The 56170-nt window shown below is 73.3% G+C and carries 56 protein-coding genes (2 of these 56 running past the window's edge); 17 read left to right on the top strand and 39 right to left on the bottom strand.

Features of this window, described 5'->3' with window-relative positions; translation table 11 throughout:
• The 9 genes from AC3EVP_RS27780 to AC3EVP_RS27740 all read right to left on the bottom strand — a co-directional run.
• Positions 1-143 carry the start of a GntR family transcriptional regulator gene (locus AC3EVP_RS27780; RefSeq protein WP_335980275.1) on the bottom strand. Its footprint begins 595 nt before the window's first position, so 143 of the gene's 738 nt are visible here — the first part of the coding sequence; it begins with the start codon at positions 141-143; its stop codon lies beyond the left edge, outside the window.
• Between the two features lie 16 nt (positions 144-159).
• Positions 160-1338 (bottom strand): ABC transporter substrate-binding protein, encoded by a 1179-nt coding sequence (locus AC3EVP_RS27775; protein WP_335980277.1) that lies wholly within the window; start codon positions 1336-1338, stop codon positions 160-162.
• A 202-nt stretch (positions 1339-1540) separates the two neighbouring features.
• Positions 1541-2455, bottom strand: a complete 915-nt coding sequence (locus tag AC3EVP_RS27770; protein WP_435134419.1) for a substrate-binding domain-containing protein — start codon at positions 2453-2455, stop codon at positions 1541-1543.
• On the bottom strand, positions 2452-3339 hold the full coding sequence (locus AC3EVP_RS27765) for a fumarylacetoacetate hydrolase family protein (protein WP_335980281.1): 888 nt from the start codon (positions 3337-3339) through the stop codon (positions 2452-2454). Before AC3EVP_RS27765 ends, AC3EVP_RS27770 begins: the two co-directional genes overlap by 4 nt.
• A 21-nt stretch (positions 3340-3360) precedes the next feature.
• A complete protein-coding gene (locus AC3EVP_RS27760; RefSeq protein ID WP_435134416.1) occupies positions 3361-4383 on the bottom strand; it encodes an NAD(P)-dependent oxidoreductase in 1023 nt (340 codons plus the stop codon).
• On the bottom strand, positions 4380-5462 hold the full coding sequence (locus tag AC3EVP_RS27755) for a Gfo/Idh/MocA family protein (RefSeq protein ID WP_435134413.1): 1083 nt from the start codon (positions 5460-5462) through the stop codon (positions 4380-4382). Before AC3EVP_RS27755 ends, AC3EVP_RS27760 begins: the two co-directional genes overlap by 4 nt.
• A 2-nt stretch (positions 5463-5464) precedes the next feature.
• On the bottom strand, positions 5465-6640 hold the full coding sequence (locus AC3EVP_RS27750; RefSeq protein WP_435134411.1) for a M24 family metallopeptidase: 1176 nt from the start codon (positions 6638-6640) through the stop codon (positions 5465-5467).
• 17 nt (positions 6641-6657) lie between these two features.
• Complete coding sequence (locus AC3EVP_RS27745) at positions 6658-7845, bottom strand: ABC transporter ATP-binding protein (protein ID WP_435134408.1); 1188 nt, start codon at positions 7843-7845, stop codon at positions 6658-6660.
• A gap of 14 nt (positions 7846-7859) precedes the next feature.
• Positions 7860-9551, bottom strand: coding sequence for an ABC transporter permease (locus AC3EVP_RS27740; protein ID WP_435134405.1), 1692 nt, complete (start codon positions 9549-9551; stop codon positions 7860-7862).
• A 301-nt stretch (positions 9552-9852) separates the two neighbouring features.
• Here AC3EVP_RS27740 and AC3EVP_RS27735 point away from each other — a divergent pair, with 301 nt between their 5' ends.
• Together AC3EVP_RS27735 and AC3EVP_RS27730 are read left to right on the top strand one after the other, a co-directional pair.
• A complete protein-coding gene (locus AC3EVP_RS27735) occupies positions 9853-10830 on the top strand; it encodes a substrate-binding domain-containing protein (protein WP_435134402.1) in 978 nt (325 codons plus the stop codon).
• 104 nt (positions 10831-10934) lie between these two features.
• Entirely contained in the window at positions 10935-11789 is an 855-nt protein-coding gene (locus AC3EVP_RS27730; RefSeq protein ID WP_435134399.1) for an amidohydrolase family protein, read from the top strand.
• On the opposite strand, the gene AC3EVP_RS27725 is transcribed toward AC3EVP_RS27730, so the two are convergent.
• On the bottom strand, positions 11771-12178 hold the full coding sequence (locus tag AC3EVP_RS27725; RefSeq protein WP_435134396.1) for a winged helix-turn-helix transcriptional regulator: 408 nt from the start codon (positions 12176-12178) through the stop codon (positions 11771-11773). The genes AC3EVP_RS27730 and AC3EVP_RS27725 overlap by 19 nt on opposite strands.
• Before the next feature lie 122 nt (positions 12179-12300).
• Here AC3EVP_RS27725 and AC3EVP_RS27720 point away from each other — a divergent pair, with 122 nt between their 5' ends.
• A complete protein-coding gene (locus AC3EVP_RS27720; protein WP_435134393.1) occupies positions 12301-13284 on the top strand; it encodes a zinc-dependent alcohol dehydrogenase family protein in 984 nt (327 codons plus the stop codon).
• A gap of 64 nt (positions 13285-13348) precedes the next feature.
• Entirely contained in the window at positions 13349-14179 is an 831-nt protein-coding gene (locus tag AC3EVP_RS27715) for a YwqG family protein (RefSeq protein WP_435134391.1), read from the top strand.
• Positions 14180-14278: 99 nt separating this feature from the next.
• Here AC3EVP_RS27715 and AC3EVP_RS27710 read toward each other — a convergent pair whose 3' ends face one another.
• Positions 14279-15172 carry a LysR family transcriptional regulator gene (locus AC3EVP_RS27710; protein WP_435134389.1) on the bottom strand — a complete coding sequence of 298 codons (894 nt, stop codon included), beginning with the start codon at positions 15170-15172 and terminating at the stop codon, positions 14279-14281.
• Positions 15173-15274: 102 nt separating this feature from the next.
• On the opposite strand from AC3EVP_RS27710, the gene AC3EVP_RS27705 reads away from it, so the two are divergent.
• Entirely contained in the window at positions 15275-16363 is a 1089-nt protein-coding gene (locus tag AC3EVP_RS27705) for an alcohol dehydrogenase catalytic domain-containing protein (protein ID WP_335980309.1), read from the top strand.
• A 38-nt stretch (positions 16364-16401) separates the two neighbouring features.
• Here AC3EVP_RS27705 and AC3EVP_RS27700 read toward each other — a convergent pair whose 3' ends face one another.
• From AC3EVP_RS27700 to AC3EVP_RS27655, 10 genes are all read right to left on the bottom strand, one after another.
• Entirely contained in the window at positions 16402-16686 is a 285-nt protein-coding gene (locus AC3EVP_RS27700; protein ID WP_335980310.1) for a gas vesicle protein K, read from the bottom strand.
• Positions 16683-16913, bottom strand: coding sequence for a gas vesicle protein (locus AC3EVP_RS27695; protein ID WP_335980312.1), 231 nt, complete (start codon positions 16911-16913; stop codon positions 16683-16685). Before AC3EVP_RS27695 ends, AC3EVP_RS27700 begins: the two co-directional genes overlap by 4 nt.
• Positions 16910-17776 carry a GvpL/GvpF family gas vesicle protein gene (locus AC3EVP_RS27690; protein ID WP_435134384.1) on the bottom strand — a complete coding sequence of 289 codons (867 nt, stop codon included), beginning with the start codon at positions 17774-17776 and terminating at the stop codon, positions 16910-16912. Before AC3EVP_RS27690 ends, AC3EVP_RS27695 begins: the two co-directional genes overlap by 4 nt.
• Complete coding sequence (locus tag AC3EVP_RS27685; protein WP_435134382.1) at positions 17773-18132, bottom strand: gas vesicle protein; 360 nt, start codon at positions 18130-18132, stop codon at positions 17773-17775. Before AC3EVP_RS27685 ends, AC3EVP_RS27690 begins: the two co-directional genes overlap by 4 nt.
• Positions 18129-19106 carry an SRPBCC family protein gene (locus AC3EVP_RS27680; RefSeq protein WP_435134379.1) on the bottom strand — a complete coding sequence of 326 codons (978 nt, stop codon included), beginning with the start codon at positions 19104-19106 and terminating at the stop codon, positions 18129-18131. The genes AC3EVP_RS27685 and AC3EVP_RS27680 overlap by 4 nt, the downstream gene beginning before the upstream one ends.
• A gap of 6 nt (positions 19107-19112) precedes the next feature.
• Positions 19113-19730 (bottom strand): hypothetical protein, encoded by a 618-nt coding sequence (locus AC3EVP_RS27675; RefSeq protein WP_435134377.1) that lies wholly within the window; start codon positions 19728-19730, stop codon positions 19113-19115.
• Entirely contained in the window at positions 19727-19996 is a 270-nt protein-coding gene (locus AC3EVP_RS27670) for a gas vesicle protein GvpG (RefSeq protein WP_435134374.1), read from the bottom strand. The genes AC3EVP_RS27675 and AC3EVP_RS27670 overlap by 4 nt, the downstream gene beginning before the upstream one ends.
• A gap of 1 nt (position 19997) precedes the next feature.
• Entirely contained in the window at positions 19998-20729 is a 732-nt protein-coding gene (locus AC3EVP_RS27665) for a GvpL/GvpF family gas vesicle protein (RefSeq protein WP_435134372.1), read from the bottom strand.
• Between the two features lie 2 nt (positions 20730-20731).
• Positions 20732-21223, bottom strand: a complete 492-nt coding sequence (gene gvpJ, locus AC3EVP_RS27660; RefSeq protein WP_435134369.1) for a gas vesicle protein GvpJ — start codon at positions 21221-21223, stop codon at positions 20732-20734.
• Positions 21224-21296: 73 nt separating this feature from the next.
• The gene (locus tag AC3EVP_RS27655; RefSeq protein WP_335980329.1) at positions 21297-21620 is read right to left on the bottom strand and encodes a gas vesicle protein GvpO; all 324 of its coding nucleotides are present in this window, start codon (positions 21618-21620) and stop codon (positions 21297-21299) included.
• A gap of 287 nt (positions 21621-21907) precedes the next feature.
• On the opposite strand from AC3EVP_RS27655, the gene AC3EVP_RS27650 reads away from it, so the two are divergent.
• From AC3EVP_RS27650 to AC3EVP_RS27640, 3 genes are all read left to right on the top strand, one after another.
• On the top strand, positions 21908-22828 hold the full coding sequence (locus AC3EVP_RS27650) for a LysR family transcriptional regulator (protein ID WP_435134366.1): 921 nt from the start codon (positions 21908-21910) through the stop codon (positions 22826-22828).
• A gap of 199 nt (positions 22829-23027) precedes the next feature.
• Positions 23028-23861 (top strand): inositol monophosphatase family protein, encoded by an 834-nt coding sequence (locus AC3EVP_RS27645; RefSeq protein ID WP_435134364.1) that lies wholly within the window; start codon positions 23028-23030, stop codon positions 23859-23861.
• A 41-nt stretch (positions 23862-23902) separates the two neighbouring features.
• Complete coding sequence (locus AC3EVP_RS27640; RefSeq protein ID WP_435134361.1) at positions 23903-24499, top strand: NADPH-dependent F420 reductase; 597 nt, start codon at positions 23903-23905, stop codon at positions 24497-24499.
• Between the two features lie 34 nt (positions 24500-24533).
• On the opposite strand, the gene AC3EVP_RS27635 is transcribed toward AC3EVP_RS27640, so the two are convergent.
• The 15 genes from AC3EVP_RS27635 to AC3EVP_RS27565 form a co-directional block, all read right to left on the bottom strand.
• Entirely contained in the window at positions 24534-25691 is a 1158-nt protein-coding gene (locus AC3EVP_RS27635) for a permease (RefSeq protein WP_435134359.1), read from the bottom strand.
• A gap of 142 nt (positions 25692-25833) precedes the next feature.
• Positions 25834-26793, bottom strand: coding sequence for a hypothetical protein (locus tag AC3EVP_RS27630; protein ID WP_435134356.1), 960 nt, complete (start codon positions 26791-26793; stop codon positions 25834-25836).
• A gap of 103 nt (positions 26794-26896) precedes the next feature.
• The gene (locus AC3EVP_RS27625; RefSeq protein ID WP_435134354.1) at positions 26897-27343 is read right to left on the bottom strand and encodes a hypothetical protein; all 447 of its coding nucleotides are present in this window, start codon (positions 27341-27343) and stop codon (positions 26897-26899) included.
• Between the two features lie 163 nt (positions 27344-27506).
• Positions 27507-27725 (bottom strand): DUF1918 domain-containing protein, encoded by a 219-nt coding sequence (locus tag AC3EVP_RS27620; protein WP_335980342.1) that lies wholly within the window; start codon positions 27723-27725, stop codon positions 27507-27509.
• A 121-nt stretch (positions 27726-27846) separates the two neighbouring features.
• The gene (locus AC3EVP_RS27615) at positions 27847-28575 is read right to left on the bottom strand and encodes a phosphotransferase family protein (protein WP_435134351.1); all 729 of its coding nucleotides are present in this window, start codon (positions 28573-28575) and stop codon (positions 27847-27849) included.
• Positions 28576-28607: 32 nt separating this feature from the next.
• Complete coding sequence (locus AC3EVP_RS27610) at positions 28608-29900, bottom strand: UDP-glucose dehydrogenase family protein (protein ID WP_435134348.1); 1293 nt, start codon at positions 29898-29900, stop codon at positions 28608-28610.
• A 14-nt stretch (positions 29901-29914) separates the two neighbouring features.
• Positions 29915-31729 carry an ABC transporter ATP-binding protein gene (locus AC3EVP_RS27605; protein WP_435134345.1) on the bottom strand — a complete coding sequence of 605 codons (1815 nt, stop codon included), beginning with the start codon at positions 31727-31729 and terminating at the stop codon, positions 29915-29917.
• Complete coding sequence (locus tag AC3EVP_RS27600; protein WP_435134342.1) at positions 31726-33420, bottom strand: ABC transporter transmembrane domain-containing protein; 1695 nt, start codon at positions 33418-33420, stop codon at positions 31726-31728. The genes AC3EVP_RS27605 and AC3EVP_RS27600 overlap by 4 nt, the downstream gene beginning before the upstream one ends.
• 44 nt (positions 33421-33464) lie before the next feature.
• On the bottom strand, positions 33465-34727 hold the full coding sequence (locus AC3EVP_RS27595; protein WP_435134339.1) for a radical SAM protein: 1263 nt from the start codon (positions 34725-34727) through the stop codon (positions 33465-33467).
• A gap of 3 nt (positions 34728-34730) precedes the next feature.
• Positions 34731-35810, bottom strand: coding sequence for a Gfo/Idh/MocA family protein (locus tag AC3EVP_RS27590; protein ID WP_488179829.1), 1080 nt, complete (start codon positions 35808-35810; stop codon positions 34731-34733).
• Complete coding sequence (locus tag AC3EVP_RS27585) at positions 35807-36898, bottom strand: glycosyltransferase (RefSeq protein WP_435134333.1); 1092 nt, start codon at positions 36896-36898, stop codon at positions 35807-35809. The genes AC3EVP_RS27590 and AC3EVP_RS27585 overlap by 4 nt, the downstream gene beginning before the upstream one ends.
• Before the next feature lie 15 nt (positions 36899-36913).
• Positions 36914-37987: a Gfo/Idh/MocA family protein gene (locus AC3EVP_RS27580; RefSeq protein ID WP_435134330.1), complete on the bottom strand. Its 1074-nt coding sequence runs from the start codon at positions 37985-37987 to the stop codon at positions 36914-36916.
• Positions 37984-38763, bottom strand: a complete 780-nt coding sequence (locus tag AC3EVP_RS27575) for a sugar phosphate isomerase/epimerase family protein (RefSeq protein ID WP_435134327.1) — start codon at positions 38761-38763, stop codon at positions 37984-37986. Before AC3EVP_RS27575 ends, AC3EVP_RS27580 begins: the two co-directional genes overlap by 4 nt.
• A complete protein-coding gene (locus AC3EVP_RS27570; RefSeq protein WP_435134324.1) occupies positions 38760-39959 on the bottom strand; it encodes a glycosyltransferase family 2 protein in 1200 nt (399 codons plus the stop codon). The genes AC3EVP_RS27575 and AC3EVP_RS27570 overlap by 4 nt, the downstream gene beginning before the upstream one ends.
• Entirely contained in the window at positions 39959-40906 is a 948-nt protein-coding gene (locus AC3EVP_RS27565; RefSeq protein WP_335980429.1) for an NAD-dependent epimerase/dehydratase family protein, read from the bottom strand. The genes AC3EVP_RS27570 and AC3EVP_RS27565 overlap by 1 nt, the downstream gene beginning before the upstream one ends.
• 729 nt (positions 40907-41635) lie before the next feature.
• Here AC3EVP_RS27565 and AC3EVP_RS27560 point away from each other — a divergent pair.
• The 3 genes from AC3EVP_RS27560 (at position 41636) to AC3EVP_RS27550 (ending at position 46301) form a co-directional block, all read left to right on the top strand.
• Entirely contained in the window at positions 41636-41941 is a 306-nt protein-coding gene (locus AC3EVP_RS27560; protein WP_335980369.1) for a dsRBD fold-containing protein, read from the top strand.
• 144 nt (positions 41942-42085) lie between these two features.
• Positions 42086-42607, top strand: coding sequence for a DUF2231 domain-containing protein (locus AC3EVP_RS27555; protein ID WP_435134322.1), 522 nt, complete (start codon positions 42086-42088; stop codon positions 42605-42607).
• 88 nt (positions 42608-42695) lie between these two features.
• Entirely contained in the window at positions 42696-46301 is a 3606-nt protein-coding gene (locus AC3EVP_RS27550) for a hydantoinase B/oxoprolinase family protein (protein WP_435134319.1), read from the top strand.
• Between the two features lie 16 nt (positions 46302-46317).
• Here the strand turns inward: AC3EVP_RS27550 and AC3EVP_RS27545 are convergent, their stop codons facing one another.
• Positions 46318-47166 (bottom strand): helix-turn-helix domain-containing protein, encoded by an 849-nt coding sequence (locus AC3EVP_RS27545; RefSeq protein WP_435134316.1) that lies wholly within the window; start codon positions 47164-47166, stop codon positions 46318-46320.
• A 95-nt stretch (positions 47167-47261) separates the two neighbouring features.
• On the opposite strand from AC3EVP_RS27545, the gene AC3EVP_RS27540 reads away from it, so the two are divergent.
• Entirely contained in the window at positions 47262-48038 is a 777-nt protein-coding gene (locus AC3EVP_RS27540; RefSeq protein ID WP_435134313.1) for an alpha/beta fold hydrolase, read from the top strand.
• A gap of 127 nt (positions 48039-48165) precedes the next feature.
• Here AC3EVP_RS27540 and AC3EVP_RS27535 read toward each other — a convergent pair whose 3' ends face one another.
• Positions 48166-49419, bottom strand: coding sequence for a Gfo/Idh/MocA family protein (locus AC3EVP_RS27535; RefSeq protein WP_435134310.1), 1254 nt, complete (start codon positions 49417-49419; stop codon positions 48166-48168).
• Positions 49420-49491: 72 nt separating this feature from the next.
• On the opposite strand from AC3EVP_RS27535, the gene AC3EVP_RS27530 reads away from it, so the two are divergent.
• The 5 genes from AC3EVP_RS27530 to AC3EVP_RS27510 all read left to right on the top strand — a co-directional run bounded on the left by AC3EVP_RS27530 (position 49492) and on the right by AC3EVP_RS27510 (position 55078).
• On the top strand, positions 49492-50784 hold the full coding sequence (locus AC3EVP_RS27530; RefSeq protein ID WP_435134307.1) for an ROK family transcriptional regulator: 1293 nt from the start codon (positions 49492-49494) through the stop codon (positions 50782-50784).
• A 219-nt stretch (positions 50785-51003) separates the two neighbouring features.
• Positions 51004-52266 carry an ABC transporter substrate-binding protein gene (locus AC3EVP_RS27525; protein WP_435134304.1) on the top strand — a complete coding sequence of 421 codons (1263 nt, stop codon included), beginning with the start codon at positions 51004-51006 and terminating at the stop codon, positions 52264-52266.
• Between the two features lies 1 nt (position 52267).
• A complete protein-coding gene (locus AC3EVP_RS27520) occupies positions 52268-53251 on the top strand; it encodes a carbohydrate ABC transporter permease (protein ID WP_435134302.1) in 984 nt (327 codons plus the stop codon).
• Entirely contained in the window at positions 53244-54077 is an 834-nt protein-coding gene (locus AC3EVP_RS27515; protein WP_335980387.1) for a carbohydrate ABC transporter permease, read from the top strand. Before AC3EVP_RS27520 ends, AC3EVP_RS27515 begins: the two co-directional genes overlap by 8 nt.
• A gap of 44 nt (positions 54078-54121) precedes the next feature.
• Entirely contained in the window at positions 54122-55078 is a 957-nt protein-coding gene (locus AC3EVP_RS27510; protein WP_435134299.1) for a spherulation-specific family 4 protein, read from the top strand.
• Between the two features lie 114 nt (positions 55079-55192).
• Here AC3EVP_RS27510 and melA read toward each other — a convergent pair whose 3' ends face one another.
• A protein-coding gene (melA, locus tag AC3EVP_RS27505) for an alpha-glucosidase/alpha-galactosidase (protein WP_435134296.1) crosses the window boundary here: on the bottom strand, positions 55193-56170 show its 3' portion. Its footprint extends 339 nt past the window's final position; only the last 978 of its 1317 coding nucleotides appear in the window; the start codon falls outside the window, past its right edge — the gene reads right to left on this strand; its stop codon occupies positions 55193-55195.

Genomic DNA, 56170 nt, shown 5'->3' with positions numbered 1-56170 from the left:
TGGTACTCGCCCCGGCGGATCGCCAGGGCGAGTTCCCGGCGTGCCCGCAGCAGCCTCCCGGACTCCGAGCGGTCCTCTCCGGCTTCCGAGGTCAACGTGAACCCCTCCTCAATCAGGTCGTCGTACCGGCGTGCGGTAGTCATGGAATCAGGCGGCCCGCTACCGGGAGAAGATGCTCTTCCAGCTGTTCCTGGCGTCGTCCAGCTGGCTCGTGCTGATCTTGTCCGTGTTGACCGGAAGGATCTTCATCGACGCGATGGACGGCTGGTACTGCAGGTCGGCCGCCGGGGCGGTCACCCCCTGGTAGAAGGAGGCTATCCCCTCCTTGTCGACGTAGATCTGCTCGCCCGCCCTGCTCAGCAGGAAGTCGTCGAAGAGCTTCGCGATGGCCTGGTCGGGCGCGCCCGAAGGGATCGCGTAGCTCTGCCCGTTCAGGACCGTGCCTTCGCTCGGGTAGTAGACCTTGAGCGGGACCTTCGTCTGGGCCGCGATCTGCGAGGCCCGGAAACCGCTGGTGACGGTCGCGTCGACCTGCTTCTCGGCGACCTTCTGCGCCTCCTGCGCGGAGCTGCCCGAGGAGGTGGTGGGGCTGTTGGCCGCCCAACTGGCGAACGTGGACTGCGGCAGCACCTGCTTCAGGCCGTAGTACCAGTACAACGACCCTTCGTTCGCACTGACGTTGGCGACGTCCCACTTGCCCTTGAGGGCGGGGTCGGACAGCTGCTTCCAGCTCGTGATCGGGGTCTTGTAGAGCGCCGGGTTCACGATCACGCCGAAGGAGTAGGCCACCGGCGCGATCCAGTACCCGGGTTGCTGGCTGACGTACTTCGACGCGTACGTGTAGTGCGACGACTCCGGCGACCGGTACTCCAGCAGCGCTCCGGCCTGCTTCAGGGTGGAGAACAGCCGGGGCGAGGCGACACCGAAGAAGTCGGTCTTGAAGTTCTGGGCGGTGACCTCCTGCTGGATGCGGGTCGACAGGTCGCCCGAGGTCAGCCGCTCGAACGTCGGCTTGAAGGTGAGGCCGTACTGCTTCTGGAACTCGCTGATCATCGCGGACGCGGTGGCCGGGGCGACCACCGAGTCGACCCAGGTGAACGACTTCTCGCTCCTGGCCTGGGCGATCAGGGTGGCCACCCGGGTCCGCTCGGCCCCGCTGAGGCCGGTGAGGATCGGGGCCTTGACGGTGGAGATGTCCACCGAGGCGCCGCCACCCCCCGCGCCGCCGCTGCTGTTGGAACTGCACGCCGCCAGTGCGGCCAGCGCTGTGGCGCAACCTGCCGCGACCAGGGCGCGGACACGGAAGCGACGTCTGGGTGCTACCACTGTTGCGTTCATACCAAGGGCTCCTTCGGCCATGTCATGACGTGGCGGGCGACTGTCGTGTGGGGGGTTCGCAGGTCCACCCGGGTTCCGGCGCCTTGCAGCAGGACGCCGATGTCCTTGCCGGTCCCGGGCACGTACCTCGGTCCGGGTGCTTCTCCTCGTGGTGCTCGGGGGTGAACCGGCCGCGGGCGGCGGCCGGTTCACCACGCGGTGCTCAGCCGGCGCGGCGGGCGGGGGCGGCGAGCCGGCCGAAGTCGACGCCGGTCAGTTCCTCGGTCCTGGCCCGCACTTCGGCGGCGCTGATCGGCCGGGAGATGATGCCCTGCTCGTAGGCGTAGCGGCCGGCCAGGTCCAGCGACGGCTGGAGCGCGTCGAACCCGTGCGGATGGAAGTCCGGCGAGGAGCTGACCGCCGGTGGGTGCGGCACGCTCGCGGCGAGCACCTGGCACATCTCGGTGAGCAACCCGGCGCCTGTCCGAGCGAAGTCGTCACTCGCCACGACCACGTGGTTGACCGGGATCGCGCCGGACCTGCCGTACCACGCGGCGGCGGCGCGGGCCGGGTCGGGCAGCAGCGTCCTGGCCCGCGGGTCGTCGGGCAGTTCGTTGCCGAGGATCGCCGCGTCCACCGCGCCGGCGAGAAAGTCGACCGGCAGGGTGTTGCCGCTGGTGGAGCGGGTGGCGTAGGGCGGGTCGGCGAACCCGTCCACGTGCCCGCCCTCGTAGACGACCCACTCGACGTCGCCGACGTCCACGCCGTGGTCGTCGCGCAGGAAGCCGCGCACCCACACCCCGGTGGTCTGGGTCCAGGCCCGCACGCCGATCCGTTTGCCGGCCAGCGAGTCGACCGCGATGTTGCCGGGTTCCCGGGCGGTGACCAGGCAGTGGTGCTGGAAGCGCCCGAGCAGGGTGACCGGCAGCAGCGTCACCGGCCGGCCGTTGTCCAGTGCCTGCAGGAAGGTGACCAGGGCGAGTTCGGCCACGTCGTACGCCCCCTGGACCACGCCGGGGAACGCACGGTGCACCGGCGCGATGTCGGCGAACTCGAAGGTGTCGGTGGTCGACGCCCACCGGTGCGCCCGCAGGGCGGCGAGCGCGGACTTCGAGCCGAAGACGGCAGAGACGGTCACTTCGCCGCCCCGGCCGGCGCGGAGTCGGTGACGACCTTGAGCCCGCTGACGTCCCACTCGCGCCCGCTCGGGTCGACGACGTCGACGGTCAGCTCACCGATGCCCTGGATCGTCATGCTGACGTGGTCGCCGTCCTGGATCGGGCCCATGCCGATGTGGTACGTCCCGGTGGCGATCACGTCGCCGGGCACCAGTCCGCTGACGGACGAGGCCACCTCGATCAGCCGGTCGATCCGGTTGGCCATCTGGCCGGTGGAGTAGCGCTGCCGCAACTTGCCGTTGACCGACAGCTCGACGGTGAGGTCGTGCGGGTCGGCGAACTCGTCGGCGGTCACCAGCACCGGGCCCATCGGGCCGAAGCCGCGCGGCGACTTCTTCATGTAGTAGGTGGTGCCGAGGTCGCGCGCGGACAGGTCGAGGAAGCCGGTGTAGCCGAAGACGTGCGGCATGGCGTCGGCTGCCGGGATGTCGGTGCCGCCCACGCCGATGACGGCGGCGAGCTCGGGCTCGTGGTGGAAGACGCGCGCCGTGGCCGGCGGCAGGCTGACGGTGCTGCCGGTCGGCACGATCGACAGCACCGACTTCAGGAAGAAGTCGGCCTCGACGGCCTGCCGGTCGTCGGTGTAGTTCTTCACCGCGCACAGCAGCTGCGTGGGTGCGGGCACCGGCGCCTCCAGAGCGACCTGCGGCAGCGGCGTGCCGTGGGAGGCGGCGTGCGCGGCGGCCGTCTCCAGCCCGGGCTTGGCCGCCTCGTAGCCCTCGATGAGGGCCACGAGGCGCTGCTGCGGGGTGGCCGCGGCCGGCACCACGTCGGTGGGGACCGGGGCCACCCGGCCGTCGCGCACCACGCCGAGGGTGCCCTTGTCGTAGAAGCAGAAGATCATGAGTAGTTCGTTCCTTCCGGGTCAGTCAGTGGTGACGGCGAGCCGGGTGTCCCAGACCTCGGGGTTCACCAGGCCCACCGGGGCCGTGCCGGCGACGCAGGCCAGGACGCGTTCGGCGATCTCCCGGGCCCGGGTCTCGTCCGACTGGGCCGTGACACCGCCGATGTGCGGGGTGAGCACGACGTTGTCCAGCTCGCGCAGCGGCGAGTCCGCGGGCAGCGGCTCCTGCGCGAACACGTCGAGTGCGGCGCCCCGCAGGCGGCCCTCGCGCAGCGCGGCGACCAGCGCGGGCTCGTCGACCACCTCACCGCGCGAGGGGTTGACCAGCAGGGCGGACGGCCTCAGCTTCGCCAGGAAGGCGGCGTCCACCAGCCCGGTGGTCTGCGGCGTCAGCGGTACGTGCAGCAGCACGATGTCGGCCCGCGCGGCCAGTTCGTCCAGGTCGCCGACCACCTCGACACCGGCCTGGCGGGCCCGCTCGGCCGAGACGAACGGGTCGTACCCGATGACGGACTGCGGACGCAGCACGGCCAGCTTCTCGGCGGTCTTGAGCCCGATGTGGCCCAGGCCGACGATCGCCACCGTGCTGCTGGTCAGGTCGGAGCCGATCTGCTGGTCGGCCCGGGAGTAGCGGTCGCGCACCAGGCCCCAGTCGGTGCCGCCGTGCAGGTCGCGGTCAGCCGCCACGATCCGGCGGGTCAGCGCCAGGACGGCGCCGAGCGCGAACTCGGCGACCGCGTCGGCCGCGGCGCCGGTGTTGGCGACGACCGGGATTCCGCGGCGGGTCGCCGCCTCGACGTCGATCCAGTCGAAGCCCGCGGTGGGCGCGGCGATCAGCCGCACGTGCGGTGCTCCGTCCAGGACGGAGTCGTCGATCGTGACGCCCTTGGTGGCCACGACGATTCGCGCGTCGGCGAGGTGCCGGCGCACCGTCTCCGGCTGCTGGTCCGGGCAGTAGACGACGGGACCGAGCCCGGCGAGCATCCGCTCGGTGGTGGCGAGGTAGCCCAGTTTCTTGGTGATGACGGTGTTCACAACGGTCACGACGTTCCTCGTGTCAGGCGGGCCGGCGGATCGACGGCCTGCGGATCGACGGCCTGCGGAGCTGATGGTTCGGATAGGGCCCGGTCGACGGTCTCGGCGACGCGCAGCGCCGACAGGCCGTCGTCGCCGGACGCGCCGAACGGACCCGCGTCGGCGGCGCCGGCCGTGGCGGCGGTGAACGCCTCGAACTGGGCCGCGTAGACGTCGTGCGGGGGGAAGACGGTGTCCGAGCTGCCCCGCGCCGACCGGAGCGACAGGGTGCCGCCGCCGGTGTTCCCGATCGAGTCCGACACCGTCAGCCGCCCGGCCTCGCCGACCACGGTCAGCCCGTTGGCCGGGTGGGTGGCGCGTCCCGCGGCGAAGGTGACCAGCACCCCGCCGCGGGTGGTCGCGCTGACCTGGACCACCCGCTGGGGTCCGGCCGGTGTCGGGTCGAGTTCGGCGATCGTTGCCGACAGCCGGACGATACGGTCGCCGGCCAGCCACTGGGCGAGGTCGACGGCGTGTGCCCCCGTCCCCGCCATCGCCCCCTTGCTGGCGGTGGTGACCTGGCGTGAACCGGCCAGCCGCACCGGGGAGTCGCCGTGCCCGAGCTGGTGGAGGTAGGTGACGTCCACCCACAGCGGCCGGCCGATCGCGCCCTCGGCCAGCAGCCGCCGCGCCTCGCGGTGGGCGGCGTTGTGCCGCAGATGGAACCCGGTGCCGAGGACGACGCCGTACCCGGCGCAGGCCGCGATCGCGCGGTGGGCGGCGGCCGGGTCCTGCGCGAGCGGCTTCTCGCACAGGACGTGCTTGCCGGCCGCGGCCGCCAGCGTGACGTGCCGCTCGTGCTGCTCGTTGCGCGAGCAGACGTACACGTGGGTGACACCGGGGTCCCCGAGCAGGTCCTCGACCGCCGAGCCCCGCCGGCCGACCCCGTACCGCTCCGCCAGGTCGGCGGTGCGGACAGGGTCGGTGCCGCACAGGGCGACCGCCGCGGACCCCCGGGCGCGGGCGAGCGCCGGCAGACCGAAGCGGTCCACATGGCGGCCCACGCCCACGACGAGCCAGCCGGCGGCCGGCGTACGGTTGCCGGACAAGGTCAGCCCAGCGTGTACGGGTAGGTCGAGTACAGGTCGATGCCGGTCTCGGTGATGACGATCTCGTCCTCCAGGTGGACGCCGCCGACACCCTCCTCGCCGATGGGCGGGCTGGTGACGGAGAAGGTCATGCCGGGCTTGAGCTCGTAGTCGTCCTGGGCGCGCAGGTGGGGGCCCTCGAAGGCGGAGATGCCGATCCCGTGGCCGAGGGTCCTGCGGCCGAGCTTGGCGCAGATGTCGGCCGGGCTGACGCCGGGGCCGAGCGCGTTGAGCTGCTCGTACTGCAACTCGTGGGCCCGCTTGAGCAGGTCCACCTGTGCCGGGGTGGGCCGGTCGCCGCAGACGAACGCGCGGCAGAAGTCGCCGAAGTAACCGGAGAAGCAGCCGCCGAAGTCCATGTTGACCAGATCGCCGTGCTGCACGATCCGGTCGCTGTGGAAACGGCGGTAGGGGTGCGCGCCCGGGCCGGAGTTGACGACCTCCGAGCACTGCGTGGTCTCGGTGCCCAGGTCCCACATGGCGCGGAAGCACTCGCCGACCAGTTCGCACTCGCGCACGCCCGGCTTGAGGATGTCGACCGCGGCCTGCATGCCGGCCTCGGAGATGGCGTAGGCGATCTTCAGGGCCTTGATCTCGTCCGCGGTCTTGATCTGGCGGGCGCCGATCATCAGCTCCTGCCCGTTGACGAAGGTGGCGTTGGGCAGCCGCTTGGTGAGCACGTCGAACATCGACGGGGACCAGATGTCCACCGCGATGCGGGCCTTCTCGATCTTCGAGCCGAAGTAGTGGTACAGGTCGTCGACGAAGGAGTTGACGTCCTGCGTCAGGTCCATCTGGTACGGCGTGTGGAACCGGTCGTCCGGCACCCAGGGGATGTTCTTGGCGGCGTAGTCCGGGTCGATGATCCAGATCGCCGAGTCGCCCTCGGCGGCCAGGACGGCCAGCGGCCCGCCGCCCAGCTGGATGGTCGGCCAGTACAGCCGCTTGATGCCGGTGCTGTACCGGGCGTTCTCGGCGCGCAGTTCGATCAGGAAGTCGACGTCGGCGGCCGCCATGGCCGCGCGGGTCCTGGCCAGCCGCTCGGTGCGCAGCCGCTCCATGTCGATGCGGGTCTCCCAGTCGGTCTGCATGGGGCCGAAGGTGCTCGCGGATCGCACGATCGTGCTGTCGAGGGTCATGAAGGGGTCTCCAGACTTCAGTGGTTGAGGGATATGGACCTGTCCACCGGACAGGACACGCGGACACGGGAGCCGAGGGACGCGGCAGCGCGTCCCAGGCCGATGGCCCGCAAGGTCGTGATCCCGGTGTCGATGTCGTACTCGGTGACCGAGCTGCCGACGCGGACCGCGGTGACGGTGCCGGGCAGCGCGTTCTCCCGGCCCGGGTCCGACGGGTCGTCCGCGCGCTCGATCGCGATGTCGCCGGGGCGCCACACGATCGAGACCTTCGTGCCGACCTCGGCCTCGCCGACGATGCGGGCGGTCAGCCGGGTCGTGCCGTCGGGCAGGGCGATGTCCACCCCGCCGACGCGTTCGGTGCCGTTCGGGCCGGTTCGGGTGTGCTCGGCGGCCAGGACACCCTCGAGGATGTTGATCTGGCCGAGCAGACCGGCGACGAACAGGGACTGGGGCGCGGCGAGCAGTTCGGCCGGCGTCCCGTTCTGGACGATCCTGCCGTCGCGCATCACCACGATGCGGTCGGAAAGGGTCATCGCCTCGTCCTGGTCGTGGGTGACGTAGACGGCGGTGATGGACAGTTCCCGCTGCAGGCGGCCGATGTCGCGGCGGACCGCGTCCCGGCGCGCCGCGTCGAGGTTGCTGAGCGGTTCGTCCAGCAGCAGCAGGCCGGGCCGGTAGACCAGGGAGCGGGCCAGGGCCACACGCTGCTGCTGGCCGCCGCTGAGCTGGCTGGGCCGGCGCCCGCCCATGCCCTCGAGGCCGACCAGGTCGAGCATCTCCTCGACCCGGGGGCGGATGGCGGTGGTGCGCTCGCCGCGGGTGCGCAACGGGAAGGCGACGTTCTCGAAGACGGTCATGTGCGGCCACAGCGCGTAGGACTGGAAGACCATGCCGATGTCGCGCTTGGCCGGCCGCAGGTGTATCCGCTCGGCCGTCGAGGTCATCGTCGTGTCGCCGAGCCTGACCCGGCCGGCGTCGGGGACCTCGATGCCGGCCAGGCAGCGCAGCGTGGTCGTCTTGCCGCAGCCCGACGGCCCGAGCAGGGTGATCAGCTGCCCGCGCTCGACGGAGAACGAGGCGTCGCGCACCCCGCCGGAGCCGAAGTCCCGGGTGAGCCCGGTGACCTCCAGGTGTCCGGTGCGCTCCGGCAGCGGGGCCGTGCGGGCCGGCATGGGCGCGGTCCGCCCGTCGGTGGTTGTCTTCATGGTCTTCCTACCCATCAGAGTCCGGCCGCCATGTCGGAGGAGGCGCCGTCGCGGCGCGTGGTGATCGTCCAGAAGACCGCCGCGGCCACCAGCAGGACGGCCGCCTGCAGCAGGGTGAACGCGGCCGTCACGCCGGGGGAGTCGAACGACCGGCTGTTGAGCAGGGCCACCGAGAGCGTCTGGGTCCCGGTCGTCTGGAGCAGCGCCGACATCGGCAGCTCCCGCATGAAGGTGAGGAACACCAGCAGCCACCCGGCCACCAGTCCGGGGCGGACCAGGGGCAGCAGTACGCGGAAGACGTAGCGGGTCAGGGACGCCCCGCTGGTGCGGGCGGCCTCCTCCAGTTCGGTGTGCACCGACAGGAACGCCGCGGACACCGAGCGCTGGGCGAACGGCAGGAACCGCACGATGTAGGCGACGCCGATGATCCACAGCGTGCCGAACAGCGAGGTCTTCAGCAGCAGGGTGAGCAGGCCGACACCCAGCACCAGGCCCGGCACCGCGACGGGGACCGTCAGGCAGACCTCGAACAGCCGGCGCCCGGTGATCCTGGCCCGTTCGATCGCGTAGACCAGTACGACGCTGAGCGCGACGACCACGCAGGCGCACAGCGCGGACAGTTCCAGGCTGTTGAGGAAGGCGGTCTTGACGATCGACCCCTTCCCGAAGAGCGCGTGGAAGTTGTCCAGGGTCAGGTCGTCGAAGTCGATCCTGCCGGTCCAGCGCTTGGAGAACGCGATCAGCGTGAGGATGCCGATCGGCAGCAGCGCGGCGAACAGCAGGTAGAGCAGTTCGGCCGCGAAGGCCCACCACCGGAGCTTCCCCAGCCGCAGCGGTTCGGCCCGCGAGCCCTTGCCGGTGACCGTGACATAGCCGCGGTCCCGCATCGCCCGGCGCTGGAAGTACAGGCACACCGCGGTGATCAGCATCATCACGCAGCCGAGGGCGGCGCCGAAGTTGTAGTTCGGCGGGAACGTCTGGACCGCGTCGTAGATGCGGGTGGACAGCGTCTGGATGCCGTTGCCGTACCCCAGCACGAGCGGCACCGACAGGTCCTCGATCGCCATGACGAACGTCAGGATCGCCGCCGCCGTGATCGCCGGGCCGGCCAGCGGCAGCGTCACGCGGAGCGCCGTCCGCCAACCGGAGGCGCCGCAGGCGGCTGCCGCGTGCTCCAGCGAGGAGTCCATCTGCCGGAAGGCGGCGCCGGTGAGCAGGATGACGAACGGCACCAGGAACAGGCCGAGAACGACGATGATGCCGAACGTCGAGTAGACGTTGAAGATCGCGCCGTGGCTGATCCCCGCGCTGCGCGCCAGCCGGTTGATGAACCCGGTCCTCGGGTCGGCCAGGTACGTCCAGGCGATCGAGCCGATCAGCGGCGACAGGAAGAACGGGATCAGGTTGAGGATCTCGAACGCCCGCCGCAGCGGCAGGTCGGTCCGGGTGACCAGCCACGACAGTCCGACGCCGATGACGGTGGCCAGCACCATCGACCCGAGGGCGATGACCACACTGTTGCGGGCGGAGCTCAGGATCTCCGACGCCTTGAGTTGCTGGTAGTTCGCACCGGACCACACGTGGCTGGTCAGACCGGTCTGCTTCTCGAGCGAGCGGATGACGACTTCCACCAGCGGTGCCGCGATCAGTACGACCACGGCCAGGGTGAACAGCGTGAGCGCGATGCGCTCCGGAGTGAACCGCACGAGAGCGCGTCGGCTGCGTGGCGGTGCCGCCTCAGGAGTGCGGGATGTGGGTTCCATCACAGAGGCCATGGACGAGATCGTCAGACGGTCTGTTGTTGATTGTCAAGCGTTACGACGAGGTTAACTTCACCAAGGGCGGTTGGAGGACGGTGCAAAACGCCTTATAAGCTGGCAAATCGGCCGCTAGGCGCAGGGCATCACATGCGTCCATCGTGTCAAATTGCTTGACGATGCGAGATTCATTGTCTGACAATCTGTCTCGCGATTGCTGTGCCAGGTCCGTGACAGGGAGTTGAGAACCGTGTCCTCGCTGAAGTCGACGTTCACCGTCTATCCGCACACCCGGGCGCTCGCCGAGGGCCGCGTCGAGCTGCCCGGCGGCCCGCTCCAGTTCGTCCCGACGAAGCCGATCATCCGGGCCTATCGTGAGATGGTCCGGGAACTCGCCTACGACATCTGCGAGTTGGCGCCGACCACGTATCTGATGGCGCGTGCGGCGGGGGTACCGGTCATCGCCGTACCGGTCTTCACCAAGCGCCTTTTCCACCACGGCCACATCCGCTGCCACGCCACCTCGGGCATCCGCGTGCCCGGCGACCTCGTCGGCCGCACGGTCGGTGTCCGCGCCTACTCGGTGACCACCGGTGTGTGGGTGCGGGGCCTGCTGTCCGACGATTTCGGCGTCGATCCGGCGTCGGTCCGCTGGGTCACCGACGACGAGGAGCACGTCGCGAGCTACGTCGCCCCGCCGAACGTGTCAGCCGTGGCGCCCGGCGAGAGCCTGGTGGACCTGCTCGACCAGGGCCGGATCGACGCCGCGCTGACCGGCAACGCCGGGGTCGGCCGCAAGGGCGCGCCCAGGGAGGGCTGGACGGACGGGAACGCCGCGCCGCAGCCGGCCGCCGAGCCGCCGTACTCGCTGTTCGGCACGCCCGAACCGCTGGAGCGGGACTGGTACCGCCGCACCGGCATCTACCCGATCCACGGCGTGATCGTGCTGCGCGAGGAGCTCGCGCGCGAATACCCCCGGCTCGCCACCGACCTGTACGCGGCCTTCGCCGCCGCGAAGCGGGACGCCGGCGCGGGGCGCGCCGAACTGGTCGCCGGGCTCGCCGCGGGCGCGGCCATACCGGAGGACGAGGACCCGATCCCGTACGGCATCGAGCCGAACGCGCGGTCCCTCGAAGCGCTCATCCGCTACGCCGGCGAGCAGCACCTGCTCGACACGGCGGTGTCGGTCGAGGAGATCTTCGCGCCCGGCGACTATCCGACGGCCTGACGCCCCTTCGGCGCCTGAAGCCTGATGCCCGCCGCCCGCCGCCCGCCCCCCGCCAGCTGTCTGCCGTCCGTCGTCCGCTGTCCGAACCGAGACCGGAGATCCGCATGACCCAGCCACCCGAGATCATCGACATCCACCCGCACATCCTGTCCGACGACCCCGCCGCCTATCCGCTCGCCCCGGTGGGAGGCAAGGTCTCCGGCTGGGCCGCCGGCCGGCCGGTCACCGCCGAGCAGCTGCTGGCCGCCATGGACGAGGCCGGCATCGCCAAGGCCGCCGTGGTCCAGGCGTCGACCGCCTACGGGTATGACAACCGGTACGTGCTCGACAGCTCCGCGCGCCACCCCGACCGTTTCGTGGCCGTCGGCTGCGTGGACCCGCTCGCGCCCGACGCGGCCGGAACGGTCCGGACCGCCGCGCGCACTCCGCGGTTCGCCGGCATCCGGCTGTTCACCACGGGCAGCACGATGCCCGGCCAGGCAGGCTGGCTGAGCGACGAGAGCACCCATCCGTTCTGGTCGGCTGTGCAGGAGGCGGGGCTGCCGGTCTGCGTGCAGATGCGGATCGCGGGGATACCGCAGCTCGTCGACGTCCTCGAGCGCTTCCCGGGGGTGACGGTGGTGCTGGACCACATGGCCTACCCCGCCATCGCCCCCGGCCGGGAGGAGGCCGCGTTCGGCGAGATCGAGCCGTTGGCGAAGTACCCGCAGGTGTTCCTGAAGCTCACCATGCGCAACACCGTGCCGCTCGAGACCGCCGACGCCGGCCGGTTCCTGGTGCCGCTGCTCGACGCGTTCGGCTCCGACCGCATCGCATGGGGGTCCAACTTCCCTGCGGCCGAGCAGCCGCTGCCCGAGCTCCTCCGCCTGGCGCACGCGGCGCTGTCGGTGCTCCCCGAGGCCGACCGCGCCGCCATCCTCTCCAGTACCGCCCGCCGGCTCTACCCCGCCCTCACCTGACCGGTGCGGCCGTTCGGGGGACGGCCGTCGGTGTGCGGCCGGGCCTGCGCCGCCTCCTGGAAGTCGGCGACGGCCCCGCCGTACTGCTTCGCCCAGTCGTTGAGCACCTCGATGGGTTCGACGAGGGTCCGGCCGAGGTCGGTGAGCCGGTATTCGGCCTGCCGCGCCTCGGTGCGGTGCTCGACCAGGCCGTACTGCTGGAGCCGGCGCAGCGTGTGGGTGAGGACCTTGCGCGAGACACCGCCGATGGCGTCGACGATCTCGCCGTGCCGGCGGGGGCGGCGGCCGAGCGCGTACAGCACGAGCACCGCCCACTTGTCGGAGAGGATCTCGACCGCCAGCCGCGTGGGGCAGTCCGTGAGGAAGACCGGTCCGGCCGCGTTCTGCATACCATCGAAGGTACCAAGAGGTAACGGGCGGCTCCGTAACGTCGTGCACAGAGATCAGCAGCAGCGCTCAGCAGCAGCGATCGGCAGCAGTGATCAGCACAGCGAGATGCGGAGGAGTCACCATGCCACGAGTCGTCGTGTTCGACGCGTTCGGCGGGCCGGAGGTCATGCGGATCGTCGAGGAGCCGGTGCCCGAGCCGGCCGCCGGCGAGGTACGGGTCAGAATCGAGGCGTTCGCGGTCAACCCGCTGGATCTGATGATGCGTGCCGGCGCCTCGCCGGCGCCCGTCCCCCTGCCGCACGCGCGCCTGGGCGTCGAGGGGACCGGCGTCGTGGACGCGCTGGGCCCGGACACCACCGGACTGGCGGTCGGCGACCCGGTCCTGCTCACGGCCGTTCCGGACGCGGTCGTCCGCGGCAGCTACGCCGAGTACACCACCGTCCCGGCCGGCCGGGTCATCCCCCGCCCGGCCGGGCTCGGGACCACGCAGGCGGCGGCGGTCTGGGTCGCGTACTCCACCGCCTACGGCGCGCTCGTGGAGCGGGCGAAGATCCGGCCCGGCGACCACCTCCTGATCACCGCCGCGTCCGGCGCCGTCGGCCGGGCGGCGATGCAGATCGCCCGCTACCTCGGCGCGGTGCCCCTGGCCGTCACCCGGCACACCGCACGCACGGACGACCTGCTCGCCGCCGGCGCCGAAGCGGTCATCGCCACCGACCGCGAGGACGTCGCCGAGGCCGTCCGCCGCCACACCGGCGGGGCCGGCGCCGACCTCGTCCTCGACCTGGTGCGGGGCCCGGGCCAGCAGGACCTCGTGCAGGCGGTCCGCCCGGGCGCGACCCTGGTCGCCGCGGGCTTCCTGGACCCCCGGCCGACCCCCTTCCCGGCGGGCCCCTCGCTCACGTCCTTCAGCTACCGCGGCTTCGACCTCCTCTTCGACCCCGTCGTGGTGCGGCGCATGGCCGCCTTCCTCAGCGCGGGCCTCAGCCACGGCGCGTTCCAGCCCGCCATCGGCGAGGTGTTCGCCCTCGACGACGTCGCCGAGGCCCACCGCCATGTCGAGGAGGGCCGGCACGGCGGGAAGAAGGTCGTCGTCACGGTCTGAACGGCCGCCGCCCCGGGCCCGGGCGCGGGGCGGCGCTGTCCGACCGACTGGCTAAGGTCCTGGTATGGACAAAGAGTTGCTCGACCGGCTGGCCCCGTTCCGCGACGAGGCGGTGGAACAGGGCATACCCCTCGCCGAGGTGGAGCGGTGGACGGCCGCGGCCGCCCGCCCCTGCGCGTCGCTGTCGACGGACGGGGACGGCCCGGTCGTGGGGCACTTCGGCGGCCCGCTCCTGCTGCCGCCCGAACTCCCCGACCCCTACTACCCGTTGATCGCCACCATCGACCTCGCGGCGCTCCCCGCCGACGCGACCGACCTCCAACTCCCCGCCGGCGGCCACCTGCTGCTGTTCGCGCACGCCGACGACCCGTACGGCAGGGGAGGCGGGGGCGAGGCGCTGTACCTGCCGCCCGGCACCGCCGTCGAGGAACGCGAAGTGCGCGACGGGGCCACGGACTTCAGCGACGACGCGAAGACGCAGGAGCAGGTGCTGCGGCTGCTGGAGCAGTACCCGCAGGGCGAGATGCGACTGAGCCGGGACGTCCTCCTGCCGTCGTACAGCGACCCGGACGTCCCCGACCACTTCTGGACCGCGCTGGTGCGCGACCACCCCCGCGCCGAGCAGATGAGCGAGGTGTGGGACGAGGTGGGGTGGCGCATCCCCGGCGGCGGTCCGCTCCAGCTCGGCGGATACCCCTCGGACGAGTACGGCGGCGAGGGCTTCCACCGCGAGTCGCCCGACGGGCAGAACCCCAGGGACTGGGTGCTCCTCGCCGACTGGCACCCGGGGCTGGAGGGCCGCGAGGGCCTCACCGTGCACTGGCCGATCCGCCTGCCGGACCTCGCCGCAGGCCGCTTCGACCAGGCGGCCGCCACCATCTTCTGGAACCCCTGAGCGCCGGACCACCCCTGAGGGCCTGGCCCGCTGCGAGCCTGACACCTGAGGCCCCGAACCCCCGGGAATCCTGCGGCCGTACGGCGGCGGGCGCGCCGGTCAGGCGCCCGCCGTCAGCGCCCGGGTGACGGCCGCGAGCGCGGGCGACCGCCGCCCGGGCAGGCGCGCCACGAGAATCCGCCGGATCTCGGGCGGCGCGCCTTCCACCCGCACCAGGCTCACCTTCGGCGGCAGCACCCCGGACAGCCCCGCGGGCACCGTCGTCACCCCGAAGCCGCCCGCGACCAGCAGCAGCTTGGTGAGCCAGTCACGCGCGCTGTGCACGATCCGCGGCCGTCCGGGCAGACCGGGCCAGACCCCGAGCAGCGGCTCGGACCCGGACGACGGGGTGGCGATCCACGGCGCGCCGACCAGTTCGTCGACGTGCACCGCGTCGCGCCCGGCGAACTCCCCGGTCGACGCCACCGCCACCACCAGTTCGGTGTCCGCGACGGTCTCCACCGACAGGCGCGGCGACTCGCCGTCCACGGGCCGGTGCGGCGGGCGGGAGCTGAGCACCGCGAGGTCGATCGAACCCGCGCGCAGCGCCCGGACCAGGGTGGGCGTGGTGCCCTCGGTGGTCGTCACGGTGACGTGCGGGTCGCTCGCCGCCAGGCGCGCGAGCGAGGGCGGCAGGAGGGCGGCGCCCGCGCTCAGGAACAGCCCGAGCCGCACCCGTTCGGTGCGCGGGGCGGTGCCGGTGAGATCGTGTTCGGCCGCCGCCAGCGTGTCCAGGATCGTACGGGCGTGGCGCAGCAGCGTCAGGCCCGCGGCCGTCAGCCGGACCCCGTCGGGGCGCCGCTCGAACAGGACCGCGCCCGCGCTGCGTTCGAGGGCGGCGGCCTGGCGCGAGACCGCCGACTGGGTGTAGCCGAGCCGGTCGGCGGCCGCGGTGAAGCTGCCGGACTCGGCGATCTGCCGCAGGACCCGCAGGCCGGTGCTGGAGATGTCCATGCGGCCTACGCATACCACGGATGCCGGATCGTCGCTTCCCGCAGGGCGGCCGGACTCCTACGGTCGATCGCGACAAGCCCGGAACGATCACGGAGGCCCCACGTGTACGCAGCAGTTCTGACCCGGTTCGGCAGCCCGCTGGCGGTGCGGGAGGAACCCGACCCGGTGGCCGGCGGCGGCGAGGTGCTGGTCGAGGTGCTCGCCACCTGCGTGGCGCCGTACGCGGCCGAGGTCTTCAGCGGTGCGCGGAAGTACCCGCTGGTCCCGCCCGTCGTGCCCGGCATCGGCGGCATCGGGCGGGTCGTCCGGGTCGGCCCGGACGCCACCCGCCTGCGGCCCGGCGACCTCGTGTGGTGCGACTGCACGGTCCGCTCGCGGGACGACGCCCTCACCCCCGACATCACCCTCCAGGGCTGGAGCTCCCGCGGCGAGGGCGGCGCCCGGCTGGCCCGACACCTGCACGACGGGTCGTTCGCCCAGCTCATGCGGGTCCCCACGGAGAACGTCTACCCGCTGCCCGCCGCGGCTGCCGACGACCCGGCGCGCTGGTCCGCGGTCGGCTGCCACGTCATCCCCTACGGCGGGCTGCTGGCCGGCCGGCTCGCGGCCGGCGAGACGCTGCTCGTCAGCGGCGCCACCGGCAACCTCGGCAGCAGCGCCGTCGCCCTCGCCCTGGCCATGGGGGCGGGGTGCGTGGTCGCCCCGGGCCGCAACCAGGCCGCGCTGGACCTCCTCGCCGACCGCTTCGGGACCCGGGTGCGGCCCGTCCCGCTGACCGGCGACAGCGCCGCCGACTCCGCCGCGATGGCCGCCGCGGCGCACGGCCCGATCGACATGGTGCTGGACCTGCTTCCGCCGAGCGCGCCCAGCTCGGTGGCCCGCACCGCCGCCATGACCGTGCGCGAGTACGGCCGCGTGGTCCTCATGGGCGGCGTCGGCATGCTCGGCGGCGACGACTTCGCGCTGCCGTACCCCTGGATCATGCGCAACTCGGTCACCGTGCGCGGCCAGTGGATGTACCCGCGTGAGGCGAACACCGGCATCATCCGCCTGATCGCCTCGGGCGCCCTCGACCTCGCCCCCGAGCAGGTCCGCTGCTTCGGCCTCGACGCGGTCAACGAAGCGGTCGCCCACGCCGCCGCCCACCCCGGCCCCTTCGACCGCACCGTCCTGACCCCGCCGACCCGCTGACCAGGGCCCGGCGGCGGCCCCGGCCAGGGCCCCGGCGGTCAGCGCCAGCTGTCCGCGAGGAGGGGGCCCAAGGGGCCGAGGTCGAGGTTGAGGTCGTCGCGGCTGAGTCCGTGGTGCGCGCAGAGCTCGGTCATCGCCTCGTCGAGCCGCATGAGGGCGAGGCCGAGCCGCTCCTCCTGGTCCGCGGTGAGGTCCTCCTGGTCCAGGCGGCGCACCGCCTGGCGTTCCAGGAGCTGGCGGACCAGCTCGACCAGGGTGAGGACGAGGGAGACGAGGTCCCGGGCGGCGTTGTCCGGGTCGAGGCGCACCGTCGGGGCGGTCACAGGGGCCCTCCGTCGCTCCAGGGGGCGGGCACCCGCTCGCTGACGGACGCGAGCAGGGCGTGCAGGGAGAGCCGGATCAGCGGCACCTCGGCGATGGCGATGACGAGGTCGCCGCTGATGACGACGCCGGTCGCCAGGACGCGGTCGAGCAGGTCGACGAGCGGGACGCCCAGCGGCGCGCCGCTGTCGGGCCCCACCCAGCTGACGGTGTCGGTCGCGGCGGTCACGGGTGGACCCCGCCGGTGAAGGAGTAGGGCACCCACGGGCCGGTGACGTCGATGTGCACCTCGAGACCGGTGAAGGAGCCCCGGAGGGCGTGCACCGCCGCGGCCAGCTCCGCGGACTGGGCGTCGTCGACGAGGAAGGCGGCGTTGAGCACCTGGTGCCGGTCCCGCCCGGTGACCTCGGGGCCGTGCGGACGGCGGCGCACCGCGGCCACGGCCAGGGCGGCCGCGGTGTCGTGGACCCGCTGGGCCACGTGCAGCGCCGCGTCCTGCCAGGACTGGCGGTCGCGCTCGCGGCCCCGCACCCGGGACAGGTAGGCCGCGCCCGCCCCGGGAGCGGCCGCCCTCGCGGTGCCCGCGGTCCGGGAAGCGGCCGGGGCCGGGGCGGTGCCGGCCGACCGGCCGAGGTGGACCTTGACGGACCACTCGGCGCGCCCCGCCAACCGGTCCAGCGTGCCGAGGAACAACTCCCGCTGGTGGTCCAGGGCTTCGGCGGCCCGCCGGTCGTCGGTGAAGAGGGTCGCCAGCGGCAGCGGAACGACCGGGCCGTCCGCGGCGGCGGCCACGACCACGTCGTGGTGGCCGCGGGCGCAGCGCTCCAAGGCGACCGGGTCCGACAGCCGCCGGCGCAGGGCCTCCTGCGTGAAGTCCGCCGCCGGGACGCTCTGCACGACGGCCCGCAGGGAGCCGGCCAGCGGCAGCAGGCGCAGCGGCCCGCCGCCCGTGTGCCCGCTCCGGCCCGCCAGACTGCCGGGATCGCCGCCGCGCCGGACGGCGAAGACACAGGTCGCCGTCATCCCGTCGGCCGGCCCGGCCGGCGCGCTCGGCCCGACCGGCGCGGGACCGCGGTCGGTGGGGGCCGTCATGTCCGCGCCCTGGACGGTGCGCTGCGGGCGGGGACGTCCTCCCGGTCCTCCAACTCGGCCACCCGGGAGCGCAGTTCCTCGTTCTCCTGCGCGAGGGCGCGCTCGGCGGCGCGGGAGGACAGGGCCGGATCGGTCTCCCACCAGTCGATGCCGGCCTTCTTGGCCGTCTCGACCGACGAGATGAACAACCGGAGCCGGATGGTGAGGAGTTCGATGTCCAGGAGATCGATCTTGACGTCGCCGGCGATCACGATGCCCTTGTCCAGGATGCGTTCGAGGATGTCGGCGAGGTTGGACGTCGAGGGGGAGTGGCGGTAGGGGTCGTCGGCGGTGGGGAAGTCGAGCGGTGCCGTCACCGCCGGCTCCGGCCGCGCCGCCGAGGACGCTCGTCCTCGTCCTCCTCCTCGTCCCAGTCCTCGTCCTCGTCCTCGTCTTCGCCCTGGTCCGCTTCGTCCTCGTCCTCGTCGAACTCCTCCTCGTCCTCGGCGCCCTCCGCGCCCTCGTCGTCCTCCAGGCCCTCCTCGTGGGAGCGCACGACCTCGCCGTCGCGGATCTCGCCGCGCCAGCCCTCGATCTCGTCGTCGGCGTGCAGCGTGACGTGGCGGCTGAAGTGCTTGAGGTCGAGGCGGAGCCGCCGGCCCTGGGCGCGCCAGAGGTTGCCGGTCTTCTCGAAGAACCCGGCGGGGGTGTACTCCACCACCACGAGGATGCGCGTCAGGGTGGGGCCGAGGTCGTGGAAGCTGACGGCGCCCGCCGTGGTGCCCTTGGGCCCCTCGGACGTCCACACGATCCGCTCGTCCGGGATCTGCTCCTGGATCGTTGCCTTCCAGTTCCGTTTGGACGGGCCGACCTTGACGTTCCACTCGGTCGTGACGTCGTCCTCCTGCGAGACGCCTTGGACGCCCTTGGTGAAGCCGCTGAAGTCCTCGAACTGCGTCCAGTGGTCGTACGCCGTGCGCAGGGGGACGCCGACGTCCAGCGTCTCGACGATGTTCACCGCCTTGACGTTGTCCCCCTTGCCCCCGCCCCCGCCACCGCCGCCGCCCCCGACGGCGTTCTTGACCGTGCCCATGACCTTCTCCTTGGCGTCCTTGGCTTTCTGTCCGGCCATCGCCTTGAACGGTGACTCGCCCTGGAGGACGCGGCTGCCCACGCCGAGCATGCCGCCCTCGCCCTCGCCGATGTCGGACAGCCGGTCGGTCAGGTCGGACACCTTGCCGCCGGCCTTGTCGATCCACCCCTGCGTCATTCCGCTCAGGAAGTGACCGAACTCCTCGCGCAGTTCCTCCAGCCCGGTGGGGCGGTCGGACTTCTCGTTCTGCCTGGCCATCGCCGTCTACCTCCCGCGCCGGTTGGTCGTGGAATCCGCCCGGCCCGTGGTCTTCCGCCGGGCCGTCTCGCCCTGGCGGGACGCGGACTTGGCGGCCGCGCTCTTGTGCGCGGCCTTCTTCGCCGCGTGCTTCGCCGCTTTCCTGCCCGCCGGCCCGTCGTGCCGGTGGGGCGCGTGCCGGGGGGACTCGGGCTCCTCCGCGTCGTCGGCGCCTTCCGCGCCGCCGCGGTCGTCGTCTTCCGGGCCCTGCTCGTCCTCCTCCGCACCGTCCTCCCGGTCTTCGGCTTCTCCGGCTTCTCCGGGTTCCTCCTGCGGGCGGCGGGCGCCCCGCTCGCGGAGCGCTCCGGCGAGGGAGGAGAAGCCCCGGTCGGCGGACGAGGACGCGGCCTTGCTCGCGGCCATGTACAGCTCGTCCTTGATCTGCGCGCGCAGCTCGTCCAGTTGGGGATGCTCCCGCAGCCGGCGCAGGCCCTCCGCGGCGAGCCCCGCCGGGGAGAGGGGGAACCGGCGCCCGGCGAGGAAGGTGCCGATGACGATGGCCGTCTTCGCCTTGCGGGTACGGCCGAGGAGGTAGCCGCCGGCCACCGCCGCGGCGATCGCGGTCTTGCACGAACTGTCCGTCACCGAACGTCTCCTGACTGGTGGGCGGCGCGCTGCCGCCGGAGTGTGCCGTGTTCGAGCTGGTCCAGCAGCCGTTCTTCCTCCGCCGCGAACCGCTCGGGGTCGATCTCGCCGTCGTCCAGGGCCCGGTTGAGCTCGGCGAGCCGGGCACGGAGCACCGCCGGGTCGTCGATCTCGTTCTCCGCCGTCTCCAGCAGCACGTCGGCGAGCCAGCCCACACCGCGGACCGGGGCGAGCGGCAGGAGCAGCAGACCGGTGAAGAGGCCCATGTCAGGTCCCCGCGAGGGCCGGTACGTCGGAGAAGCTGTAGCACGGCAGCGGACCGGTCAGCCGCAGCCCGGCGCCGAAGACGTTCCGGGCGGCGAGCGTGTCCACCGCGGCGCGGCAGTCGTCCGTGCGGTCGGCGGCGACGAGGAAGGACGCGTTCAGCACGCAGCCCGGAACGTCCGGGCCGGGAGCCGTCTCCTCGGCGAGCGCCGCCAGCGCGGCAGCCGCCTGCCGCCCCACCTCCTCCGCGCGCCGCCGCAGGCCCGCGGCGACGGCCTCGCCGAGCCGCACACTCGTGTCGTAGCCGGGCCGCCGCCGTACCTCCTCCCGCAGCCGCCGCACCTGCGGGTCGGTGCGGGTGAGGTCCGCGAGGCCGGCCTCGACCGGGGAGACCTTGAGGTTCAGCTCGACGCGGCCGGAGATCCGGGCCAGCGCGGCCCGGTAGCCGTCGGCGCCGGTCCGCAGCTGAGCGAGCAGGGCGTCCTCGTCGTCGGCCACCACGCCGAACCGGGCCGGGAGCACCGGGCCGCTGCCGGACAGGGACAGCAGGACGTTCTGGTGCGCGTGCAGATCCCGGCGGTAGGCGCGCAGCCGCTGCGGTGCGGCGCTGACCACGGCGGCCAGCGGGCCCGCGACCAGCGTGCGCAGCCGGGCCGGCGGATCGCCGATGCCATGCACCTGGCCGGGCAGGACGACGTCCGCCGCGGTCACCCCGTAGACGTAAGTGCTCCCCACGGTCAGTCCTCCTCGTCGTGACGCCGGGACCGGCTGCCGGAACGAGAGCTGGAACGGCTCCCGGAGGAACTGCCGGAGCGGCGGGCCGAGCTCTTGCGCCGCGGCCGCTCCTGCTCCTCCTCGTCGCCCTCGTCCTCGTCGTCCCCGTCGCCTCCGACGCCGATGGCGTCCTTGACCTTGTCGCCCACCGACCGGGCGGCCCGCTTGGCGCCGGTCTTGCCTATGGCGGCGGAGGCCCCGCCGAACAGCTCCGGGACGGTGCGGCTGGTGGAGTCGTTCTCCAGGTCCAGGCGGTTGCACGCCTCGGCGAAGCGCAGGTACGTGTCCACGCTGGCCACGACGATGCGCGCGTCGATCTTGAGGATCTCGATGCCGACCAGGGACACCCGGACGAACACGTCGATGACCATGCCCCGGTCGAGGATGAGGTCCAGAACGTCGTAGAGCGTGCCCGCACGCGGGGGGCACACGACTCCATCGGTGATGACGGTCACGGCGGTACCAATCTTTCGGGTGGGCCCCGGGGGACAGGGCGGCGGGAGCGGCGACGGCTCAGTGGTCGGCGGCTCACTCGTCGACGGCGCCGCGCCGGTAGCGGTGGACGCGGCGGTAGCTGCGCAGTGCGCCGTCCTCGGCCAGCTCGACCTCGTACGTCGCCAGCAGGCTCGTGGTGTCCGGGATACGGGCGACCTCGACCACGTCCACGCCGACGCGCCAGCCGCCCTCCTCCAGCGGCGCGACCGCGGAGCAGCCCTCGGTCGGACGCCGGATCAGCTCGCCGAGGAGGTGGGCGGCCCGCTCGGCCGCGTCGTGCGCGTCCTTCGGATGCCCGCTGCGGGAGCCGGACCGGTGGGACGGCGCACGGGACTGTCGGGCACGTGTCTCTGCCATGACCTCACCCTGCGGGCGCCCGGACACGTGTGCACGCGGAGTAGGACCATCCGGAGCGCCGCGGCGGCCAAGTGACCGCTGCCGCAGGGCCGTCGGCGTCCGCGGCACCGCCGCTGCGGCATCAGGGTGCCCGCTACCGCCAACACGGTGGCCGAGCGGTGCTCCGCCGGGGCCCGGCACGTTCCGCCACCTGTCCGGCCCGGGCGCTCGTCATCCGGTTCCGCGCGTGATCACCAGGGACACCGCCTAACAGCAAGTGCATGCTCTTCATTCATATAGTTACTGCCATGCAACTGGACTTGAATCTGCTCACCGCCCTGGACGCGCTGCTGGAAGAGGGCAGTGTGGCCGGAGCCGCGGACCGGCTCCACGTCACCGCGCCGGCGATGAGCCGCTCGCTGGGCCGCATCCGCAAAGCCACCGGCGACCAGATCCTGGTCCGCACCGGACGCCACATGACGCCCACCCCCCGCGCACTGGCCATGCGCACCGAGGTCCACGTCCTGGTGCAGCAGGCCCACCAGTTGCTGTCCTCCCGTACGGACCTCGACCTGGCGGACCTGGAGCGGGTGTTCACCGTTCGCCTGCACGACGCCCTCACCACCGCCTGCGGGACTGCCCTGGTCGCCGCGGTGCACCGCCAGGCCCCGAAGGTGAAGATGCGCCTCACGGTCGAGCCCGGCCACGACACCCCTGAGCTGCGTCGCGGAGAGGTCGATGTGGCCTCCAGCGCCGGACCCCCGCCCCAGCCCGACATCCGTCACCGCCTCATCGGCCAGGACCGGATCATCCTCGCGGTCCGGGCGGGCCATCCGCTCACCGACGGGCCGGTGACGGTCGAGAGGTACGCCGCGGCCGATCACGTGACCGTCTCCCGGCGGGGGAGCCTGCGCAACCGGGTGGACGACGCCGTCGCCGCCCTCGGCCACGAGCGCCGTGTCATCGTCTCCGCCCCCGCGACGGACACCGCCCTGCAACTCGCCCGTGACGCCGACATCGTGGTCACCCTCCCCGACGCGGTCACCCGCTCCGCCCGCGACCAACTGGGCCTGACCACACTGCCGTTGCCCTTCGACCTGCCACCCGTGCCGCTCTATCTGCTCTGGCACCAGCGCTACGACGACGACCCCGCCCACACCTGGCTGCTCGACCTGGCGACCCAGACCCTCCAGGGCCTGTTCACCGCTCCGGACGCTGCTGACCAGTAGCGTCCCGTCGGGGCATCTCGACGGGCTTCGCGGGCACTGCGGGAGGGAAGCAGATCCAATTGCGCGGGAGTCATGTCAGTAGTGCGTGACATGCACTTGAGGTTAATGATCGACCGCTCTACTTTCGAAGGGCAGGCGCGAACGGAACGCGGTTTCGCCCGGTCTGCTCGACCACCCCTCCTCCGATGGGAGCACCACCATGTCCGAATCGATCCGCACCGCCGAAATCGCCGCGCCCGCCGACTCCGCGTCCGACACCGACCTGCTCGCGCGGACCGCCGACGCCGTACGCGCGGCGGGTTCGGTGCTGCGGGAGCGCTTCGGGGACGTGGCCGCTCCTCGGACCCGTGACGAGCTGATGGGTGCGCTCGCCGCCAACGACGACGCGGCCCTCGCCGTCCTGCGCCCCCGCCTGACGCGCCTGCGCCCGGACGCCGGCTGGGTGGAGAACGAACTGGACGGCGGGGCGCTGCCGTCCGGCGAGTGGTGGGTCGTGGACCCGGCCGAGGGCAACGTCAACCACCTGCACGCCCTGCCCGAATGGGCGGTTACCGCCACTCTCGTGCGCGACAACCGGCCGGTGCTCACCGCGGTCCACCAGCCGCTGGCCGGCCGGACCTACACCGCGCTCGCCGGCGCCGGCGCCCACCTCGACGGCCGGCCCCTGCACGTGTCCCCGACCGCGGACCTCGGCCTGAGCCTGGTCGCCACCAGCCAGGCCCGGCCGGACGAGGACGAGAAGGTCGTGCGGCGCATCGGCTCCTCGATCACCGCGATGCTCCTCGACGCGCTCGTCGTCCGCGTCGCCGTCCCCGCGACCCTGCACCTGCTGGACGTGGCCGCCGGCCGGCTCGACGCCTTCTGGCAGTTCGCCGGCGCCCGCGCGGACCTGCTCCCCGGAGCCCTGCTCGTCACCGAGGCCGGCGGACGGATCACCGACGCCGAGGGCCGCCCCTGGACCCCGCAGAGCGCGAGCTTCCTGGCCGCCGCGCCCGGCGTCCACGCCCGGGCCGTCACCACGCTCTCCCGCTGACCACCCACCACGACCCGCACCCACCGAAGGAACAGAACACCATGACCACCATCGCAGTCCTCGGCAACGGCCGCGTCGGCGGCAACCTCGCCCAGGCCCTCACCCGCGCAGGCCACCGGGTGACGGTGGCGGGCCGCGCGCCGGGCGCCGCCGCCGACGCCGCCGAGGAGGCGCGGATCGTCGTCAACGCAACCCCGGGCGCCGGCTCGCTGGAGCGGCTCACCGCACTGCGCGACGAACTGCGCGGCAAGATCCTCGTCGACGTCTCCAACGCCACCGTCGACGGACCGGACGGGCTGCCCGCCGACCTGCTCTACCCCGGTTCGAGCCTGGCCGAGCAACTCCAGGAGGCACTCCCGGAAACGCGCGTCGTCAAGACGCTCAACACGATGCTCTTCCCCGTGATGACCGCGCCCGGCGCGCTCGCCCAGGCGCCGACCGCCTTCCTCTCCGGCGAGGACCCGCAGGCCAAGCAGACCGTCCGTGAACTGCTCACCGACCTCGGCTGGCAGCAGGAGTGGATCACGGACCTCGGCGGGATCGGGACCGCCCGCGCCACCGAGGCCGCGATCCTGTTCGTGCCCCACGTGATCCGCTCCAGCGGGTTCGCCCCCTTCGCGGTCTCGGTCGTCCGCTGAGAGCCTGGGGCGACGGTGATCGGCGGGACGGACCCTAGTGGTGGGAGTGGTCGCTGTCCGTGCTGGGGGCGCCGCCCATCATGCGGAGCATGCCGAGGCCGCCGGTGCGCAGGAAGCGGGTCAGGAGCGCGGCGGCCAGGAGGAGGAAGGCGATGTTGAGGACGGTGGTGTAGTTCCAGGTGACGCCTTCGGCGGGGATGGTGGCGTCGGCCTGGTCGGGGACGAGGCCGAGGCCGCCGAAGACCAGCTCGACGGCGTATCCGGCGACGACGGCGGCCGCGTAGAAGGTGCCGAGCAGGAAGAGGGCCATACGGGCGCCGTAGTACTTCCGGTAGATGCTCAGGATCGGCAGGATGATCAGGTCGGCGAAGACGAACGCGACGACCCCGCCGAAACTGATCCCGCCCTTCCACAGCACGACCGCGAGCGGCACGTTCCCGATGGAGCAGACGAACGAGGCGATCGCGACCAGCGGGCCGATCAGCGGACCCCAGAACTTGGACGCCAGCGGGTGGCCGTCGAAGAAGAACGCGCGCCAGAACGCGTCGGGCACCCAGGCGGCGATGGCGCCCGCGACGAACAGGCCGACCACCAGGTCCCGCAGGATCGCCGCCCACTCCATGACGAACACGTGCGAGGTCGCGGTGAACCCGTCGGGCGACAGCAGGCGCCGGGCGAAGGAGCCCTCGCCCCGTACGGACATGTCCATCGCGGCATGGCCCTCCATGGCACCGGCCACGCCGCGTTCGGCCTGCGCCCGGGCCGTGCGCAGCAACCGGTCGCGCAGCAGCAGCCGGAACAGCACCGCCAGGACGACGATCATGATCGGGCCGCCGGTGAACTCCGCGAGCGTGAACTGCCACCCCATCAACAGCGCGAGGATGACGCCGAGTTCGGCGACGAGGTTGGTGGAGGCGATCTCGAACGCCATCGCCGCGGTGAAGTCGGCGCCCCGGCGGAACAGCGAGCGCGCCAGCGCCACCGCCGCGTAGGAGCAGGACGACGAGGCCGCGCCCAGACCGGCGGAGAGCGCCAAAGTGCGGGGGCGGTCGTCGCCCAGGAGCGCCACGACGGTGGAGGTGCGGACGACCGCCTGCACGACGGCGGACAGGGCGAAGCCCAGGATCAGGGCCCAGGTGATCTCCCAGGCCATCGAGCCGGTGATCGACAGGGCGTGCAGGATCGCGTGCATACGTCACAGCCTTCCCCGTGGAGGGAGCGGGACCGCGCCGCGCCGCGCGCGGGCGCGGGGCGGCCCGGCCGATCGGGTGGTGGGGGCGCCGCTGCCGGTCGGCGCCCCCTTCGGACCCCCTTCGGACGGGGTCAGCTCACGGTCAGCTCACGCGCAGGGTCAGCGCCGCGGTGTGCAGGGCTCCGGCGGCCCGGAACTGGAGGAACATCCGCCAGTTCCCCGGCTTCGGCAGCTCGGCGTGGAAGGACAGGTCCGGGCCGCCGTGGCCGCCGTCGGCCGCCGTGGTGGGGTGCAGGTGCGCGAAGGCGGCGTCGCCCTCGTGGAAGGCGGTCAGGTGCGCGTAGCTGTCCAGGTACGGCTGGAGGCCGGTGACGGGCCGGCCGTCCTTCGACGTGGCGAGGTGCACGGTCAGCGGGTGCTCCATGCCCGCCATCAGGTCGCCCTTGACGGTGACGGTGTAGCCGTCGGCGGTGGCCGTGGACGACGCGGCGGGCAGCGGGGTCGCGGTGGCGGCGCCGGGGACGGTGACCGGACGGGACAGCACGAACGCGGTGCCCGCGCCCGGCCCGGCCGCCGGGGTGAAAGCGGCGAACATCCGCCAGGAGCCGGGCGCGAGGGCGGCCGGGCGCGCGGTCCAGGTGCCGTCCTGGGCCATGACCGGGTGCAGGTGCTGGAAGCCGGTCAGGTCCGAGCGGATCGCGTAGAAGTGCAGCCGCTTGGTCTGGTCGACCCGGAACGCGGTGACCGGCCTGCCGTCCGGGCCGGCGACGGTGAAGCGGTAGGGGGCGGGGGTGCCGGCGGGCAGCGTGGTGGCGGCGCTGGTGAGGCGGTAGCCGTCCGCGTGGTCGGACAGGCCGTCGCCGCCCGCGGTGGCGCCCATGCCGGGCATACCTGACGTGGCGGTGGCGGTGGCGGTGGCAGTGGCTGCGGCGGCGCCGGTGGCCGACGGCATCGCGCCGTGGTGCGTGCCGGGCATGGCGCCGTGGCCGCCGGAGCCGCTGGAGCCGCACGCGGCCAGGGCGGTCGCGAGTACGGCCGCGGCGGCAGCCGCGAGGGCGCGGCGGCGCATGGCGGTACTGATGCGGGAAGAAGAAGCAGACATGGGTGGGGGACTTTCCGGGTGGGCGCACCCGCACCGGGTGCGCGGACGTCATCAGGGCACCTCACCGGATCTCGGCAGGAACTACCGGCCCGGCGCGGCCCGGTCAGGTCCGCGCGACACACACCTGGAGCAGGAGCAGGCGCCCGCCCGGTGGCGGCGGCCCGCGCCGCCTCGCCCGGTGGGGCCCGCCCAGGAGTCGGCCGAAGGCCAGGAGGGCGGCCGCCGGCACGGCGACGGCGAGGAGCGGCCCGCCGGCGGGCAGCACAAGGCGGGGGCGGGCCGGGGTCGATACGCACAGTTGCCCGCGCATCGCCGGTACGGCCCCGGTCCGCGCGCTGCCGGGGCGCTGGTGTGCCGCCGCCGCGGGGCCGTTCGGCGCCATCGCGGCGGCGGCCGGGACGCTCATGCCCGCAGGCGCGGCCGCCGCGCCATGGCACCCTTCGGCCGCACCGAACGGAGAACCGTGCATCAGGAACAGGCCGGCCAGGACCGCGCACGACAGCAGCAGCCGGGCAGCGCCCCGCCCGCCGACCTGCCGCCTGCCCGCCACCGCCGGACCCCTCCGTTCGCAACGCGCCTGGGCACACGCCTCCCGGCGCAGCCGCTGCGAGCATACCCCACCCGGGTATCCGAAGGCCGTGCGGCACGCGGCCAGGCGCACCTCCCTGACCCGGCGTCAGGCAGCGAACGCCCGTCCAGCCGCGCCCGGCCGGTCAGCGTCCGCCGCCCCCGCGCCCGGTGTGTTCGCCCTCGGCCTCGACATGGGCCTCCGGCCCGGGGGAGAACAGCGTCTCCCGGTGGTCCTCCGTCCAGCGCACGGTGTACGGCGGTGTGCCGTCCGGATGCTCCAGGCCGACGACCCGGCCGCGGCGGCGGTGGCCGTCCACATGCACGGACTCCACGACGATCCAGTCCCCGACGTGAGCACGCATCCCGCGCCTCCCTCCGTCTGCTGTGCGGCTTCCCCGCGCCCCCCTCTCCAGGGTAGGAGCACCGGCGCGCCTTCCCGCGAGCCCCGCGACACCGAGTTCACGAGCCCCGCGGCGCGGAGTCTCAGAGGAAGGCGGTCAGCTCCTGCTGCCGCGCGGCGGTCCAGCTCTGCGCGGCGCGCACCTCCTGGGGGACGCCCCGCCGGCAGAGGCCGACCATGGCGGGGTCGCCGTCGGCCGCGCCCTGCTCGATGCCCTGCCGGCAGCGGTCCTGCCACCACAGCACGGTTGCCACCAGATCGGCGCGGTCGGTGCCGGCCAGCCCGTAGGCGTCCGCGACGGCCCGCATCCGCGGCCCGGCCCAGTCCGTCTCGCGGCCGGGGCCCAGCCGCAGGAACTGCCAGCACAGGTGGGCCACGTCGTGGACCCGGCGGCCGGGCCCCGCCAGGTCCCAGTCGATGAGCGCGACCGGGCGCAGCAGGCGGCCCTCGTCGCGGTAGACGGTGTTCCGGTACGACAGGTCGTTGTGGCACACCACCTCCGCGCCGGCGGCCAGGCGGTGGCCGGCGGTGAGGTCGTGCGCGGCGCGGACCAGACGGGCCAGCTCCGTCAGGCTGCCGACGGCGGCGACGCGTTCGTCGTACTCCCAGGGCACGAGGCCGGGGACGAAGGTGAACATGTCCCGCCCCTGCGCGTCGGACCCGAGGCAGCGCGGCGCACCCGGCCACTCCTGGTCGGCGAAGTGGCCGAGCACCTGCCGTACGTAGGGGGAGGTGGGCGTGCGGCGGACCGTGCCGTCGACGAGGACGGTCGTGCCGACGAAACCGCCGCGCAGTTCCTGCTCTTGGGGCATGAGGGGATTCCTTGCCGGGCCGGGGAGGGATGTCACAGCTGTTCGTACGCGGCGCGGCCCACCGCCATGTACGAGAAGCCGAGCCGGACCATGGTTCCAGGGTCCAGCAGGTTGCGGCCGTCCAGCAGGACGGGGCGCCGCATGGCCGGCCTCACGGCGGCCCAGTCCACGTCGAGCAGCTGCGGCCACTGCGTGACGACGATCGCGGCGTCGGCGCCGTCGGCCGCCGCGGCCGGTGTGGGCATGCGGCTGCACGACGACCACGGGTGCGCGTCCGCCGGGACGGCGACCGGGTCCCAGTAGCGCACCTCCGCGCCCTCCGCGAGCAGCCGGGCGGCCACCACGGTGCTCGGCGCCTCGCGCATGTCGTCCGTCCCCGGCTTGAACGTCACCCCCAGCACGGCCACGCGGGCGCCCGCCAGGCCGCCCAGCGCCGTCTTCAACCGCTGGACGGCGCGCCGTCGCTGGAGGTCGTTCACCTCGATCACCGCGCTGAGCAGCTGCGGGGTGTACCCGGAGTTGCCGGCCATCTGCTTGAGCGCCAGGGAGTCCTTGGGGAAGCAGGAACCGCCCCAGCCGATGCCGGCTTCGAGGAAGTGCGGGCCCAGGCGGTGGTCCATCCCGACAGCCCTGGCGACCTCGACGACATCGGCGCCCACCAGTCCGCACACGTTCGCGATCTCGTTGACGAACGAGATCTTCGTGGCGAGCAGGGCGTTCGCGGTGAGCTTCACCATTTCCGCCGAGGCCACGTCCATGACGACGACCGGTGCGTCCACCCCCTTGTGCAGCTCGGACACGCACGTCGCGGCGACCTTGTCGCCGGTGCCCACCACCACCCGGTCGGGGTGCAGAAAATTCGCCACGGCACTGCCCTCCGCGGTGAACTCCGGATTGGCGGCGTACGCCACGTGCCGCAGCCCGGCGGCGTCGAGCGCGGCGCGCACCTGGGCACCCGTCCCGACGGGAACAGTGCTCTTCACCACGACGGCCTTGAGGTGGGAGGCCCCGCGCAGGGAGTCGACGACGGCGAACACCCGGCTCAGATCGGCGTCCCCGGCGGCGGTCGGCGGCGTGTCCACGCACACGTAGGCCACGTCCGCGTGGCGCAGTGCCTCGCCCGCGTCGAGGGTGAACGACAGCCGCTCGGTGTTGCCGGCCAGCAGCTCGGCCAGCCCCGGCTCGTACAGCGGGGTCCGGCCCGCTCGCAGCGCGGCGACCGTGCCGGGGTTGATGTCGCGAACGGCGACGGTGTGGCCCAGGTCCGCGAAACAGGCGGCGGTCACGAGGCCGATGTACCCGGCTCCGAACACGCAGACGCGCATGTGGTCTCCACCTTTCATGACGTTCGGTCTGGCATGGCTCCCCGCGGCGCGGGGCTGCCGGTGACGCGTTCGGCGTCCCGGCCGCGGGCGGGCGTTCTCCGGGCCCAGGTGCGCCACAGCCGCGCGTAGGCGCCGTCGAGGGCGAGCAGCTCGTCGTGTGAGCCGAGCTCGGTGATCCGTCCGTCCGCGACGACGGCGATCCGGTCGGCGTCGCGTGCGGTGTGCAGGCGGTGGGCGACCGTGACGACGGTGCGGTCCCGCAGGCGGGACGCCAGCGCCTCCTCCAGGCGGCGGGCCAGCACGTGGTCGAGGTCGGCTGTCGCCTCGTCCAGCACGATGACGTCCGGCTCCCCGGCCAGGACCCGGGCCAGGGCCACCTGCTGTGCCTGCCGGGCGTCCAGGGGCACCCCGCCCGCGCCGACCCGGGTGGCGATGCCCTGCGGCAGCCGCCGGGCCCAGGAGTCGGCGCCCACCGCGTGCAGCGCGGACCACACGGTGGCGTCGGCCCGCGGGCCGGCCAGGGCGACGTTGTCCCGCAGTGTCGTGGCGAACACGTGGTGCTCCTGGCTGACCAGGGCCACGCGGCGGCGCAGCAACGCCGCCGGCAGGGCGCCGAGCGGTACGCCGGCGAGGCGGATGTCGCCGCCCGAGGGGGGCCGGGCGCCCGCCAGGAGCGTGGCCAGGGTGGTCTTGCCGGCGCCGCTCGGCCCGATCAGGGCGAGCGTCTCACCGGGCCGCAGTTCCAGGTCGACGCCGTGCAGGACGTCGCGTTCGCCGTCGTAGGAGAAGCGCACCGCGGACGCGGTGAGAGGTGGGCGGGCCGGGACGCGCTGGAGCAGGACCGGCTCGCCGGGCGGCGCGGGCAGCCCGAGCAGCCTGGCCAGCGCGGTGTACGCGAGGTGCAGGTCGTCGACGTAGTAGGAGACCCGGTTCACCGGCTCGCCGAACTGCTGCGCGTACACCGCCGCCGTCGTCACGGCCGCCACCGTCGCATGGCCGTGGGAGTGCAGCACGAACCCGGTCAGGAGCACCGCCGGAAGCGGCAGAAGGCACAGCAGCCCGACGGCAGGCAGCCAGGTGGTGCGCAGGTTCAGGGTGCGCAGACCCGCCCGGAACACCCGGGCCAGGTCCCCGTCGGTACGCCGCACCCGCAGGCCTCCCAGGTCGAGGGCCTCCACGGTGCGCGGGTGAGAGCCGGTCTCCACCAGGCCCTCGCTGACGTCGGCGTACGCCTGGCTCTCGGCGAGGTACCAGCCGGGGGCGCGGCGCAGATACCAGCGGGTGACCGCCGCGGACAGCACCAGGGACACCAGGCACGGCAGGACGTACAGCGGGTCGACCGCACCCAGTGCCACCACGGTCAGGCCCATCACCAGCACCGCGCCGAGCAGTTCGAAGACGGTGAAGCGGAAGTTCCGGGCGACGGCCGCGATGTCCCGCGTGGTCCGGGTCAGCAGGTCGCCCACGCCGGCTTCCTCCACCACGCCCATCGGCAGCGCCAGCGCCCGGCGCATGACGTCCTCCCGCAACTGCGCGAGGAGTTCCTCGCCCAGCACCCGGGCCCGCAGGCGGGCGTAACGGGTGAGCAGCGTCTGCGCCACCAGCAGCGCCGTACCCAGTGCCATCAGCGGCACCAGCGGCACGCGCCTGTCGTGGTGCACGGCCGCCGAGACCAGCCGGCCGATGATGGGCCCGGTGGCCAGACTCGCGGCGACCGACAGCGTGTACGCGCCCAGGACCAGCGCGAGCGTCCGGCCGTGCCCTGCCCGCACCCGGCGCAGCCAGCCGGCGACCGCGCGCCGGTCCGCGACCGGCAGGTGCCCGCTCACCGGTCCGCCTCCCCGTCCGCCGGCCGGCCGGCGAGGTCGGCGCGGACATCCGCGTGGGCGGTGAAGGCGGGACTGTCGGTGATGACCACCGTCGTGCGGCCCGTACGGAAGCCGGCGATGCGCCGCGCCATGCGCGCTTCGGTGGAGGCGTCCACCGCCTGGGTCGGCGCGAACAGCACGAGCACCTCGGGGTCGGCCAGCAGCGCCCGCGCCACGATGAGGCGCTGCCGCTGCCCACCGGACAGGGTGTGCCCGCGGCCGCCGACAGGGGAGGCGAGACCGGCGGGCAGAGCGCGTGCGACGTCCTCGGCGGAAGCGGCGTGCAGCGCCCGCCCGACGTCCTCCTCGCTGTGCTCGCCCCGCGGGTCCACCACCTCGCGCAACGTGCCGGCGAACACGCCGGACAGCGGCGTGGTCACCAGCACACGCTGCCGCACCTCCCGGCGGTCAAGGGCCTGGAGGGGGACGCCGCGGAAGGAGGCGCCGGGCCCGCCGTACCCGGCCAGCCGGTCGGCGAGCTCCGCGCCCGCGGTGGCGTCCGGGGCCTGGACGACGGTCAGTCGCCCGGCGGGGAAGGCGAGGTCCGCCGGCGCGTCCGCCAGCTCCGGGCCCGCACCCGGCGGCGGGAGCGGAAGCGGCGCCTGGGGAGCCGGTGCCTGCGGCGGTGCGGTGAGGACGGCCAGGACCCGGCCGGCGGCGACCTCGGCTTTGGCGGCCTTGTCGTAGAACTCGGCGGCCGTCTGGAGCGGCACGACCAGGAAGGCGACGAGGCCGGCCAGGGACACCAGCGTGCCGGGGCTGATGGCACCGGACAGCGCCAGGTCCGCGGACCACCCGACGGCCAGCAGGCCGAACAGGCCCGGCAGCAGCACCTGCACGCCGTCCACGAGGGTCTCGGTACGGGCCAGCCGCACACTCGCCGCCCGCGCCTCCTGGGAGCGGGCGCGGTAGCGGCGGACGAACTCCTCCGCTCCGCCCGCTCCCCGCAGCACCCGCTGCCCGTGCACGGCATCCACCGCCATGGTGCTCAGGTCGTCCAGCACCCCCCGCAGCGCGTGCTGGCCACCCAGCAGCGGGCGCAGCAGCGGATGGATGCCGAGCACGAGCAGCGGCATGCCGACCAGCGCCGTCCAGCCGAGCGCCGGCGCCGTCGCCAGGAGGAACGCCGCGACCGCGCCGAAGGTGACGAGCGCTCCGGCGGCACGGGCGGCGATCCGCAGGAAGTCACCGAGCGGCGCGATGTCGGCGCCGCTCACGGCTGCCAGGCCGCCGGCCGTGCGGCTTCCGCCGAAGCCGCCGGGCACGACAGCGCGGCGGCACACCAGCTGGACCGCTCTGGAGTTCGCCGTGCGCGCGCTGCTCTCGGAGCAGCGGTTGCGCAGGGCACCGGAGCCGTGCAGGAGCACCGCCAGCCCCGCCAGCGGCAGGCAGTCGGCCGCGGCCCCGGCCAGTCCCGGGCCGGAGCCGGACGACGGCGCGGTGAACATCCGGTCGATGATCCGGCCGACGAGCAGCGGGACGGCTGCCTGCGCCAGCATCCAGATGACGCCCAGGGCCGCCGCGGCCGCGACCGTCCGCGACTGCCGGAGCGCGAGCCACAGCAGGAACCTGCGGGGCGACCGTACGTCAGGCGTGCCCGGGTCGGCCAGCGGGAGCGGTTGCATGATCTCCTTGTCGTCGTCTCTCTTCACCCTCGGGGGTGTGCGGGCGGCGCGGCGGGCGGGCGTCCCGCCGGTCAGGACCCGCCGGGCGCCGGCAGGTTGCGCAGACTGTCCGACAGCATCCGGACCGGGATCAGCGGTTGCGCCGCACCGGCCGGTTCGGCGACGAACGGCACCGAGGGCACCGTGGCGGAACTGCGCCTGCGGGTGACATCCGCGTGGGTCGCGCTGCTGACCACCCCGGAGATGCGGTCGGGATGCACCAGGTACTCGAAGTCGATGTACCGCTGCGCGTAGGTGTAGCGGCACGGCGAGAACGCGTCGGGGATGTCGCCGGTGAGGTGCGCCCGCCGCAGGGACTGCCACTTCTCTCCGTTCCAGATCTCCTCGAAGGTGCTGTCCCGCAGCGTGCCGAGGGTGTACTCGTCGCTGCCGATGAGGTGGTCGCAGAAGCCGACGGCCCCGTCGTAGCGGATGTACGCGTAGCTCCACGGGTGCATGCAGGCGGGCTTGCGCACCATGTCGGGCAGGGCGAGGGAGGGGTCGGGCGCCGCGCCGAGCTGGACGACGACGCCCTCGGCGCGCCCGGTCTCGGCGGCCTCCGCGTACGCCCGCTGGGTCCGCTCCAGGTCGCGCCGCAGGTGCGACGGGTCGTCCAGGTGCGCCACCAGGGGGTGGATGACGACGGGGGAGACGTCCAGGCGCGCGGCGAGGCGCACGATGTCGGCCAGCTCGTCGAGGTTGTCGATGCTGGAGACCACGTTGAAGTTGACGTGGTCGCGGGGCACCCCGTACCGCTCCCGCGCCTCCACCACCGACCGGCAGGTCCGCTCCAGGCGCTCCAGCGTGCCGCCGGCCCGCAGCTTCTCGAACAGGGCGGGTGAGGCGGCGTCGCACGACACGGTGACGATGCCGTGCCCGCGCATGATCGCGTCCCACACCGCCGGGCGGTTGATCTGCGCGTTCGTCACGACCCGGACGCGGACCCGGTGGGCCAGGGCGCGCAGCACCATGTCGCCGAACCCGGCGAGCATGGTGCTCTCACCCCAGCCGCGCACGTCCACCAGGTGCGCGGCAGGGAAGAGCTCCTCGGCGAGCCGGTCGAACATCTCCTCGTCCATGTTCAGTGCCGGGTTGTACTTCTCGCCGAAGCGGCACATCGGGCACTTGAGGTTGCAGTTCTGCGTCAGCTCCAGGAACAGCGCCAGCGGCCGGCTGCGCAGTTCGGTGGCGCCGCTGCGGTACTCGGCGATGTTGAGTTCCTGGTTCGAGCGGCGCAGCTCGGTGAGTTCGAAGGGCTGGACGGGCACGTCCAGCAGGTGGTCGTCGGATCGCATGGGCTACCTGTCCTGTCGCGTCGAGTGGACGGGGGCAGTGGTGCCGGCGTTCGGTCCCTGGCCGGCGAGCAGTTCCAGGCCGTGCTGCACCCCGAGGGACTGCACCGGGTCGGGCAGCACACCGGGCTCGCCGTGCACGGCCGCGGAGAAGTCGGCCAGCATCCGGGCGTACATGTCGACACCGGGGAAGGTGGTGACGGTGCGCTCGCCGCCGGCGGTCAGACGCGTCATGCGCCCCTCGCCGGTACCGGGGTTGAAACAGTGGTCGAGGACGAGGCTGCCCTTCTCGCCGCGCACCGTGAGATGGGAGTCCTGCCACGGCAGGAGGAAGCTGGCGGTGACCAGGGCGGTCCGCCCGCCGCCGTAGTCCAGGACACCCGAGCTGTGCAGGTCCACGCCCGTGGCGCCCACGTACGGGACCGCGGCCGCGCCCGCCGGAGACCGCCCGAACACCACGTTCGCCGCGTCGACCGGATAGCAGCCCAGGTCCAGCAGCGCACCGCCTCCCAGCGCGGGCGACATGCGGATGTCGGAGGGGTCGTCGAGGACGAAGGACAAGGCGGCCTCGACCATGCGCACCTCGCCGACGACGCCCTCGCGGACCTGCCGGCGCAGCTCGGCGAACTGCGGGTGGCAGCGGTACATGTAGCCCGCCCGCACCACACGTCCGGCAGCCGCGGCCGCCTGGGCGACCGCCTGCGCGTCGGCCGAGGTCGTGGCGAGCGGCTTCTCGCACAGCACGTGCTTGCCGGCCGCCAGAGCCGCCAGGGTCCACCGGGTGTGCAGCGCGTTCGGCAGGGCGACGTAGACGGCGTCGACCCGCGGGTCGTCCAGCAGGGCGGCGTAACTGCCGTACGGCCGCGCGCCGTGGTCCCGCGCGAGCCGCTCGCCCGCGTCGGGCCGGCGGGACGCGACAGCGGTCACCCGCGCCTGCGGGCAACCGGCCATGGCCGGCAGCACGAAGTGCTCGGCGATGCGCGCGCCGCCGAGCACGCCCCAGCGCAGAAAGCGCCCGCCGGTGCCCGGCTGACCGGCGCCGCGCCCGTCGGGTGCGGCCACGCGGCCGCCGTCCTGGCCGGTCACCGGCCCCGCCCCCCGTCCTGGGCCGGCACGCCGCGTTCGACCGGCACCGCCGCGGCGGCGACGGGCTCCGGCGCCGCGCCGGACAGCGCCAGGTCGGACTTGCGCAGCGGGGGCCGCTCGGCCCCCGCCGACAAGGAGCCGTACGCCCACTCGAGGATGTCGCCGAACTCCCTCAGCCCGTAGTCGTTGTCGGTGCGGAAGTGCCCCACGTAGGCGGCGAGCAGCCGGGCGGCGTGCGCGTCGCCGCGCAGCGCGTGGTGGCCCAGGGCCTCCACATTGCCCCGGATGTAGCCGCGGTGCGCCTGCTCGGCGGAGGACGGCGGCATCCACGAGTCGTGCAGCAGTCCGGCCTGCGGCACGTAGGCCACGCCTCGCCCGGCCCGCATCAGCGCGTAGCCCAGCTCGGTGTCCTCACCCGATCCGGCGCCGGTGCCCGGGCCGAGGTGCGGCAGGAACGCCGGGCGTCCCGGCAGCAGCCGGCTGCGCCGCAGCGCGAGGTTGTTCGACGAACCCACCGCGCACCACGGAACGGTCGGTTCGCCGGTGACGGTGCCCGCGCGCCAGCTGGGGGCGGAGACCGCGGGGCACCACAACTCCCCTTCGGGGGAGTCGGCGGTGCCCCACGCGTTCTCCCCGAGCAGCGGGAGCACGGCGGTGCGCAGCCGCCAGCCGGGCCGCGGTACCGGCTCGACATGGCCGAACGCCGCGGCGACCTCGGGCTCGGCCGCCATGTAGCCCGCCATCTCCCGGGCCCAGTCGGGCTCGGGCAGGCAGTCGTCGTCGAAGAAGAGCACGACGTCCGTGCGCGCCTCGGCCAGTGCCAGGTTGCGCCCGGCGGACGCCGGGCCGGTGCCGTCGAGCACGCGCACGGCCAGCGGCGCTGCCGCGGCCGCCGCAGCGCCGCGGTCCAGCACACCACCGGAGTTGTCCACGACGATCAGCTCGGCGACGACCGCGGTGTCGCCGGCGGCCAGCAACCGCAGCGCCCGCAGGAACGCCGGACGCCCGACCGTGCAGACCGCCACGGTCAGACGGGCGTCGGAATCCGGGGCGGCGGGGGAGGGGCGGGAAGGTCCTTGTTCAGGCATCGGGGCAGGTGCTCCTCACGAGTGGTCGGGTCCGGTCAGCCGTGCCGGTCGGTAGGGCTGGTCCGGACCGCCTGTGGTGACGGCTGGGACCGCGCCGACGGTCACGGTGCGCCCGGTCCGCGCGGATTCGGTGGCAGCGGCCAGCACGCGCAGCACGGCGACGCAGCTGTCGGGCGGGGCGGCGAAGGGCACACCGGCCCGGACCGCGGCCAGGACGTCCCGGTAGAACGCCAGGTACGCCGGCTCGAGGGCCACGGCCGAGGCCGCGGCCCCGGGCAGGGTGGGGGTGCACGGAGCGCAGTCCCCTTCCAGGCGCAGCGACCCGCGGTCGGTGTGCACCTCCAGGACGGGCCGGGCGTCCTTGGCGCACCACGAGGTCTGGACGCTGGTCAGGACACCGTTCGCATGGTCCAGCAGCAGCAGTGCGACATCGACGGCCGAACCGTCCACGGGACGTGACAGCCGGGCGGTGACCTTCACGACGGGGGCGCCGGCCAACTCCGCGGCGACGTAGACCCAGTGGTAGGCGTTGTCGAGCAGGCAGCCCTCGGGGGTGTCGTTGCGGCGCCAGTGCGGGCGGTCGCCGGCGCCGGGGAAGTGCCCGGCGTCCGGCTGCTCCAGACGCAGGAAGCGCACCGGCCCGGTCTCCTCGGAGCGCAGGTGCTCCAGGGCCTGGCGTACGTCGCTGCGGTGGAGGTAGTTGTGCACGATCCCCAGCCGCCCGGGGGCCGCCGACCCTGCCAGCCGGGCGGCCTGCCGCGGGTCGGCGGTCACCGGCTTCTCCGCCAGGACCGGTGTCCCGGCGGCGAGCAGGGCCTCGACGGCAGCAGGGGTGGCCCGCGGCGGCAGGATGACGACGGCCAGATCCACTGGATCGCCGGCCCGTACGAGCGCCGCGACATCGCCGTGGCGACGGGCGGCAGGCACGTGCAGCAGCTCTCCCACCAGCTCCCTGCGGGCGGCCGCGCTGTCCACCACGGAGGTCACCGCGGCCTGTTCCGGCAAGGAGAGCAGCGCCGGCACGTGACCGTACTCCGCGATGGCCCCGCAGCCGACCAGGGCGATCCGCAGCGGAGCCGGCCGGCTCATCGGCCGGCTCCGCCGGCTGCGATGAGGCCCCGGGTGTAGGCGGCGTCGTGCCGCAGCGCGGCGTCCAGGTCCTCGGCGGGCATGCTGCGTTCGACGGCGGCGACCGCTACGGCGCCCGCGGCGCCGGCGGCGGCCCAGCCGTGCGCGAGGTCGACCTCGCCGGTGCCCAGGTCGAAGGAGTGCGGCGCCTCGGGGTCGTCCACCAGGCCGTCCTTGATGTGGAGGTAGTCGCACCGTCCGGCCGTCGCCCGCACGATGCGGTCGGTGTCGCCCGCGACAGCGGCCCAGTGCAGGTCGACGACGAAGCCGAGTTCCTCCGGTCGCGTCCGGTCGGCCAGGATCTCCAGCGGAATCCGGCCGCCCTCCACCGGCCGGCCCTCCTCGGCGTGGTTGTGGATCAGCAGGCGGGCGCCGGCCTTCGCCGCGCGGTCGGCATGCTCGCGCAGCTGCGGCACGTTGTCCGCGATGGCCTCCTCGGACGCCACGGGCAGCCCGGACAGGATGAGCCGGGGCGTGTCGAGCGTGGTCAGTACCGACCAGTCGAAGGTCTCCAGTTCGTGCCAGAACAGGTGCACGCCGTCGACGTGCAGGCCGAGGCCGGTACAGGTACGGGCCAGCCGGTCCGGCTCGGCGAGGAGCGAGGACATGACCTCCAGCCCGTCGAACCCGGCGGCGGCGATGGCGCCGAGGGTGCCCGGCAGGTCCTCCTCGGCGCGCCGGCCCAGGATGCCGTAGCCGTAGATGCCGGTCTGGACGATGACGCGTGGGCGGCTCATACGGTCTTCCTCTCCTCTGCGGGGCCTGCGGGTGCCGGTGCGTCGGCTGCGGAGGGCGCGGACGGTGTGGTCGAGGCGGGCGGGGCGGGTGCGAAGCGGTCGGCGCGGAAGTAGTCGAACCGCTTGGCGGCCAGCAGGGGGCGGCCCCGGCGCAGGGCCTCGCGGACGATGCCGAGGTGGTAGCTCCAGTCGACCGAGGTGGCGGCCGCGGCGGACCGCCAGCCGGCACCGGACCGCCGTGCGGTCCTGCGCGTGTCGGCCGCGTACCAAGCGGCGGTGCCGGCCGCCGTGGTCGCGAGCGCAGCGGTCCGGCTCCGGCCCGGCAGGAGCACGGCGGCGCCCGCGCCGAGGGCCGCGGCGGTGACCGGGTTGGGCCACCAGCGGGCGAACTGCGGCTGCCGGACGCAGTTGTAGACGCAGGCCCGTCCGTAGAGGAAGAGTTTGCGGCGGAACTGGCCCAGCCGGTCGATGCCGTCGGTCGCGTGCCGGACGACGGCGGACGGGTGGCCCACGGTGGCCCAGCCCGCTTCGTGCAGCCGTACGCCGAGGTCGACGTCCTCGCCCCCGACGACGGTGTAGGTCAGCTCGTCGAATCCGCCGATGTCGTCGAGGGCCTCGGTCCGCACCGACAGGTTGGACGTGGCCGCCCACCACAGCTCGCGGTAGTGCTGCGGCCAGTTCCAGGGGGCGTTCACCACGACGGAGTCCTTCACGGTGCGCCAGGCCGCCGCCTCGTCGACGCCCTCCACGACGGTCGGGCCCGCGACGGCGGCGACGGGCCGCCCGGAGGGGGCCTGCTCCTCGTTGTGCGCGCGCAGGTGCTCCAGCAGCAGGGACGGTGTGGCCACGCAGTCGGAGTCGATGAACAGCACCAGCGGGTGCTTGGCGCGGGCAGCCCCCAGATTGCGTTTCGCGCCCACCCGGCGCGGTCCGCGGACGTAGGAGGCGCCGGTCTCCGCGCACGCCTGCCGGATGCCGCGCAGGTCCTGGTCCGACGAGTCGTCGACGACGATGACCTCGGCGTCGTGGCCTTCCGGCAGCAGGCCGGCCGCGGTGCGCAGCGACTCCAGCAGCCGACGGACGGACTCGGGATGCCCCAGCGTGGGGACGACGACGGAGATCCCCCGCAGGGGTCGCGGCTCGCCCGTTACCGGGCCCTCCGGCCCGGGGAGGCGGTCGGGCAGGTGTGAGGCCATCAGCCGGTCACCGCCGCGACCGGCCGGACGCCTTCGAACCACTCGGCGGTGCGCCGCAGCCCGGTGCCGATGTCCACGGTCGGACGCCAGCCGAGGGTGCGTGCCGCCCTGCTGACGTCCGGGCGGCGCACCTGCGGATCGTCCTGCGGGCGGGGGACGAAGACGACTCGGGAGGAGGAGCCGGTGACACGCAGCACCTCGCGGGCGGTGTCCAGCACCGTCAGCTCGTGGCTGCCGCCGATGTTGACCGGGCCCACCTCCTGGTCGGACGCCAGCAGCGCGAGCAGTCCGCGCACGGTGTCGTCCACGTAGCACAGCGACCGGGTCTGCTCGCCGTTCCCGGCCACGGTCAGCGGCTTGCCGGCCAGGGCCTGGGTGATGAACGCGGGGATCATGCGGCCGTCGCCGCCGCGCATCCGCGGCCCGTAGGTGTTGAAGATGCGGACGATGCGGGTGTCCACACCGAAGCGGCTCCGGTACGTCACGGTCATCGCCTCGCTGAAGCGCTTGGCCTCGTCGTACACCGCTCTCGGGCCCACGGGATTGACGTTGCCCCAGTACGTCTCCACCTGCGGGTGGACCGCCGGATCGCCGTAGACCTCGCTGGTGGACGCCAGCAGGAAGCGGGCGTCCTTGGCGCGGGCCAGTTCCAGCGCGTGGTGGGTGCCCGCGGAGCACACCAGCAGCGTCTCGAGCGAGAGCCTCAGATAGTCACGCGGGGACGCGGGGCAGGCCAGGTGCAGGACGGCGGCCACCGGGCCGTCCACGTCCAGCCCGGCCGAGACGTCGGCCGCACGGAACTCGAATGCCGGGTTGCCCATGAGAGGGCGGATGTTGTCCTGGCTGCCGGTACTGAGATTGTCGACGCACAGGACGTCGTGGCCTTCGCCGATGAGCCGTTCACACACGTGCGAGCCCAGGAACCCGGCCCCGCCTGTCACCACCATGCGCTGTCCGGTGCGTTGCACCGCCCCTCCCTCTGGCCGGCGATCCGCGGGCTGCGATGCCGGCCGTGTCGGTTGTTTGCTCAGACGTTGCAGGATTTTGCATAGAGCCGCAGAAAAGGCTCAGCAGAGCATCACATTCGCGATTCTGTTGCGCAATATTTACTTCTGTTTAGGCAGAAAGTTGACATGACATTTTTCGGATTGGCGTTCCATTCGTGTCAAAGACGCTCGAAGCGGATATTCGGCGCGCGGGGGTGCTCCGGGCGCGCTCTCCGCGGTCCGGCGGGGCCTCGCAAGCGGAAGTGGGCCCCGGCGGGGCGGGGAGACGGCGGGGGCCGGCGCTCCTGCGGGTGCGGCGGGCGTGCTCAGCGGTGCCGGTCCTCCACGGCGGGGGTGACGCGGGTGCACAAAGGGAATGCCGCGTGCGCCGGCGCGGCCGGCGGCGCGCGGTCCCCTGCCGTGCGCGCCGAACCGCTCGGCCTCCACACGGTGGGGGGTGTCGCGGGGGGAGATTTTCGGCCACGGTCCTGGGCGGTGGCGACCGCCCGTTCGCTCACGTCCCGGGTCCGCCGGTCGCGGTCCGGCCGGCGGGTCGGGGCCGTGCGGCAGGTGGGCCGGTGGTCCCGGGGTGACGGCCCGAAGGGCCCTGCCGGGGTGGCGGCCGGGTGTGTTCGCGTGGAGGGAGAGGTGCACCTCAGAACGGTGCCGGCCACGGAGAGGAGCGCGCTCATGACGGCGCAGACCAAGCCGAGCACACCGGATCACACCAGGTCGTGGAACGTTCGCCTCGACCTCTTCGAGGACGACAAGGAGGGCGACACCACCGCGCACGTGGTGCTCGACACCGGCGACAACCGGCTGGACCGGTGGGCGAGCGCCCACTGCCACCCGGGTGAGCGGCTCGTGCCCGAGATCGGTGACGAGTACGCCGCCGGCCGCGCCCTGCGGGAGCTGGGCCAGCGGCTGATGGACCTCGGCGCGCTCGACGCCGAGGAGAACGCCCACGGGCGAAGCGACCACCCACGGGGGCGCTGACCTGCGCAGACGGGACCGGCGGGAGCGAAGGCGAGCGACAGCGGACCGGCCCGGGAAACCGGCGGCGGGACCGGCCCGCACGAACGTCTACATGCTTGTAGTAGGTTGTCGCTCCCCAAGTCCCTCCCCGAGGAGGTCCCCTCCGTGGGTCCCACCCAGATCAACGGCCTGCCCGCGCACATCCTGCTGGTGCACGTGGTCGTCGTACTCGTCCCCCTCACCGCGATCGCGCTCATCGCCTGTGCGGTGTGGCCGAGCTGGATGCGGCGGATGGGCCTGGTGCTGCCGCTCCTGGCGCTGGTGACGCTGGTGAGCGTGCCGCTCACCACCCACGCCGGGGAGTGGCTGGAGCGGCACACCGCCAGCACCCCGCTCATACGCCGGCACACCGAACTCGGGGACGGGCTGCTGCCCTGGGCGATCGGCCTGTTCGTCCTGGCCGCAGGGTTGTGGTGGTGGAACCGCCGCACCGCGGCGGCCTCGACCGGCGGCGGCACGGGCGGCGCCGCCGCCCCCGCGATGCCGCTGCGCGTCGCCGCGGCCGTGGTGTGCGCGGTCGTGGCCGCCGGCGCCGTCGTGCAGGTGTACCGGATCGGGGACTCCGGCGCGAAGGCCGCCTGGACCGGCAACTTCTCCAAGAGCCCGGCATCCAGCCAGCACCGCTGACCGCCTCGGCGCCGACCGGCCGACGCGTCCCCTGAGCGGGAAAAGGGAACTTTTGCCCGGGGTCGCGGGCGGCCGGATACTGGTGCCCATGGCGAACCGGGGCTGGCGCTTCTGGGTCGACCGGGGCGGCACCTTCACCGACGTGGTCGCCCAGCGGCCGGACGGGCGGCTGCTGTCGTACAAGCTGCTGTCGGAGAACCCCGCGGCCTACCAGGACGCCGCGGTGGCCGGCATCCGGCACCTGCTGGACCTGACCGAGGACCAGGCCGTACCCGCCGCGCTCGTCGACAGCGTCCGGATGGGCACCACGGTGGCGACCAACGCGCTGCTGGAACGCAAGGGCGACCGGGTCGCCCTCGTCATCACCCGCGGCTTCGCCGACGCCCTGCGCATCGGCTACCAGAACCGGCCGCACCTCTTCGCGCGGGAGATCGCCCTGCCCGAGCAGCTCTACGAGCGGGTCATCGAGGTGGACGAGCGGATCGCGGCCGACGGGACCGTGCTGCGCGCCCCCGACCTGGAGCGGTTGGCGGCGGACCTGCGCGCCGCCCACGGCGACGGCATCCGGGCGGTGGCGGTCGTCTGCCTGCACAGCCACCTGCACCCGCGGCACGAGCAGGCCGTCGGCGCCCTGGCCGAACGCCTCGGGTTCCCGCAGGTGTCGCTCTCCAGCGAGGTCAGCCCGCTGATGAAGGTGGTCCCGCGCGGGGACACCGCGGTCGTCGACGCGTACCTCTCGCCGGTGCTGCGCCGCTACGTACACCAGGTCGCCGGGCAACTCCGCGGTGTGCGGCTGATGTTCATGCAGTCCAACGGCGGGCTGGCCGAGGCCGGGCACTTCCGCGGCAAGGACGCGATCCTGTCCGGTCCGGCCGGCGGCATCGTCGGGATGGCGCGCATGTCGCGCGCGGCCGGCTACGACCGGGTCATCGGCTTCGACATGGGCGGCACCTCCACCGACGTCTCGCACTACGCCGGAGCCTACGAGCGGGTGCTCGACGCCCAGGTGGCGGGCGTACGCCTGCGGGCGCCGATGCTCGACATCCACACCGTGGCCGCCGGGGGCGGCTCGGTGCTGCACTTCGACGGAGCCCGCTACCGCGTCGGCCCGGACTCCGCCGGCGCCGACCCCGGACCCGCCTGCTACCGCAAGGGCGGCCCCCTCACCGTGACCGACGCCAATGTGATGCTCGGCCGTGTCCAACCCGGCCACTTCCCCGCCGTGTTCGGGCCGGACGGGGACCAGCGGCTGGACGCGCGGACCGTACGGCGGCGGTTCGCCGACCTCGCCGGGCGGATCGGCGCGGCGACGGGCGACACGCGCACACCGGAGCAGGTCGCCGAGGGATACCTCCAGGTCGCGGTCGCCGGCATCGCGGGTGCCGTCAAGCGCATCTCGGTGCAGAAGGGCCACGACATCACGCAGTACGCGCTGACCACGTTCGGCGGCGCGGGCGGCCAGCACGCCTGCGCGGTCGCCGACTCGCTCGGCGTGCGCACCGTGCTGGTCCCGCCCATGGCCGGGGTGCTCTCCGCGCTCGGGATGGGCATGGCCGACACCACCACGATGCGCGAGCAGTCCGTGGAGGTCCCGCTGGAGCCGGCCGCCATGGACCGCGTCCGGGCAGTGGCCCGGGAACTGGAGGAGCAGGCCCGCCGCGAACTGCTCGACGAGGACGTCCCGGCGCAGAGCATCCGGATCACCTGCCGCGCCCGGCTGCGCTACGACGGCACCGACACCACCGTGCCGGTGGACCTCGCGGAACCCGGCGCCATGAGGGCCGCCTTCGAGGCCGGCCACGAAGCCAGGTACTCCTTCCTGATGGACCGCCCGATCGTGGTGGAGTCGCTGTCGACCGAAGCGGTCGGCCTGACCGAGCAGCCGGACCTGACACCGCGGCCCGCGCAGGCGCCACCGGCGGCGCAGGACGCGACCGCGGCCCTGTACACCCAAGGCGCATGGCGCGAAGTGCCGCTGCGCGCAAGGGAGTCCATGCGCCCGGGGGAGTCCGTCGCCGGCCCGGCCGTCATCACGGAGACGAACTCCACCACGGTCGTCGACGAGGGCTGGCAGGCGGCGATGGCGCCCGAAGGACACCTGGTCCTGCGCCGCACCGCCGAGCCGGACCGGGCCGATGTCGGCAGCCAGGCCGACCCGGTCATGCTGGAGGTCTTCAACAACCTCTTCATGTCGATCGCCGAACAGATGGGCGCGCGCCTGGAGTCCACCGCGCAGTCGGTGAACATCAAGGAGCGGCTCGACTTCTCCTGCGCGCTCTTCGACGACGACGGCGACCTCGTCGCCAACGCCCCGCACATCCCCGTGCACCTGGGGTCCATGGGCGCCGGCGTCAAGGAGGTCATCCGGCGCCGCGCCGACACGATGAAGCCCGGCGACAGCTACGCCGTCAACGACCCCTACCACGGCGGCACCCACCTGCCGGACGTCACCGTGATCACGCCGGTGTTCGACACCGAACAGACCGGTCGGCCCCGCATCCTCTTCTTCGTCGCCTCCCGCGGCCACCACGCCGAGATCGGCGGCAGCAGCCCGGGCTCCATGCCCGCGGACAGCCGCAGCATCGAGGAGGAGGGCGTGCTCTTCGACAACTGGCTGCTCGTGGAGAACGGCCGGCTGCTCCAGGACGCGACCCGCCGGCTGCTGACCGCCGGCCCCTACCCCTCCCGCAACCCCGACACCAACCTCGCCGACCTGCGCGCCCAGATCGCCGCCAACCGCAAGGGCGTCGACGAGGTCGGCGCGATGATCGAGCACTTCGGCCTCGACGTGGTGCAGGCGTACATGCGGCACGTGCAGGACAACGCCGAGGAGGCCGTGCGCCGCGTCATCGACGCGCTGCGCGACGGGCAGTGCCGGTACGAGACGGACTCCGGCGCGGTCATCGCGGTCCGCGTCACCGTGGACCACGCGCGGCGCACCGCCACCCTGGACTTCACCGGCACCTCGCCGCAGCTCGCCACCAACTTCAACGCGCCGGCGTCGGTGACCACCGCCGCCGCGCTCTACGTCTTCCGCACCCTGGTCGCCGACGACATCCCCCTCAACGACGGCAGCCTGCGCCCGCTGCGCCTGGTCGTCCCCGGCGGCTCGATGCTCGCCCCCGCCTACCCCGCCGCCGTCGTCGCGGGGAACGTGGAGACCTCACAGGCCGTCATCGGCGCCCTGTACGCGGCGATGGAGGTCCAGGCGGAGGGCTCGGGGACCATGAACAACGTCACGTTCGGCAACGCACGCCACCAGTACTACGAGACCGTCGCGTCGGGCTCCGGCGCCGGGAAGGGCTACCACGGGGCGAGCGCGGTGCAGACCCACATGACCAACTCCCGGCTGACCGACCCCGAGGTCCTGGAGTGGCGCCACCCGGTGCGCGTCGAGGAGTTCGCCGTACGGCGCGGCACCGGGGGAGCGGGGCGCTGGCACGGCGGCGACGGCGTCGTACGGCGCCTGCGCTTCCTCGAACCGATGACGGTCAGCACGCTCGCCGGCCACCGCCGGGTGCCGCCGTACGGGATGGCCGGCGGCCTGCCGGGCGCCCTCGGCGCCGCGCACGTCGAACGCGCCGACGGCAGCGTCCAGCCGCTCGCCGGCTGCGACAGCGCCGACCTGCGCCCCGGGGACGTCCTGGTGGTCGAGACCCCCGGCGGCGGGGGATACGGGACGCCGCCCGGGTGACCCGGCCGGGCCCCCGTCACCGCGCGGCGTCGGCGGCCGCCTGCCACGCGCCGGGGCGCATGCCGGTCGCCTTGCGGAAGAACACCGAGAAGTTGGACGCGTCGGGGAAGCCCAGCGCGTCGGCGCAGCGGGCCGCGGTGAGGCGGTCGTGCGCGAGCAGGCGCTTGGCCTCCAGGACGAGCCGGTCGACGATGTACCCCTTCGCCGTACGGCCGGTGGCCTGCTGCACCGCCCGCGAGAGGGTGCGGGGCGCGTACCCCAGGGCGCGCGCGTAATGGCCGGCGTCGTGGTGCTCGCGGAAGTGCGCCTCGACGCTCGCGCGGAAGAGCGGGAACAGCGGGTGCCCGGACGCCTCCTCGGCGTGCGGCGGCCGCAGCCGGGCGAGGAGCGCGGAGAGCAGGATGCCGGGCAGCTCCGCCGCGAAGTCCCCGGGCGGGGCGGCGGCCTCCAGCACGAGATGGCGGCACGCGGCGTCGACGTACGGCCAGTCGGCGTCGGGCACGCCCCAGTGCGCGGCCACGTCCGGGGCGGCTGCGAGCCCGCGGGTCGCGCCGGTCGCCGGCGCGGTCGGCACGAACAGCACGAGGTGCCCGGCCAGCGCGGCGATGTCGTCCCACCGGTGCACCGCGCCGGGCGGGACCCAGACCGCGGAGCGCTCCGCCAGGGGATGCCGCAGGAAGTCCACCGTGACCGCGCCGCGCCCGGCACCGACGAGGGCGAGGACATGGAAGTCGGCACGCTGCGTGCCGCCGTCGCCCCGCGCGCGAAGGCGCGCGAACGTCATCGTCTCGACCCCGGCGGCACCGCGGCCGGCGGGCTGGTAGGTCATCTGCCGGATCGCCTGCACCTGTCCAGTTTCCACCATGGTGCGACCAGTCGCGCCGATGCCCGCCCCCGGCGGAAGAGCTTCGATGGACGCATGGGGGAGATCCCCCCACCGCAGCGAACCGGAAGGCCGTCATGACCACGACGCGACAGCAGCACCTGCCCACTTACGACCACCGGCAGGGAACCGGGCCGACCCTGGTCCTGCTCCACTACTGGGGCGGCTCCGCCCGCACCTGGGACCTGGTCGCCGACCGCCTGACCGGGCGCGACGTGCTGGCGGTCGACTTCCGCGGGTGGCGCCGGTCGAGCGGCCTGCCCGGCCCCTACACGCTCGACCGGCTCGCCGAGGACACCCTCGCGGTGCTCGCGGAGGCGGGCGTCACCGACCACGTGCTGGTCGGGCACTCGATGGGCGGCAAGGTCGCACAGCTGGTCGCGGCGACCCGGCCCGCCGGGCTGCGCGGCATCGTCCTGGTCGGCTCCGGCCCGGCGAAGCCCGCCGCCGCCGTCACGCCCGAGTACCGGCAGCAGCTCTCCCACGCCTACGACTCCGAGGCGTCCGCCACCTGGGCCCTGGACCACGTGCTGACCGCGACCGAACTGCCCGCGCCGGTCAGGGCGCGCGTCGTCGCCGACTCGCGGTCCGGCGCGGACGCCGCCCGCACCCAGTGGCCGCTGCACGGCATCGCCGAGGACATCACCGCGCGCACCCGCAGGATCGAGGTGCCCGCGCTCGTCGTCGCGGGGGAGCAGGACCAGGTCGAGCCGCCGGAGGTGCTGCGCGCCAACCTGGTGCCGTACCTGTCCCGGGCCGAGGTCACGGTGATCCCGCGCACCGGCCACCTCATCCCGCTGGAGGCGCCGGCCGAACTGGCCGAGGCCGTCCTGGGCTTCGCACCGGCCCGGTGAGGCTCCCGCGGAGCCCTGTGCCCAGGCTCCGCGCGCGGTACAGGGCTCCGCCCCGGGCGCGGTGACGGCCCGGGGCAAAAGGGGCGCGCCCCACCGCAGGCCCTACCCCCGGGCCCCAGCGCCCGCCCTACCGCGCGACCTCGACCACGGTGCCGGTCGCGCGGGCCCGCTCCGCGGCCCACACCACGCGGTGGCCGGCGAGGCTGGTGGCCGCGTCCGACCGCAGCTGCGCGCTGTCCCCGGTCGCGACGGCGGCCAGGAAGGCGTCGGTCAGCGCCTCGTCGCCGCCGCCGTGCCCGTCGGCGGCCGACGCGCCCGCCTCCGCCCCGACCTCGAATGTCTCGTCGGAGCCGGTGAGGAAGTCCACCCGGCGGATCGACCGGCCGTCGCCGTCCAGGAAGCCGCGGGTGCCCATCAGCCGGGTCCGCCGGTGCTCCATCGGCGTGAACGCGCTCATGGTGAACGAGCAGGTCGCGCCGTCCTCGAACTCCATGGACACCACCTGGTGGTCGACCACGTCGTTGTCGCAGGCGTACACGCAGCGCCCGTACGGGCCGGTGCGCAGCGCCGCCAGGACGCCTTCCTCGGTGTGGTCGTCGGTGACCGCCGACAGCGGCCAGAACCGGCTGTCGGCGTCGGCGAGGCAGTCCAGGTACAGCCGCTTGGCGGAGTACGCGCAGGTGGACTCGATCGGGCACTCCACGCAGCGCGCGGCGGCGCCCTCGGGCGCGTCCTCGGGGCGGAAGTGCGACAGGCTGCCGAACGAGCCGACCCGCCGCGGCGCGCGGCCGAAGAGGTAGAGCAGCCAGTCGATGTCGTGGCAGGACTTGGTGAGCAGCATCGGCGCGGAGGTGCCGGAGTTGCGCCAGTTGCCGCGGACGAACGAGTGCGCCTGGTGCCACCAGCCGACCGGCTCCAGGTGCTGCACGCTCACCAGCCGGCCGATCACCCCGTCGTCCAGCAGCTGCTTGAGCGCGCGGGTGTAGGGCGTGTAGCGCAGCACATGGCAGACCGCCAGCGTGATCTTGTTGCGCTCGGCCGCCGCCGCGATCGCCTCGGCCTCGGCCTCCTCGGTGGCCATCGGCTTCTCCAGGAGTATGTGATAGCCCTGGTCGGCCAGTGCCACGGTGGGGTCGGTGTGCAGCCGGTCCTGCGTGGCGACGATCGCGGCGTCGGCAAGGCGCCCGGCCGCGGCGATCTCGGTCCAGTCGGAGTACACGCGGTCGGCCGGAATCCCGAACTCGCGGGCCGCGGCGGCGCGTCGCGCGTCGTCGGGCTCGGCGACCGCCACCACCCGGCCCTCACCGGTGGCATGGGCGCGGCGCGCGTACGACTGGCCGCGCAGCCCGGCGCCGACGAGAGCTAGAGTCACCGGAGGCATGGGGTCCTTTCCCGTACTTACGAAGGAGTCCCTCATTATTAGCAGTGTGCCAACCGATCTCAAGGGGGAGCGGTGACCGAGATCGCGCCAGGCGGCGACCTCTCCCAGCTGCGGCGGCTCAACTCGCTGGCCCTGATCAGCGTGTTGCGCGAGGAGCCCGGGCTGACGCTGACCGAAATCTCCCGCCGGACCGGGCTGTCCCGGGCGTCCACCGAGGACGTCGCGCGCGGGCTGCTGGAGCGCGGCTGGCTCGCCGAGGTGCCCGCCGCGGCCGGCGCCGTGGGCCGGCCCGCCCGCCGCTACCGCTTCCGGGCGGACGCCGGACGCGTGCTGGGCGTCGACATCGGCGGCCACAAGATCCTCGCCCTGGTCGCGGACCTGGACGGCACCGTGCTGCACAGCGCCCGGGTCGCCGTCGCCCCGGCGATGGGCCGCAAGGACCGGCTGGCCGCGCTGGACCGGGCGGTCGCCGACGCGCTGGCCGGGGCCGGGGTGGCCGCGGGCGACATCTGGGCGGCGGGCGCGGCCACCACCGGGCTGGTGGACGGCGCGGGGCGGGTGATGCTCTCGGAGGCGCTGCCGGAGTGGACCGGCGTGGACGTGGCCGCCCACCTGCGCCGCCGGGCCGGCGGCGCGGTCCTGGTCGAGAACGACAGCAAGCTCGCCGCGCTCGCCGAGTCCTGGCGCGGCGCGGCCCGCTACGCCAAGGACGTGGTGCTGATCCTGGCGGGTCTGCGCACCGGCGCCGGCCTGATCATCGACGGCAAGCTGCACCGCGGCTTCGGCAACGCCGCCGGCGAGATCGGGGCGCTGCCCGCCTCCGGGTGGATCAGGGCGCAGGAGCACCTGAAGTCCTGGCCGCCGCCGGAGCGCTCGCCCGGTGCGGGCGCGACGGATGCAGCTGCGGCGGCCTCGGCGGGAGGCGGCGTGGGAGGCGCCCTGGGCAGCGGCCCTGACCTGGGCGGGCGCGACCAGGACGACGCCGCCGAGGCGGTCTTCGAGGCCGCCCGGGCCGGCGACCGCAAGGCCGCGGCCGTGGTGCGCCGGTACGTGCGCGACGTCGCCGTGGGGGCAGCCGCCCTGGTGCTCACCCTCGACCCCGAACTGGTGGTGATCGGCGGCGGGTTCTCGCGTTCGGCGGACCTGATCGTCGAGCCGCTACGGCGCGAGCTGGACCGCTGGTGCATCCGCACCCCCGAGGTGCGGGTGTCGGAGTTCGGCGACGAGGGGGTGGCGCTGGGCGCGCTGCGGCTGGCCCTGGACCACGTGGACCGCGAACTGCGCGAACGCGTCGACCTCGGCGGCCCCGAGTACTTCGCGCGGGAGCTGTCAGCCGCCCACCGGGTGCTCAGCGCAGGCCGCTGACCTGGTAGAACGGGGTACGGCGGCGCGTGCGGGCGCTGCCGTGGCACCCCTGCGGCGGGGCCTGCGCGGCGGTTGCCGGGCGGCCGGGAACGCGAAGGCAACAACTTCGTAACCGCCTCGGGTATTGACTTAATTTCCCTGGACTCCATGATTAAGCGAACTCGATGCCCTAGCCGACCGGTCGGCGAGCAGGGCTTCTCGACCGTGGGAGGACATGGGATGCGTAACTCGGTGCGGTGGGCCGCGGTGGCCTTGGGGGTGGTGCTGGCCGCGTCCGCCTGCTCGTCCGGTGGCAGTGACTCGGCGGCCTCCGACGGCAAGGTCACCTTGTCCTACGGGGTGTGGGACGCGACCCAGAAGTCCGCGATGGAGGAGCTCAGCGCGGCGTTCACCAAGACCCATCCGAACATCAAGGTCAAGGTCGAGGTCACGCCCTGGGCCGACTACTGGACCAAGCTGAAGGCCGCCGCGACCGGCGGCTCGGCGCCCGACGTGTTCTGGATGAACGGCCCCAACTTCCAGCTCTACGCCTCCAACGGCGTGATCAGCCCGCTGGACGACGAGATCGCCAAGGACAAGGTCTCGCTGTCGAACTACCCCAAGCAGCTGGTCGACCTCTACACCTACCAGGGCAAGCACTACGGCCTGCCGAAGGACATGGACACCGTCGGCGTCTGGTACAACAAGGCGCTCTTCGACGCCGCCAAGGTCCCCTACCCGAAGGCCGGCTGGACCTGGGCGGACTTCCAGGACGCCGCCGCGAAGCTCACCGACGCCAGCAAGGGCCAGTACGGCACCGACGCGGAGCTGACCAGCTTCCAGGAGTACCAGTACGACACCATCGCCCAGGCCGGCGGCGAGGTCATCTCCGCCGACGGCAAGAAGTCCGGATACGACAACCCCAAGACCATCGAGGGCCTGCGCTTCTGGACCGACCTGATCAAGAAGAAGGAGTCGCCGGACCTGAAGACCATGACGGACACCGCGCCGCTCCAGCTCTTCGAGGCCGGCAAGATCGCCATGTACTGGGGCGGCTCCTGGGACGCGACGGAGTTCGGCGGCAACAGCTACACCAAGGCGAACGTCGACGTCGCGCCGCTGCCCAAGGGCGAGAAGCAGGCCACCATCATCCACGGCGTCGCCAACGTGGTCTCCGCCAAGACCAAGCACTCCGACCAGGCCTGGCAGTTCGTGAAGTTCCTCGGCTCCAAGCAGGCCGCGGACATCTTCGGCGCCAAGGGCACCATGCCCGCCTACAACGGCACCCAGGCCGCCTGGATCGCCGCCCACCCGCAGTTCAAGCTCGGCACCTTCGTCGACGAGCTGTCCTACGCCGTGCCCTTCCCCGTCTCCAAGAACACCGCGGCCTGGAACGAGGAGGAGCTGACCTACCTCACCAAGGCGTGGAACGGCCAGGAGTCCATCGACAAGGCGGCCAAGGACCTCGCCGCCGCGATGAACGCCAGCCTCGCCAAGGAGTGACATGACGATCACGTCCACTCCCGGCGGTACCCGGACCGAGCAGCCGCCCGCCAAGGGCGGCCGCCCGGCCCGGGCCGGCCGCAGCAAGCGCCGCGACCGCGTCACCGAGGCGCTGTGGGGCTACGCCTTCATCGCCCCGATCGGCCTGGGCCTGGCGGTGTTCTACCTGTGGCCGGTCGTCCAGACCGCGTACTTCTCGTTCACCGCGTGGGGCGCGTTCGGCGGCCACACCTGGTCCGGCCTGGACAACTACCACCGGCTGCTGCACGACAGCGAGTTCGGCCAGGCCATGGTCAACACGCTGGCGTACACCGCGCTCGGGCTGGTCTCCATCCCGCTGGCGATCGTCTTCGCCGCCCTGCTCAACCGGCCCGGGCTGCGCGGCACCGGCGTGTACCGCACGCTGTTCTTCCTGCCGGTGGTCACCATGCCGGTGGCGATCGCCATGGTCTGGCGGTGGCTCTACAACGGCGACTACGGCCTGATCAACTACCTGCTGTCGCTGGTCGGCATCGACGGCCCCAACTGGATCGCCGACCCGCACGTGGCGCTGTACGCGCTGGTCGCGGTCGGCGTGTGGAGCAGCATCGGCTACAACCTGGTGATCTTCCTCGCCGGCATGCAGGCCATCCCGAAGGAGTACTACGAGGCCGCGCAGCTCGACGGCGCGGGCCCGGTACGGCAGTTCTTCTCCGTGACGATCCCGCTGCTGTCGCCCACCGCGTTCTTCGTGTCGGTGATCTCCGTGATCGGGTCGCTGCAACTGTTCGACCTGGTCTACGTGATGGCCGGCTCCGGCAGCGCGGCCCGCGCCAACCCGGCGTTCCCGCGCCTGGAGACCGTCGTGCAGCTCTTCTACGACCGGGCGTTCGTCACCAACGACCGCGGCTACGCGGCCGCGATCGTCATGGTGCTGCTGCTGGTGATCATCGCCCTGACGGCCTTCCAGTTCCGCATGCAGAAAAGGTGGGTGCACTATGGCTGAGGCCCGCTCCCCGCGCAAGGGATCGCACTTCGGCGTCCACACGGTGCTGATCGCCGCCTCGCTGGTGATGGTGGCGCCGTTCGTGTGGGAGGCGATCACCTCGCTGAAATCGCTCACCGACGCCACCCATGTACCGCCGTCCCCGCTGCCGGGCGGCCAGTGGTCGAACTACCGCAAGGTCTTCCAACTGCTGCCGTTCGGCCACCAGTTCCTCAACACGCTGCTGATGGCGCTGGGCCGCACCGCGGGCCAGGTCGTGCTCTGCCCGATGGCCGCCTACGCCTTCGCGCGGCTGCGCTTCCCCGGCCGCGGGGTGCTCTTCGGGCTGTTCCTCTCGGTACTGATGGTGCCGCCGCAGCTGTTCATCATCCCGCAGTACCAGATCATGTCCGACCTGGGCTGGCTCAACAGCCTCCAGGCGCTGATCCTGCCGGGCATGTTCAGCGCGTTCGGCGTCTTCCTGCTGCGGCAGTCGTTCCTGTCGCTGCCGAAGGAGCTGGAGGAGGCCGCGCGGATCGACGGCGCCGGACCGCTACGCATCTACTGGTCGGTGATGCTGCCGCTGGTCCGGCCGGGCCTGGTCGCGCTCGGCGTGCTCGCGCTGCTGTGGAGCTGGAACGACCTGTTCTGGCCGCTGGTGGTCAACACCGACCCCGACAAGATGACCCTGTCGGCCGGACTCGCCTCCCTCCAGGGGCAGTTCCAGACCGACTACCCCGTGCTGATGGCGGGCTCGCTGCTCGCCTCGCTGCCGGTCATCGTCGTCTTCGCCTTCCTGCAACGGCAGTTCGTGCAGGGAATCGCACACACCGGAGTCAAGGGCTGACCGGCCCGCTCCACCCCCCCACCCCCACCGTGAAAGGGGCACCTGTGTTCACCTCCCGCCGCTCGACGTCCGACGAACCGGCGAACTCCCCCCACACCGCGGCACCCGCCCGCCCGGCGACCGGCTCCGGCCGGTCCGCCGGGCGGGCGCGCGCCGCGGTGCTCGCCGCCGCGGCCACCGCCCTCACCCTCACCGCCCTGGGCGCCGCCGGCACCCCGGCCGGCGCCGCGGCCGGCGTCCAACACGTCGCCGTACCCGCCTACTTCGACCCCTCCGACAGCGCCGGCGCCACCTACTGGAACCAGCTGGAGCAGTCCGGCCCCGGCGTCGGCATCGCCATCGCCAACCCCTCCAACGGCCCCGGCACCGCGGCGAACAGCGCCTACGCCGAGGCGGTGAAGTCCGCCACCGCGGACGGCACCAAGGTCATCGGCTACGTGGACACCGGCTACTTCGGCACCACCGGCCGCACCACCCGCGACGGACAGACCTCCGTCGCCGCCTGGACCGCGCAGATCAACGCCGACGTCGCCAACTGGTACTCCTGGTACGGCTCCTCGGGCCTGGCCGGGATCTTCTTCGACGACGCCCTCAACGACTGCGGCACCAACAACGCCCACGTCGACCTGTACTCCGGCATCAACACCACCACCAAGCAGGCCCACCCCGGCGCCCTGACCGTCGACAACCCCGGCGCCCCCGCCGACCAGTGCTACTCCTCGGCCGCCGACATCCTCGTGATGTACGAGGGCACCTACGCCGACTACACCGGCTGGACCCCGCCCGCCTGGGAGCAGAACTCCACCGACCCCGGCAAGTTCTGGCACCTGGTGTACGACACGCCCACCCAGGCCGCCCTCGACAACACCGTCACCCTGAGCAAGCAGCGCAACGCCGGCTACCTCTACGCCACCCCCGACGACCTGCCCAACCCCTGGGACACCCTGCCCACCGGCAGCTACTGGTCCCAGGAGCTCAGCGACACCGCAGGCAACTCCTGACCCCCTTCCGGTAGACACCGGCACACACCGGCAGACACCGACGACGAAGGGCCGCCCGACCGGGCGGCCCTTCGCCTTTTCCGCGTCCCCCGCGTCACCGCGCCCCCGGAGGGGTCAGCTGCCGAGCACCGCCCGCAGCCCCGGCTGGAGCAGCTCACCGTGCGCGCGCACCATGTCGTCGCACAGCTCCCAGATCTGCTCCACCGTCAGCGCCGCGGCCGTCGCCGGGTCGGCCATCGCCGCCTGCCGGACGTGCCGCGGGTCGTCCTCCACGGCGGCCTTGACCACCAGGTCGTTCATGCTCAGGTACGAGCGGTTCAGCGCGGCGCACTGCGGCGGCAGCGAACCCATCCGGGTCGGCTGCACCCCCAGCCCGTCGACCAGGCACGGCACCTCGACGGTGCCGTGCGCGGGCAGGTTGTCGATCAGGCCGCGGTTGGTCACGTTGCCGTAGACCGTGCGGGGCGTGCCCGTCACGATGCTGTGCACGATCTGCGGGGCGTACTCCATCGTGCCGGCCACCGTCAGCGGGGTGCCGGCCTTCAGCGCGTCGCGCGTCTGCTCGTACTGCCTGACGTTGTCGGCCACGATGTCCAGGTAGGTGCCGATCGGCAGCCGCAGCCGCTCGACCTCGCTCTCGTGGCCCAGGTACCACGGCACGTACTCCGAGGAGTGCTCGCTGGTCTCGGTCGGGTAGTAGCCCAGCCGCCGGTACATGTCCACCCGCACCCGGCGGCGCAGCTGCGGGTCGCTCGCGATCAGCGCGTCCAGCTTCGGGTACACGCTCTCGCCCTGGTGCTCGAAGCGCAGCACCCACGCCTGGTGGTTGACGCCCGCCGCCTGGTAGCTGACCTCCTCCAGTGGCACCTGGAGCAGCTCGCACAGGTCGTGCATCGTCCAGTACACCGAGTGGCACAAGCCGACCACCCGGGTCAGCCCGGTCGCCTCGGCGAGGTACTGCACGTTCATCGCCATCGGGTTGGTGTAGTTCAGCAGCCAGGCGTCCGGGCACACCTCGGCGATGTCCTGCCCGAGCGCCTTGAGCAGCGGGAAGGTGCGCAGCGCGCGGAAGATGCCGCCGACGCCGAGGGT

The sequence above is a fragment of the Actinacidiphila sp. bgisy144 genome (genome assembly GCF_057708105.1).
The sequence above is the reverse complement of the archived record's forward strand: the minus strand, read 5'-3'. Positions and strand labels throughout refer to the sequence as shown.

Coding starts and splice junctions, on each gene's coding strand:
- AC3EVP_RS27775 (WP_335980277.1), bottom strand. CDS start 1,338: ATGAACGCAACAGTGGTAGCACCCAGACGTCGCTTCCGTGTCCGCGCC.
- AC3EVP_RS27765 (WP_335980281.1), bottom strand. CDS start 3,339: ATGATCTTCTGCTTCTACGACAAGGGCACCCTCGGCGTGGTGCGCGAC.
- AC3EVP_RS27750 (WP_435134411.1), bottom strand. CDS start 6,640: ATGACCCTCGACAGCACGATCGTGCGATCCGCGAGCACCTTCGGCCCC.
- AC3EVP_RS27745 (WP_435134408.1), bottom strand. CDS start 7,845: ATGAAGACAACCACCGACGGGCGGACCGCGCCCATGCCGGCCCGCACG.
- AC3EVP_RS27730 (WP_435134399.1), top strand. CDS start 10,935: ATGACCCAGCCACCCGAGATCATCGACATCCACCCGCACATCCTGTCC.
- AC3EVP_RS27725 (WP_435134396.1), bottom strand. CDS start 12,178: ATGCAGAACGCGGCCGGACCGGTCTTCCTCACGGACTGCCCCACGCGG.
- AC3EVP_RS27720 (WP_435134393.1), top strand. CDS start 12,301: ATGCCACGAGTCGTCGTGTTCGACGCGTTCGGCGGGCCGGAGGTCATG.
- AC3EVP_RS27715 (WP_435134391.1), top strand. CDS start 13,349: ATGGACAAAGAGTTGCTCGACCGGCTGGCCCCGTTCCGCGACGAGGCG.
- AC3EVP_RS27710 (WP_435134389.1), bottom strand. CDS start 15,172: ATGGACATCTCCAGCACCGGCCTGCGGGTCCTGCGGCAGATCGCCGAG.
- AC3EVP_RS27690 (WP_435134384.1), bottom strand. CDS start 17,776: ATGACGGCCCCCACCGACCGCGGTCCCGCGCCGGTCGGGCCGAGCGCG.
- AC3EVP_RS27680 (WP_435134379.1), bottom strand. CDS start 19,106: ATGGCCAGGCAGAACGAGAAGTCCGACCGCCCCACCGGGCTGGAGGAA.
- AC3EVP_RS27670 (WP_435134374.1), bottom strand. CDS start 19,996: ATGGGCCTCTTCACCGGTCTGCTGCTCCTGCCGCTCGCCCCGGTCCGC.
- AC3EVP_RS27655 (WP_335980329.1), bottom strand. CDS start 21,620: ATGGCAGAGACACGTGCCCGACAGTCCCGTGCGCCGTCCCACCGGTCC.
- AC3EVP_RS27650 (WP_435134366.1), top strand. CDS start 21,908: ATGCAACTGGACTTGAATCTGCTCACCGCCCTGGACGCGCTGCTGGAA.
- AC3EVP_RS27645 (WP_435134364.1), top strand. CDS start 23,028: ATGTCCGAATCGATCCGCACCGCCGAAATCGCCGCGCCCGCCGACTCC.
- AC3EVP_RS27640 (WP_435134361.1), top strand. CDS start 23,903: ATGACCACCATCGCAGTCCTCGGCAACGGCCGCGTCGGCGGCAACCTC.
- AC3EVP_RS27635 (WP_435134359.1), bottom strand. CDS start 25,691: ATGCACGCGATCCTGCACGCCCTGTCGATCACCGGCTCGATGGCCTGG.
- AC3EVP_RS27630 (WP_435134356.1), bottom strand. CDS start 26,793: ATGTCTGCTTCTTCTTCCCGCATCAGTACCGCCATGCGCCGCCGCGCC.
- AC3EVP_RS27620 (WP_335980342.1), bottom strand. CDS start 27,725: ATGCGTGCTCACGTCGGGGACTGGATCGTCGTGGAGTCCGTGCATGTG.
- AC3EVP_RS27615 (WP_435134351.1), bottom strand. CDS start 28,575: ATGCCCCAAGAGCAGGAACTGCGCGGCGGTTTCGTCGGCACGACCGTC.
- AC3EVP_RS27610 (WP_435134348.1), bottom strand. CDS start 29,900: ATGCGCGTCTGCGTGTTCGGAGCCGGGTACATCGGCCTCGTGACCGCC.
- AC3EVP_RS27595 (WP_435134339.1), bottom strand. CDS start 34,727: ATGCGATCCGACGACCACCTGCTGGACGTGCCCGTCCAGCCCTTCGAA.
- AC3EVP_RS27585 (WP_435134333.1), bottom strand. CDS start 36,898: ATGCCTGAACAAGGACCTTCCCGCCCCTCCCCCGCCGCCCCGGATTCC.
- AC3EVP_RS27580 (WP_435134330.1), bottom strand. CDS start 37,987: ATGAGCCGGCCGGCTCCGCTGCGGATCGCCCTGGTCGGCTGCGGGGCC.
- AC3EVP_RS27575 (WP_435134327.1), bottom strand. CDS start 38,763: ATGAGCCGCCCACGCGTCATCGTCCAGACCGGCATCTACGGCTACGGC.
- AC3EVP_RS27570 (WP_435134324.1), bottom strand. CDS start 39,959: ATGGCCTCACACCTGCCCGACCGCCTCCCCGGGCCGGAGGGCCCGGTA.
- AC3EVP_RS27565 (WP_335980429.1), bottom strand. CDS start 40,906: ATGGTGGTGACAGGCGGGGCCGGGTTCCTGGGCTCGCACGTGTGTGAA.
- AC3EVP_RS27560 (WP_335980369.1), top strand. CDS start 41,636: ATGACGGCGCAGACCAAGCCGAGCACACCGGATCACACCAGGTCGTGG.
- AC3EVP_RS27550 (WP_435134319.1), top strand. CDS start 42,696: ATGGCGAACCGGGGCTGGCGCTTCTGGGTCGACCGGGGCGGCACCTTC.
- AC3EVP_RS27545 (WP_435134316.1), bottom strand. CDS start 47,166: ATGGTGGAAACTGGACAGGTGCAGGCGATCCGGCAGATGACCTACCAG.
- AC3EVP_RS27540 (WP_435134313.1), top strand. CDS start 47,262: ATGACCACGACGCGACAGCAGCACCTGCCCACTTACGACCACCGGCAG.
- AC3EVP_RS27535 (WP_435134310.1), bottom strand. CDS start 49,419: ATGCCTCCGGTGACTCTAGCTCTCGTCGGCGCCGGGCTGCGCGGCCAG.
- AC3EVP_RS27525 (WP_435134304.1), top strand. CDS start 51,004: ATGCGTAACTCGGTGCGGTGGGCCGCGGTGGCCTTGGGGGTGGTGCTG.
- AC3EVP_RS27520 (WP_435134302.1), top strand. CDS start 52,268: ATGACGATCACGTCCACTCCCGGCGGTACCCGGACCGAGCAGCCGCCC.
- AC3EVP_RS27515 (WP_335980387.1), top strand. CDS start 53,244: ATGGCTGAGGCCCGCTCCCCGCGCAAGGGATCGCACTTCGGCGTCCAC.